This is a genomic window from Niveispirillum sp. FG156 (assembly GCF_057809555.1).
In genome coordinates, this window is sequence record NZ_JBMDKE010000035.1 from 1 (window position 1) to 56748 (window position 56748).

General features: G+C 62.4%; 53 protein-coding genes (1 of these 53 only partly in view). 40 read left to right on the forward strand and 13 right to left on the reverse strand.

What is annotated here, in order from left to right:
* Window positions 1-504: 504 nt before the first annotated feature.
* The 21 genes from ACODSP_RS20450 to ACODSP_RS20550 all read left to right on the forward strand — a co-directional run bounded on the left by ACODSP_RS20450 (window position 505) and on the right by ACODSP_RS20550 (window position 20261).
* Window positions 505-873 (forward strand): NADH-quinone oxidoreductase subunit A, encoded by a 369-nt coding sequence (locus tag ACODSP_RS20450; protein ID WP_054170184.1) that lies wholly within the window; start codon window positions 505-507, stop codon window positions 871-873.
* A gap of 29 nt (window positions 874-902) precedes the next feature.
* Window positions 903-1472, forward strand: a complete 570-nt coding sequence (locus ACODSP_RS20455) for a NuoB/complex I 20 kDa subunit family protein (protein ID WP_054170175.1) — start codon at window positions 903-905, stop codon at window positions 1470-1472.
* A 29-nt stretch (window positions 1473-1501) separates the two neighbouring features.
* Complete coding sequence (locus ACODSP_RS20460) at window positions 1502-2146, forward strand: NADH-quinone oxidoreductase subunit C (protein WP_488967396.1); 645 nt, start codon at window positions 1502-1504, stop codon at window positions 2144-2146.
* 99 nt (window positions 2147-2245) lie between these two features.
* Window positions 2246-3400, forward strand: a complete 1155-nt coding sequence (locus ACODSP_RS20465) for an NADH-quinone oxidoreductase subunit D (RefSeq protein ID WP_488967457.1) — start codon at window positions 2246-2248, stop codon at window positions 3398-3400.
* Entirely contained in the window at window positions 3397-4041 is a 645-nt protein-coding gene (gene nuoE / locus ACODSP_RS20470; protein ID WP_488967397.1) for an NADH-quinone oxidoreductase subunit NuoE, read from the forward strand. The genes ACODSP_RS20465 and nuoE overlap by 4 nt, the downstream gene beginning before the upstream one ends.
* Before the next feature lie 15 nt (window positions 4042-4056).
* Window positions 4057-5355 (forward strand): NADH-quinone oxidoreductase subunit NuoF, encoded by a 1299-nt coding sequence (gene nuoF, locus ACODSP_RS20475; protein WP_488967398.1) that lies wholly within the window; start codon window positions 4057-4059, stop codon window positions 5353-5355.
* Between the two features lie 10 nt (window positions 5356-5365).
* Window positions 5366-5857 carry a DUF29 domain-containing protein gene (locus ACODSP_RS20480; RefSeq protein ID WP_488967399.1) on the forward strand — a complete coding sequence of 164 codons (492 nt, stop codon included), beginning with the start codon at window positions 5366-5368 and terminating at the stop codon, window positions 5855-5857.
* A gap of 4 nt (window positions 5858-5861) precedes the next feature.
* On the forward strand, window positions 5862-7928 hold the full coding sequence (gene nuoG / locus ACODSP_RS20485; RefSeq protein ID WP_488967400.1) for an NADH-quinone oxidoreductase subunit NuoG: 2067 nt from the start codon (window positions 5862-5864) through the stop codon (window positions 7926-7928).
* Between the two features lie 6 nt (window positions 7929-7934).
* Window positions 7935-8942 carry an NADH-quinone oxidoreductase subunit NuoH gene (gene nuoH / locus ACODSP_RS20490; RefSeq protein ID WP_488967401.1) on the forward strand — a complete coding sequence of 336 codons (1008 nt, stop codon included), beginning with the start codon at window positions 7935-7937 and terminating at the stop codon, window positions 8940-8942.
* An 87-nt stretch (window positions 8943-9029) separates the two neighbouring features.
* Window positions 9030-9518, forward strand: a complete 489-nt coding sequence (gene nuoI / locus ACODSP_RS20495) for an NADH-quinone oxidoreductase subunit NuoI (protein ID WP_054170170.1) — start codon at window positions 9030-9032, stop codon at window positions 9516-9518.
* Between the two features lie 99 nt (window positions 9519-9617).
* Entirely contained in the window at window positions 9618-10235 is a 618-nt protein-coding gene (locus ACODSP_RS20500; RefSeq protein WP_054170169.1) for an NADH-quinone oxidoreductase subunit J, read from the forward strand.
* A 2-nt stretch (window positions 10236-10237) separates the two neighbouring features.
* Complete coding sequence (nuoK, locus tag ACODSP_RS20505; RefSeq protein ID WP_054170168.1) at window positions 10238-10555, forward strand: NADH-quinone oxidoreductase subunit NuoK; 318 nt, start codon at window positions 10238-10240, stop codon at window positions 10553-10555.
* A gap of 10 nt (window positions 10556-10565) precedes the next feature.
* The gene (gene nuoL, locus ACODSP_RS20510; RefSeq protein ID WP_488967402.1) at window positions 10566-12503 is read left to right on the forward strand and encodes an NADH-quinone oxidoreductase subunit L; all 1938 of its coding nucleotides are present in this window, start codon (window positions 10566-10568) and stop codon (window positions 12501-12503) included.
* Between the two features lie 18 nt (window positions 12504-12521).
* Entirely contained in the window at window positions 12522-14090 is a 1569-nt protein-coding gene (locus ACODSP_RS20515) for an NADH-quinone oxidoreductase subunit M (protein WP_488967403.1), read from the forward strand.
* 3 nt (window positions 14091-14093) lie between these two features.
* Window positions 14094-15536, forward strand: coding sequence for an NADH-quinone oxidoreductase subunit NuoN (gene nuoN / locus ACODSP_RS20520; protein WP_488967404.1), 1443 nt, complete (start codon window positions 14094-14096; stop codon window positions 15534-15536).
* Window positions 15537-15550: 14 nt separating this feature from the next.
* Entirely contained in the window at window positions 15551-16333 is a 783-nt protein-coding gene (locus ACODSP_RS20525) for a biotin--[acetyl-CoA-carboxylase] ligase (protein ID WP_488967405.1), read from the forward strand.
* Between the two features lies 1 nt (window position 16334).
* Complete coding sequence (locus ACODSP_RS20530) at window positions 16335-17123, forward strand: type III pantothenate kinase (RefSeq protein ID WP_488967406.1); 789 nt, start codon at window positions 16335-16337, stop codon at window positions 17121-17123.
* 12 nt (window positions 17124-17135) lie between these two features.
* The gene (locus ACODSP_RS20535) at window positions 17136-18821 is read left to right on the forward strand and encodes a ribonuclease J (RefSeq protein WP_488967407.1); all 1686 of its coding nucleotides are present in this window, start codon (window positions 17136-17138) and stop codon (window positions 18819-18821) included.
* Between the two features lie 100 nt (window positions 18822-18921).
* Window positions 18922-19326: a methylmalonyl-CoA epimerase gene (gene mce / locus ACODSP_RS20540; protein ID WP_488967408.1), complete on the forward strand. Its 405-nt coding sequence runs from the start codon at window positions 18922-18924 to the stop codon at window positions 19324-19326.
* 21 nt (window positions 19327-19347) lie between these two features.
* Entirely contained in the window at window positions 19348-19596 is a 249-nt protein-coding gene (locus ACODSP_RS20545; protein WP_488967409.1) for a DUF1467 family protein, read from the forward strand.
* A 95-nt stretch (window positions 19597-19691) separates the two neighbouring features.
* Entirely contained in the window at window positions 19692-20261 is a 570-nt protein-coding gene (locus ACODSP_RS20550; protein ID WP_488967410.1) for a DNA-3-methyladenine glycosylase I, read from the forward strand.
* A gap of 631 nt (window positions 20262-20892) precedes the next feature.
* On the opposite strand, the gene ACODSP_RS20555 is transcribed toward ACODSP_RS20550, so the two are convergent.
* The gene (locus tag ACODSP_RS20555) at window positions 20893-22188 is read right to left on the reverse strand and encodes an NCS2 family permease (RefSeq protein ID WP_488967411.1); all 1296 of its coding nucleotides are present in this window, start codon (window positions 22186-22188) and stop codon (window positions 20893-20895) included.
* 246 nt (window positions 22189-22434) lie between these two features.
* Here ACODSP_RS20555 and ACODSP_RS20560 point away from each other — a divergent pair, with 246 nt between their 5' ends.
* The 3 genes from ACODSP_RS20560 to ACODSP_RS20570 are packed head-to-tail and all read left to right on the forward strand — an operon-like array spanning window position 22435 to window position 25198.
* Window positions 22435-22872: a hypothetical protein gene (locus ACODSP_RS20560; protein ID WP_488967412.1), complete on the forward strand. Its 438-nt coding sequence runs from the start codon at window positions 22435-22437 to the stop codon at window positions 22870-22872.
* A gap of 19 nt (window positions 22873-22891) precedes the next feature.
* Window positions 22892-24607 carry an adenine deaminase gene (gene ade / locus ACODSP_RS20565; protein WP_488967413.1) on the forward strand — a complete coding sequence of 572 codons (1716 nt, stop codon included), beginning with the start codon at window positions 22892-22894 and terminating at the stop codon, window positions 24605-24607.
* A gap of 21 nt (window positions 24608-24628) precedes the next feature.
* On the forward strand, window positions 24629-25198 hold the full coding sequence (locus ACODSP_RS20570; RefSeq protein WP_488967414.1) for a hypothetical protein: 570 nt from the start codon (window positions 24629-24631) through the stop codon (window positions 25196-25198).
* Between the two features lie 9 nt (window positions 25199-25207).
* On the opposite strand, the gene ACODSP_RS20575 is transcribed toward ACODSP_RS20570, so the two are convergent.
* From ACODSP_RS20575 to ACODSP_RS20585, 3 genes are all read right to left on the reverse strand, one after another.
* Window positions 25208-25534: a type II toxin-antitoxin system PemK/MazF family toxin gene (locus ACODSP_RS20575; protein ID WP_488967415.1), complete on the reverse strand. Its 327-nt coding sequence runs from the start codon at window positions 25532-25534 to the stop codon at window positions 25208-25210.
* Window positions 25531-25743, reverse strand: a complete 213-nt coding sequence (locus ACODSP_RS20580) for an antitoxin MazE family protein (protein ID WP_488967416.1) — start codon at window positions 25741-25743, stop codon at window positions 25531-25533. The genes ACODSP_RS20575 and ACODSP_RS20580 overlap by 4 nt, the downstream gene beginning before the upstream one ends.
* Before the next feature lie 176 nt (window positions 25744-25919).
* Window positions 25920-26765 (reverse strand): glycosyltransferase family 25 protein, encoded by an 846-nt coding sequence (locus ACODSP_RS20585; protein ID WP_488967417.1) that lies wholly within the window; start codon window positions 26763-26765, stop codon window positions 25920-25922.
* A 253-nt stretch (window positions 26766-27018) separates the two neighbouring features.
* Between ACODSP_RS20585 and ACODSP_RS20590 the strand changes: the two genes are divergently transcribed.
* The 6 genes from ACODSP_RS20590 (at window position 27019) to ACODSP_RS20615 (ending at window position 38029) form a co-directional block, all read left to right on the forward strand.
* Window positions 27019-30390 (forward strand): sensor histidine kinase, encoded by a 3372-nt coding sequence (locus ACODSP_RS20590; protein WP_488967418.1) that lies wholly within the window; start codon window positions 27019-27021, stop codon window positions 30388-30390.
* A gap of 260 nt (window positions 30391-30650) precedes the next feature.
* Complete coding sequence (locus ACODSP_RS20595; protein WP_488967419.1) at window positions 30651-33500, forward strand: hypothetical protein; 2850 nt, start codon at window positions 30651-30653, stop codon at window positions 33498-33500.
* Window positions 33501-33503: 3 nt separating this feature from the next.
* The gene (locus tag ACODSP_RS20600; RefSeq protein WP_488967420.1) at window positions 33504-36005 is read left to right on the forward strand and encodes a hypothetical protein; all 2502 of its coding nucleotides are present in this window, start codon (window positions 33504-33506) and stop codon (window positions 36003-36005) included.
* Window positions 36006-36099: 94 nt separating this feature from the next.
* Complete coding sequence (gene proS, locus ACODSP_RS20605; protein WP_488967421.1) at window positions 36100-37404, forward strand: proline--tRNA ligase; 1305 nt, start codon at window positions 36100-36102, stop codon at window positions 37402-37404.
* A 116-nt stretch (window positions 37405-37520) separates the two neighbouring features.
* Entirely contained in the window at window positions 37521-37742 is a 222-nt protein-coding gene (locus tag ACODSP_RS20610) for an addiction module protein (RefSeq protein ID WP_488967422.1), read from the forward strand.
* A complete protein-coding gene (locus ACODSP_RS20615; protein ID WP_488967423.1) occupies window positions 37739-38029 on the forward strand; it encodes a type II toxin-antitoxin system RelE/ParE family toxin in 291 nt (96 codons plus the stop codon). Before ACODSP_RS20610 ends, ACODSP_RS20615 begins: the two co-directional genes overlap by 4 nt.
* 10 nt (window positions 38030-38039) lie before the next feature.
* Here the strand turns inward: ACODSP_RS20615 and ACODSP_RS20620 are convergent, their stop codons facing one another.
* Entirely contained in the window at window positions 38040-38651 is a 612-nt protein-coding gene (locus ACODSP_RS20620) for a DNA-3-methyladenine glycosylase I (protein WP_488967424.1), read from the reverse strand.
* 9 nt (window positions 38652-38660) lie between these two features.
* Window positions 38661-39230 (reverse strand): TetR/AcrR family transcriptional regulator, encoded by a 570-nt coding sequence (locus ACODSP_RS20625; protein WP_488967425.1) that lies wholly within the window; start codon window positions 39228-39230, stop codon window positions 38661-38663.
* A 178-nt stretch (window positions 39231-39408) separates the two neighbouring features.
* On the opposite strand from ACODSP_RS20625, the gene ACODSP_RS20630 reads away from it, so the two are divergent.
* From ACODSP_RS20630 to ACODSP_RS20645, 4 genes are read left to right on the forward strand one after another with little or no spacing between them, the layout of a single operon-like run.
* Window positions 39409-40650: a lipoprotein-releasing ABC transporter permease subunit gene (locus ACODSP_RS20630; protein ID WP_488967426.1), complete on the forward strand. Its 1242-nt coding sequence runs from the start codon at window positions 39409-39411 to the stop codon at window positions 40648-40650.
* Window positions 40643-41890 (forward strand): lipoprotein-releasing ABC transporter permease subunit, encoded by a 1248-nt coding sequence (locus ACODSP_RS20635; protein WP_488967427.1) that lies wholly within the window; start codon window positions 40643-40645, stop codon window positions 41888-41890. The genes ACODSP_RS20630 and ACODSP_RS20635 overlap by 8 nt, the downstream gene beginning before the upstream one ends.
* Window positions 41891-41893: 3 nt before the next feature.
* Window positions 41894-42574, forward strand: a complete 681-nt coding sequence (locus ACODSP_RS20640; RefSeq protein ID WP_488967428.1) for an ABC transporter ATP-binding protein — start codon at window positions 41894-41896, stop codon at window positions 42572-42574.
* 3 nt (window positions 42575-42577) lie between these two features.
* Window positions 42578-43447, forward strand: a complete 870-nt coding sequence (locus ACODSP_RS20645; RefSeq protein ID WP_488967429.1) for a DNA-3-methyladenine glycosylase family protein — start codon at window positions 42578-42580, stop codon at window positions 43445-43447.
* A gap of 3 nt (window positions 43448-43450) precedes the next feature.
* Here ACODSP_RS20645 and ACODSP_RS20650 read toward each other — a convergent pair whose 3' ends face one another.
* A complete protein-coding gene (locus ACODSP_RS20650; protein ID WP_488967430.1) occupies window positions 43451-46729 on the reverse strand; it encodes a beta strand repeat-containing protein in 3279 nt (1092 codons plus the stop codon).
* A 189-nt stretch (window positions 46730-46918) separates the two neighbouring features.
* Between ACODSP_RS20650 and ACODSP_RS20655 the strand changes: the two genes are divergently transcribed.
* The gene (locus tag ACODSP_RS20655; protein WP_488967431.1) at window positions 46919-47617 is read left to right on the forward strand and encodes an RT0821/Lpp0805 family surface protein; all 699 of its coding nucleotides are present in this window, start codon (window positions 46919-46921) and stop codon (window positions 47615-47617) included.
* Window positions 47618-47795: 178 nt separating this feature from the next.
* Here the strand turns inward: ACODSP_RS20655 and ACODSP_RS20660 are convergent, their stop codons facing one another.
* From ACODSP_RS20660 to lgt, 4 genes are all read right to left on the reverse strand, one after another.
* Window positions 47796-48242, reverse strand: a complete 447-nt coding sequence (locus tag ACODSP_RS20660) for a hypothetical protein (RefSeq protein WP_488967432.1) — start codon at window positions 48240-48242, stop codon at window positions 47796-47798.
* Between the two features lie 106 nt (window positions 48243-48348).
* Entirely contained in the window at window positions 48349-49113 is a 765-nt protein-coding gene (gene pgeF / locus ACODSP_RS20665) for a peptidoglycan editing factor PgeF (protein WP_488967433.1), read from the reverse strand.
* Window positions 49110-50225: a class I SAM-dependent methyltransferase gene (locus ACODSP_RS20670; RefSeq protein ID WP_488967434.1), complete on the reverse strand. Its 1116-nt coding sequence runs from the start codon at window positions 50223-50225 to the stop codon at window positions 49110-49112. Before ACODSP_RS20670 ends, pgeF begins: the two co-directional genes overlap by 4 nt.
* Window positions 50222-51049 (reverse strand): prolipoprotein diacylglyceryl transferase, encoded by an 828-nt coding sequence (gene lgt / locus ACODSP_RS20675; RefSeq protein ID WP_488967435.1) that lies wholly within the window; start codon window positions 51047-51049, stop codon window positions 50222-50224. The genes ACODSP_RS20670 and lgt overlap by 4 nt, the downstream gene beginning before the upstream one ends.
* Before the next feature lie 159 nt (window positions 51050-51208).
* Here lgt and ACODSP_RS20680 point away from each other — a divergent pair, with 159 nt between their 5' ends.
* The 4 genes from ACODSP_RS20680 (at window position 51209) to ACODSP_RS20695 (ending at window position 53589) form a co-directional block, all read left to right on the forward strand.
* Window positions 51209-51469 (forward strand): accessory factor UbiK family protein, encoded by a 261-nt coding sequence (locus ACODSP_RS20680; protein ID WP_292910008.1) that lies wholly within the window; start codon window positions 51209-51211, stop codon window positions 51467-51469.
* Between the two features lie 215 nt (window positions 51470-51684).
* Window positions 51685-52188, forward strand: a complete 504-nt coding sequence (locus tag ACODSP_RS20685; protein WP_054170140.1) for a type III secretion system chaperone family protein — start codon at window positions 51685-51687, stop codon at window positions 52186-52188.
* Window positions 52189-52260: 72 nt separating this feature from the next.
* Window positions 52261-53067: a pyrroline-5-carboxylate reductase gene (proC, locus tag ACODSP_RS20690; protein ID WP_488967436.1), complete on the forward strand. Its 807-nt coding sequence runs from the start codon at window positions 52261-52263 to the stop codon at window positions 53065-53067.
* Between the two features lie 27 nt (window positions 53068-53094).
* Window positions 53095-53589, forward strand: a complete 495-nt coding sequence (locus tag ACODSP_RS20695; RefSeq protein ID WP_488967437.1) for a YbaK/EbsC family protein — start codon at window positions 53095-53097, stop codon at window positions 53587-53589.
* Window positions 53590-53911: 322 nt separating this feature from the next.
* On the opposite strand, the gene pdxR is transcribed toward ACODSP_RS20695, so the two are convergent.
* Both pdxR and ACODSP_RS20705 read right to left on the reverse strand, forming a co-directional pair.
* On the reverse strand, window positions 53912-55441 hold the full coding sequence (gene pdxR / locus ACODSP_RS20700; RefSeq protein ID WP_488967438.1) for a MocR-like pyridoxine biosynthesis transcription factor PdxR: 1530 nt from the start codon (window positions 55439-55441) through the stop codon (window positions 53912-53914).
* A 336-nt stretch (window positions 55442-55777) separates the two neighbouring features.
* Window positions 55778-56080, reverse strand: coding sequence for a hypothetical protein (locus ACODSP_RS20705; RefSeq protein ID WP_102110741.1), 303 nt, complete (start codon window positions 56078-56080; stop codon window positions 55778-55780).
* A gap of 198 nt (window positions 56081-56278) precedes the next feature.
* Here ACODSP_RS20705 and ACODSP_RS20710 point away from each other — a divergent pair, with 198 nt between their 5' ends.
* Window positions 56279-56748: the 5' portion of a response regulator gene (locus tag ACODSP_RS20710; protein WP_054170135.1), read on the forward strand. 250 nt of this gene lie beyond the right edge of the window; only the first 470 of its 720 coding nucleotides appear in the window; it begins with the start codon at window positions 56279-56281; its stop codon lies off the right edge, out of view.

Consider the following 56748-nt stretch of genomic DNA (forward strand, 5'->3'; position numbering starts at 1 on the left):
AGCGCCGGCCTGTCACGCCGGAGGCCGCGGGTTCAAGTCCCGTCACTCGCGCCACCCTCCCTCAAAATACGATAAAAGCGGCCAAGCGCGCTTTATTGCATTTTTGAAAAATCCCATATGCGAGATAGATTTTAAAATCAGCGTTCCCCACACGGGAATATGCTGAATTTTTGCATTTCCGAATGGTTCGCGTGCGCCATGCAATTGGCGCCATTGAGTAATCCCTGCAACGCAACGCTGGTTTGCCGCGACGCACCAATCGGCGGAACTGTGAGCATTTCCGCCCAGTTGCGAACGTTTCTCAGCCCCGAAAATGGCGTAATTCGCTTTCCTTCCGGCGCGGACGGGGCCTATATTCCCGTGGGCTCCGGGTTCCCCGGTGGCCTTCCTGGTCCATGAACCGCCCGCGGTTGCGACGCAAATTATCCTCGGCCCGAGCCTGTCGGCCCGACGGATATCTGTGGCGCAGCGTCGGGCTGAACCGGTGTGACGATGTCCGATCCGATGTCCAACCCGCTGCTGGTGCAGTATCTGCCGATCCTGGTCTTCCTGGCCATCGCCACCATTGTGGCTGGCGCGATGATCGCGGCCTCCCTGGTGGTGGGCAAGCAGAAGCCCGATGCCGAGAAGCTGTCCGCCTATGAGTGCGGCTTTGAGGCGTTCGAGGATGCGCGCAGCAAGTTCGACGTCCGCTTCTATCTGGTCTCGATCCTGTTCATCATCTTCGACCTGGAAGTGGCCTTCCTGTTCCCGTGGGCGGTATCCCTGGGTGATATCGGCATGTTCGGTTTCTGGTCGATGATGGTGTTCCTGGGCATCCTGACCATCGGCTTCATCTATGAATGGAAGAAGGGCGCGCTGGAGTGGGAGTGATCCCATCCGGCCAGCCTGGGAGCGATATGATGAGCAGCAGTAACCTCGTCACCACCAATCAAATTGTCGGGAACACCAGCACCCTGCCGCCCGGCGCGGCGCAGGAGGCGTACCTGAACGCGGTCACCACCGAACTGAACGACAAGGGCTTCCTGGTCGCCAAGTATGATGACCTGCTGAACTGGGCCCGCACCGGCTCGCTGTGGCCCATGACCTTTGGTCTGGCCTGCTGTGCCGTGGAAATGATCCACGCATACATGGCGCGCTATGACCTTGACCGGTTCGGCGTCATTCCGCGCCCCAGTCCGCGTCAGTCCGACGTGATGATCGTGGCCGGCACGCTCTGTAACAAGATGGCCCCTGCGCTCCGCAAGGTTTACGACCAGATGGCCGAGCCGCGCTGGGTGATCTCGATGGGCAGCTGCGCCAATGGCGGCGGCTACTATCATTATTCATACTCGGTGGTGCGCGGTTGCGACCGCATCGTGCCCGTCGACATCTATGTGCCCGGTTGCCCGCCCACGGCGGAGGCGCTGGTTTACGGCATTCTGCAATTGCAGAAAAAGATCAAGGGCGGTAACCGCCTGATCCGCGCCTGACCCTGGTTTTTGGACGAGGACGCTTAAGCATGAGCGACGAGGCCCTCAAGGAACTCGGTGATTATATCGGCAACGCCCTGGGCGCTGCTGTCGTGAAGACCGAGATCGCCCATGGCGAGCTGGCCGTTACCCTGACGCGCGCGGCGCTGTTCAAGGGTATCCAGTTCCTGCGCGACGATTCGACGACCCATTGCGAAATGCTGGCCGACATTGCCGGTGTGGATTATCCCGACCGCGCAGAGCGGTTCGAGGTTGTCTATAACCTGCTGTCGGTGAAGCATAATCACCGCATCCGCGTGAAGGTGGCGACGGACGAGGACACGCCCGTGGCCTCCATCGTGTCGCTGTACCCCGTGGCCGGCTGGTTCGAGCGTGAGGCCTGGGATCTCTACGGCATCTTCTTCGCCGACAATCCCGATCTGCGCCGCATCCTCACCGACTATGGGTTTGAGGGGCATCCCCTGCGCAAGGACTTCCCGCTGACCGGCTTTGTCGAGTTGCGCTACGACGCTGAACAGCGCCGTGTGGTCTATGAGCCGGTGAAGCTGACCCAGGATTTCCGCAGCTTCGACTTCCTGTCGCCCTGGGAAGGGATGACGGATGTGCAGCTGCCGGGCGATGAAAAGGCCGTTATCCCGCTGGCGGCCCGTCCCGCCATCGCGGACAAGCGTTAAGGGGGCCAGGAGATGGCAACGACCAACGTCGCGACCGAAACCGGGCTGTCCCTGTCGGCACCGTCCACCCAGGGCGAAGTGCAGATCAAGCCCTTGACCATGAATTTCGGTCCCCAGCATCCGGCCGCTCACGGCGTGCTGCGTCTGGTGATGGAAATGGATGGCGAGATCGTGGAGCGGGCCGATCCGCATATCGGCCTGCTGCACCGTGGCACCGAAAAGCTGATCGAGTACAAGACCTATACCCAGGCCACGCCCTATTTCGACCGGCTGGACTATGTGTCCCCGATGTCGATGGAGCATACCTGGGTGCTGGCCGTGGAAAAGCTGCTGGGCATCACCCCGCCTAAGCGTGGCCAGTATATCCGCGTGTTGTTCGCGGAAATCACCCGCGTCCTGAACCACCTGCTGAACCTCACCACCTTCGCGCTGGACGTCGGCGCCATCACGCCCGCCCTCTGGGGCTTTGAGGAGCGTGAGAAGCTGATGGAGTTCTATGAGCGGGTGTCGGGTGCGCGCCTGCACGCCAACTATTTCCGTCCCGGCGGCGTGAACCTGGACCTGCCGGCGGGGCTGGCCGATGATATCGGCGCCTATTTCGACACGTTCCCCAAGTTCATGGCCGACCTGGAAGGGCTGCTGTCCGAGAACCGGGTGTTCAAGCAGCGTACCGTGGATATCGGTGTGGTGTCGGCGGCGGATGCGCTGGCCTGGGGCTTCACCGGCCCGATGCTGCGTGGCTCCAACGTCGCCTGGGATCTGCGCAAGGCGCAGCCCTATGACAGCTATGAAGAGTTCGACTTCGACGTGCCGGTGGGCCTGACGGGCGATTGCTACGCCCGCTATCTGGTCCGCATGGAGGAGATGAAGCAGTCGATGCACATCATCCGCCAGGCGCTGGACAAGCTGTCCAAGACGCCGGGTCCGGTGAAGCTGAACGACCGCAAGGTCACCCCGCCGAGCCGTGGCGAGATGAAGCGCTCAATGGAAGCGCTGATTCACCATTTCAAACTGTACACCGAAGGCTATCACGTGCCGGCTGGCGACACCTATACGGCGACCGAGTCGCCTAAGGGCGAGCTGGGCGTCTATCTGGTGGCTGACGGGACGAACCGCCCGTACCGCTGCAAGATCCGCCCCACGGGCTTCTCGCACCTGCAGGCGATGGATTTCATGTCCAAGGGCCACATGCTCGCCGACGCCGTCGCGATCATCGGCTCCATGGACATCGTGTTCGGAGAGATTGATCGATGAGTGCCGCCCATTCCCATGGCCCCGCGGTGGCGGAGCCGACCAGCTTCGAATTCACCGCAGAGAATATCGAGCTGGCCAAGCGCATCATCGCCAAGTACCCCGAAGGCCGACAACAAAGTGCGGTGATGCCGCTGCTCGACCTGGCCCAGCGCCAGTGCGGCGGCTGGCTGCCCAAGGTCGCCATCGATTATGTGGCTCACTATCTCGACATGGCGCCGATCCGCGCGCTGGAGGTGGCGAGCTTCTATACGATGTACAATCTGAAGCCGGTTGGTAAGCACTTCGTCCAGGTCTGCACCACCACGCCGTGCTGGCTGCGCGGGTCGGATGAAGTGCTGCATGCCTGTGAGAAGAAGCTGGGCATCAAGGCGGGGCAGACGACGCCGGACGGCCAGTTCACGGTGATCGAGGTCGAATGCCTCGGCGCCTGTGTGAACGCGCCCATGATGCAGATCGGCGACGATTTCTATGAGGATCTGACGGCGGAAACGACCGAAAAGATCCTGGACGCCCTGGCGCGTGGCGAGAAGCCGGCGACGGGCCCGCAGAATGGCCGTATCCGGGCCTGCGCCGTGGGCGGGCCGACGACGCTGATCGAATCGGCCATCAAGGCGGGCGTGAAGCCTGCCGGCCAGGCCTAAGAGGAGGGTGGAACCATGCTTCGCGATGAAGACCGCATCTTCACCAACCTCTACGGCTTTGAAAGCCCGTTCCTGGACGGGGCCAAGGCCCGTGGCGACTGGTCCGGCACCAAGGAAATCCTGGACCTGGGCCGGGACAAGATCATTGATCTGGTAAAGGAATCGGGTCTGCGCGGCCGCGGCGGCGCCGGCTTCTCCACCGGCATGAAGTGGTCCTTCATGCCCAAGACCAGCAATGGCCCCGTTTATCTGGTGGTGAATGCCGACGAGGGCGAGCCCGGTACCTGCAAGGACCGGGAGATCATGCGCCATGATCCGCATAAGCTGATCGAGGGCTGCCTGATCGCCGGTTTCGCCATCGGTGCCACCGCCACCTATATCTATATCCGTGGCGAGTTCTATTACGAGGCCGCCAACGTTCAGCGCGCCATCGACGAGGCTTACGCCTCGGGCCTGATCGGCAAGAATGCCTGTGGCTCCGGCTATGATCACGACGTCTATCTGCATCTGGGCGCCGGCGCCTATATTTGCGGTGAAGAGACGGCGCTGATCGAAAGCCTGGAAGGCAAGAAGGGCCAGCCCCGCAACAAGCCCCCGTTCCCCGCCATGGCCGGCCTCTACAGCCGCCCGACGACGGTGAACAATGTCGAATCCATCGCGGTGGTGCCGACCATTCTGCGTCGCAGTCCCTCCTGGTTCGCCAATCTGGGCCGTCCCAAGAATAGCGGCACCAAGCTGTTCTGCGTGTCGGGCCATGTGAACCAGCCGGCGACCGTCGAAGAAGAGATGGGCATCCCGCTGAAGGAACTGATCGAGAAGCATTGCGGCGGTGTGCGTGGCGGCTGGGATAATCTGCTGGCCATCATCCCCGGCGGCTCCTCGGTTCCGCTGCTGCCCAAGGAAATCTGCGACACCGTCCTGATGGATTTCGACAGCCTGCGTGACGTCCGCTCAGGTTTGGGCACCGCTGCCGTCATCGTCATGGACAAGTCCACTGACATCGTGAAGGCCATCGCGCGCCTATCCAAGTTCTACATGCATGAGAGCTGCGGCCAGTGCACGCCCTGCCGTGAGGGCACGGGCTGGATGTGGCGCGTCATGGAACGTCTGGTGAAGGGTCAGGCCCATGTCGAGGAGATCGACATGCTGCTGGACGTCACCAAGCAGGTTGAAGGCCACACCATCTGCGCCCTGGGTGACGCGGCGGCATGGCCGATCCAGGGTCTGATGCGCCATTTCCGCCCGGAAGTGGAGCGCCGCATCCTGGAATACCGCACGCGCGCCGATCGCGGCGCCCGCGTGGCGGCCGAGTAAGGATCGCCCGATGCCTGACAACCGGCTCCACGACACGGACTTTTACAGCTGGGCGCAGCAGCAGGCGGATGCCCTGCGTGCCGTTGCGTCCGGCCGGAAGTCCAACATCGTGGACTGGGATAATGTCATCGAGGAGATCGAGAGTTTGGGCAGGGAGCAGGAACGGGCACTCGCGTCGCATCTGCGTAATGTCTTGAGCCATCTTCTGAAATTGGATTATTCCCCGGCGGAAGAACCCAAGGCGCACTGGCGCAGGGAGATCAAGTTCCAGCGACTTGAGGCGGAGGAGCGGCTGGACGCCAATCCGGGCTTGAAGCCCCGACTGTCCGACATCCTGGACCGGGCCTACCACTATGCCCGGCGGGAAGCGGCCATCGGCCTGGAAGAGGACGGGTTGTCGCTGAAGGACTTGCCCGAGGACTGCCCCTATAGTTTGGAACAGACGCGCGACATGAACTGGTTCCCGGTTGGTCGTGCCGGGAACGAGCGTGTGAAGGACTGACAGGATGCCAAAGCTAACCATTGACGGGGTCGAGATCGAGGTCGCGCCGGGCACATCCGTGCTTCAGGCCTGCGAGCAGCTCGGCATCGAAGTGCCGCGCTTCTGCTATCATGAGCGCCTGTCCGTGCCGGCCAATTGCCGCATGTGCCTGGTGGAAGTGGAGCGTATGCCCAAGCCGGCCGCATCCTGCGCGCTGCCGGTGGGTGAGGGGATGGTGGTGAAGACCAACACCCCCAACGTCCACAAGGCCCGTAAGGGCGTGATGGAATTCCTGCTGATCAACCATCCGCTGGACTGCCCCATCTGCGACCAGGGTGGCGAATGCGACCTGCAGGATCAGGCCGTGTCCTACGGCTATGATCGCAGCCGCTTTGAAGAGAACAAGCGCACCGTCAGCGACAAATATATGGGTCCGCTGATCAAGACCTTCATGACCCGCTGCATCCAGTGCACGCGCTGCATCCGCTTTGTGGATGAAATCGCGGGCGTGCCGGCCCTGGGTGGTCTGGCCCGTGGTGAGCATCTGGAAATCACGCCGGCGCTTGAGGCTGGTGTGAATTCGGAAATGTCGGGCAATCTGGTCGATGTCTGCCCCGTGGGCGCGCTGACGTCGAAGCCCTACTCGTTCAATGCCCGCCCCTGGGAACTGCGCAAGACGGAAAGCATCGACGTCATGGACGCGGTGGGTTCCAACATCCGCATCGACGCCCGCGGTGGCGAGGTTCTGCGCGTTCTGCCGCGCCTGAACGAGGATGTGAACGAGGAATGGATCAGCGACAAGACGCGCTATGCCATTGATGGCCTGAAGCGTCAGCGTCTGGACCGCCCCTATGTGCGGGGTGCCGATGGCAAGCTGAAGCCCGCCTCCTGGGCGGAAGCCTTTGCCGCCATCAAGGCCAAGGTGTCCGGTGTTGCCGGTTCCAAGATCGCCGCTGTCGCCGGTGATTTGGTCGATGTCGAAAGCACGGTGGCGCTGAAGGACCTTTTGTCCGCGCTGGGTTCGCAGAACCTGGATTGCCGTCAGGACGGGGCCAGCTTTGACGCTAGCAATCGCGCCGGCTACATCTTCAATAGCGGCATCGCCGGGATTGAGAATGCCGATGTCGTTCTGCTGATCGGGACCAACCCGCGCTGGGAAGCGCCGCTGGTGAATTCCCGCATCCGCAAGACCTATCTGACCGGCAAGCTGAAGAAGGTTGCGGTCATCGGTCAGAATATAGACCTGACCTACCCGACGGAGTGGCTGGGCAATGCCGGTTCGGTCCTGACCGATCTGGCCAATGGTACCCATGCCTTTGCCGAAACCCTGCGCAATGCCAAGAACCCGTTGATCATCCTGGGTGCCGGCGCGCTGCGCCGTGGCGATGGCCCGGCAGTGCAGGCGGCGGCGCGCAAGCTGGCGGAAACGGTCGGCGCCGTGCGCGACGGGTGGAACGGCTTCAATGTGCTTCACCTGGCCGCCGGCCGCGTGGGCGCGCTGGATGCCGGCTTCCTGCCGGGTCTGGGTGGTCATGACCTGGGCGGTATCCTGTCGGGTGCGCAGAAGGGCGAGATCGAAGTCGTGTACCTGCTGGGTGCTGACGAGATCGAGGCCGACCGCTTCGGCAAGGCCTTCGTGATCTATCAGGGTCATCATGGCGACCGTGGTGCCCATCGCGCCGACGTCATCCTGCCGGGTGCCGCCTACACGGAAAAGCATGCCACCTACGTCAATACCGAAGGCCGTGTGCAGCAGGCCCGTCTGGCTGCCTTCCCGCTGGGCGAGGCGCGCGAAGATTGGAAAATCCTGCGCGCCCTGTCGGCGGAGCTGGGCCAGACCCTGCCGTACGACACGCTGGCGCAGCTGCGTCAGCGCATGGTGGCGCTGAACCCGGTGTTCGGCGCGCTGGACCGTCTGGTGCCGTCCGCCTGGGGTCCGTTTGGGACCGAGGGTGCGGTGGCCGACGCGCACTTCACCTCGCCGGTGGAGAATTTCTACATGACCGACCCGATCAGCCGTGCGTCGCAGACCATGGCCGATTGTACGGAAGCCTTTCTGAAGCCGGCCCTGGCGGCCGCGGCGGCGGAGTAAGTGACGATGTGGGAATTGTGGGCTGAACTGCCGCTGATCGTCCGCATCGTCGCGGGCATCGTCACCATCGTGGTGCCGCTGCTGATTGGCATGGCGATGCTGACCTATTTTGAACGCAAGGTGATGGCCGCGATGCAGCTGCGCCAGGGCCCGAATGTTGTCGGTCCCTTTGGTCTTTTGCAACCGTTTGCCGATGGTCTGAAGCTGCTGGCCAAGGAAACCGTCATCCCGACGGGTGCCAATGCCGGTGTCTTCGTGGCCGCCCCGATGCTGACCTTCCTCCTGGCCCTGGTCTCCTGGGCGGTGATCCCGTTCGGTGAGGGGCTGGTTCTGGCCGACATCAATGTCGGTGTCCTGTACCTATTCGCGATCTCCTCGCTGGGCGTGTACGGCATCATCATGGCCGGCTGGGCGTCCAACTCCAAATACGCCTTCCTGGGCGGTTTGCGCGCGGCGGCACAGATGGTGTCGTATGAGGTCTCCATCGGCCTCGTCATCATCACCGTCCTGCTCTGCGTCGGCTCGCTGAACCTGTCGAAGATCGTGGAAGCGCAGAAGACCGTCTGGTTCTTCATCCCGCTGTTCCCGATGTTCATCATCTTCTTCATCTCAGCCCTGGCCGAGACGAACCGCGCCCCGTTCGACTTGCCCGAAGGTGAGTCGGAGCTGTCGGGCGGCTTCAACGTCGAATATTCGTCGATGACCTTCGCCCTGTTCTTCCTGGGCGAATACATCAACATGATCCTGATGAGCGGTATGACGACGGTGCTGTTCCTGGGCGGCTGGCTGCCACCGCTGGATATCGCACCGCTGAACTGGATTCCGGGCCCGCTCTGGTTCATCGCCAAGATCTGCTTCGTGCTGTTCTGCTTCATCTGGGTCCGCGCGACGCTGCCGCGTTACCGCTATGACCAACTGATGCGTCTGGGGTGGAAGGTGTTCCTGCCATTCTCCCTGATCTGGGTGGTGCTGACGTCCGGCGTGCTGGTCTATTTCGACCTGCTGCCCAAGTGATTTCGTGAGGGGGAGGGGGCTTTTCAACCCCCTGCCGGTGATGCTTGTGGGCGGGCCGTCTGGCCGGTCCGATTATGGAGGTGAAACATGGCCTTGCTCGACCGTACGGCGCGCGGCCTGTTCTTGTGGGAACTGGTGAAGGGCATGGCGCTGACTTTCAGCTACATGTTCAAGCCCCGTGTGACCCTGAACTATCCGTATGAGCGTGGCCCCACGAGCCCGCGCTTCCGGGGTGAGCATGCGCTGCGCCGCTATCCCAATGGGGAAGAACGCTGCATCGCCTGCAAGCTGTGCGAGGCCATCTGCCCGGCGCTCGCCATCACCATCGAGGCCGAACCGCGTGAAGATGGCAGCCGCCGCACCACGCGCTACGACATCGACATGACGAAGTGCATCTATTGCGGCCTCTGCCAGGAGGCCTGCCCGGTCGATGCCATCGTCGAGGGGCCGAACCTGGAATTCGCGACGGAAACGCGCGAGGAGCTGTACTACAACAAGGACAAGCTGCTCGCGAATGGTGACCGTTGGGAGGCGCAGATCGCGGCCAACCTTGCCGCTGACGCGCCCTACCGTTGATTTCATCGATGGCCGGGTCCCCGGCCATCCACATTCCTTCGCCCGGAGTATCCTCCGTGACCCAGTACCCGATGACCACAGCGCCGGAGGCGGCGTAACATGACCCTGACCGCAATCGCATTCTATGCGTTCGCCATCATCCTGCTGGCCTCTGCCGTGCGGGTGATCACGGCCAAGAACCCGGTACACTCGGTTCTGTTCCTGATCCTCGCCTTCTTCAACGCGGCCGGCCTGTTCGTCCTGATCGGCGCTGAATTCGTGGCCATGATCCTGGTCATCGTCTATGTCGGCGCGGTGGCGGTGCTGTTCTTGTTCGTGGTGATGATGCTCGACATCAATTTCCAGGAACTGCGGCAAGGCTTCATGCGCTACATGCCGGTGGGGCTGGTTGTCGGCGCCATTCTGGCGGTGGAACTGGTCTTCCTGGCGGCGACGCAGCTGGCTGGCGGCCCCGTGGGCGGTCAGGCCAACAATGCGCCGATCCCGCCGGTCGATCAGGTGACCAACACCGAAGCCATCGGCCACATCCTCTATACCGACTATGTGTATGCCTTCCAGGTCTCCGGCCTGATCCTGCTGGTCGCCATGATCGGCGCCATTGTGCTGACCCTGCGGTCGCGCCCCGGTGTCCGTCGCCAGCAGATCGGCCAGCAGCTTGATCGCAAGCGCGCCGAGGTGGTGCAGGTACGCAAGGTCCCGACGCGGGGGGGCGTCTGATCATGGAATTCGGCTCTATCGGCCTGGCGCATTACCTGACGCTGTCGGCCATCCTCTTCACCATCGGCGTGTTCGGGATATTCCTGAACCGGAAGAACGTCATCGTGATCCTGATGTCGGTCGAGATGATCCTTCTCGCCGTCAACATCAATCTGGTGTCCTTCTCCGTCTATCTGAACGACTTGGTGGGCCAGATCTTCACCATGTTCATCCTGACGGTGGCCGCCGCAGAGGCCGCCATCGGTCTGGCGATCCTGGTGGTCTATTTCCGTAACCGCGGGACCATCGCGGTTGAAGACATCAACATGATGAAGGGTTGAGGCGGGCATCATGGAAATCGCTGCCATCTTCCTGCCCCTGTTGGGCGCCTTCATCGCCGGGTTCTTCGGGCGCATCATTGGCGACCGTGGGGCCCAGATCGTCACCTGCGCCGGTGTTCTGACTGCTGCCGCCCTGTCCGTGATCCTGTTCACGAAGGTCGGTTTCGGCGGGCCGGAGGCTGCGCGCACCATTGAGTTGTTCACCTGGATCGACAGCGGCACCTTCGAGGTGTCCTGGTCGCTGCGCATCGACACGCTGACCGCCGTGATGCTGGTCGTCGTGAACGGCGTGTCGTCCATGGTGCATGTCTATTCGGTCGGCTATATGAGCCACGACCCGCACCGGGCGCGCTTCATGGCCTACCTGTCACTGTTCACCTTCATGATGCTCATGCTGGTGACCGCCGATAACCTCCTGCAGATGTTCTTCGGCTGGGAAGGCGTGGGCGTTGCCTCCTATCTGCTGATCAATTTCTGGTACGAGAAGAAGAGCGCCAATGACGCCTCCATGAAGGCGTTCCTGGTGAACCGCGTCGGTGATTTCGGCTTCGCGCTGGGCATCATGGCGATCTACATCATCTTCGGTACCGTCGAATTTGACGGCATCTTCGCCCAGGCCGCTTCCAAGGCCGATGCCAGCTTCCACTTCCTGTCCTGGGACGTGCATGCGCTGACCTGCGCCTGCCTGCTGCTGTTCATCGGCGCCATGGGCAAGTCGGCGCAGCTGGGCCTGCACACCTGGCTGCCGGACGCCATGGAAGGCCCGACCCCGGTGTCTGCGCTGATTCACGCGGCCACCATGGTGACCGCCGGTGTCTTCATGCTGGCCCGGATGAGCCCGGTATTCGAATATGCGCCCGCCGCGTTGGAAGTGGTCACCTATCTGGGTGCCGCCACCGCCTTCGTCGCCGCGACCATCGGCCTGACCCAGTTCGACATCAAGCGCGTCATCGCCTATTCGACGATGAGCCAGCTTGGTTACATGTTCTTCGCCATCGGTGTTGGCGCCTATCCGGCCGCCATCTTCCACCTGATGACGCATGCCTTCTTCAAGGCCCTGCTGTTCCTGGGCGCCGGTTCGGTCATCCACGCCATGTCGGATGAACAGGACATGCGCAACATGGGCGGCATCTGGAAGCTGATCCCCGGCACCTATGTGATGATGTGGATCGGTAATCTGGCGTTGGCTGGTATCCCGTTCTTCGCGGGCTTCTATTCCAAGGACATGATCCTGGAAGTGGCCTATGCCAAGCACAGCGCCGCCGGTTCATTCGCCTTCTGGATGGGCATCGCCGCCGCCTTCATGACGGCCTTCTATTCCTGGCGCCTGCTGATCATGACCTTCCATGGCAAGCCGCGTGCGTCGGAGAAGGTGATGGCCCATGTGCATGAAAGCCCCGCTGTCATGCTGGTGCCGCTGATCGTCCTGTCGATTGGTGCGCTGTTCGCCGGCTTTGTCGCCTATCCCTGGTTCGTCGGTCATGACATGGCTGAATTCTGGTCGGGCAGCATCGTGATGCTGGCCGGTGAGCATGGGACCATCATCGAGGCCGCGCACCATGTGCCGGGCTGGGTGCCTTATGCCCCGCTGGCCGCCGGCGTCTCCGGTATCGTGCTGGCCTATGTCTTCTACATGTTCAGCCCCGGCCTGCCCGGTGCCTTCGTCAACACCTTCAAGGCTGTCCATGCCTTCGTGTTCCGCAAGTACATGTTCGATGAACTGTATGACGCGCTGTTCGTGCGTCCGGCCATGAAGCTGGGCTTTGGCCTGTGGAAGGGTGTCGATATCGGCGTCATCGACGGGCTGGGTCCCGATGGGGTCGCCGCTGTCACTCGCCGCCTGTCGCTGGCATCCAGCCGGATTCAGTCGGGTTACGTGTACCATTATGCATTCGTTATGGTGATCGGCGTGGTCGCGTTGGCCGGCTGGTTCCTCCTGGCGCGTTGAGGTAGGGAGTCTTTCGAAATGGCCGATGTGCCGATCCTTTCGCTGACGACGTTCCTGCCCCTCGTCGGTGCCCTGTTCATCCTGCTCATCCGTGGTGAGCAGGAGGCAGTGGCCCGTAACGCCAAGAGCGTGGCGCTGTGGACGTCCGTCATTACCTTTATCGTTTCGCTGTTCATCCTGACCGGCTTCGACCCCTCCAACCCCGGCTTCCAGCTGGTGGAGGAGGTGGCCTGGCTGCCGGCCTTCAACATCGCCTACATCAAGGGCGTTGACGGCATCTCCATCTGGTTCGTGCTGGCCTCCACCCTGCTGACCCCGATCTGCGTCCTGGCCTCCTGGGATGCGGTGGAAAAGCGCGTGAAGGAATTCATGATCGCGCTGCTGGTGCTGGAAACCATGCTGATCGGCATGTTTACGGCGCTGGACTTCGTGCTGTTCTACCTCTTCTTCGAAGGGGTGCTGCTGCCGATGTTCCTGCTGATCGGCGTGTGGGGCGGTCCCAACCGCGTCTATGCGGCCTACAAGTTTTTCATCTACACCTTCATCGGTTCGGTGCTGATGCTGCTGGCCATCCTGGCCATGTATCTGACGGCCGGGACCATGGATATGCGGGTGATGGTGGACTATCCGTTCCCGTCCAACATGCAGATCTGGCTGTGGCTGGCCTTCTTCATCGCCTTTGCGGTGAAGACGCCGATCTGGCCGGCCCATACCTGGCTGCCGTTCGCCCATGTGGAAGCGCCGACGGCGGGTTCCGTGATGCTGGCCGGCGTGATGCTCAAGATGGGTGGTTACGGTCTGATCCGCGCCAACGTGCAGATGCTGCCGGAAGCCAGCTTCTTCTTCCAGGACGTGGTCTTCTTCATGTCCATCGCCGCCATCATCTACACCTCGTTGGTGGCGCTGGCGCAGTCCGACATGAAGAAGATGATCGCCTACAGCTCTGTGGCCCATATGGGTTACGTGTCGATGGGCATCTTCGCCATGAACCAGCAGGGTCTGGATGGCGCCATGTTCCAGATGCTGAGCCATACGTTCGTGTCGGCGGCGCTCTTCCTGTGCATCGGTGTGGCCTATAACCGCCTGCATACCCGCGAAATGGCCGCCTATGGCGGCATGGCCAAGAACATGCCGCGCTATGCGGTGGTGTTCGCCATCTTCATGTTCGCCTCGGTCGGTCTGCCCGGCACGTCGGGCTTCGTGGGTGAGTTCCTGACGATGCTGGGCGTGTTCCAGGTCAGCACTTGGTACGGCATGCTGTCGGCCACGGGTCTGGTGCTGGGTGCCGCCTATATGCTGCTGCTGTTCCGCAAGCTGTTCTTCGGCAAGCTGGAAAAGCCGGAAGTGAAGGCCATGTCGGACCTGTCCGCGCGTGAGGTGGCGTTCTTCGCGCCCTTGGTGGCCATCGTCATCATCATGGGCGTCTATCCGGCCAGCTTCCAGAATGTCTACAACCCGACGGTCGAGAAGATCCTGGCCGACCATCAGGCGTCGCTGAAGGCGGCAGGCCTGATCGAAGCCGGGGCTCCCAAGACGGCGGAACTGCGTACCGAAACCCCGGCGACCCAACCGGCGAGCGAGAACTGAGCCATGGCAACTTTCCCTGATCTGGCCCCGGCCCTGCCCGAGATCTTCCTGGCCTGCGCAAGCATGGCCCTGTTGATGATCGGCGTGTTCCGGGGTGAAGGCAGCCTGCGCCTCGTCTCCTGGCTGACTGTCGCCTCCTTCATCGCCACCGGCTTCCTGCTGTTGCAGGGGCCGGAGGGCCGGAATGTCACCTTCAACGGCCTGTTCGTGGCCGACAGCTTCGGCACCTTTGCTAAGCTGCTGATCCTGATCGCCTCCTCCCTGTCCGTCATCCTGTCGGTCAATTACCTGGAGAAGGAGCGGGTGGCCCGGTTCGAATATCCGGTGCTGATCGCGCTGGCTACGCTCGGCATGCTGGCCATGGTGTCGGCCAATGACCTGATCTCGCTCTATGTCGGGTTGGAGCTGCAGTCGCTGGCACTCTACGTCATCGCTGCGTTCAAGCGTGACGTTGCCAAGTCGACGGAAGCCGGCCTTAAATACTTTGTGCTGGGAGCGCTGTCCTCGGGCCTGCTGCTCTATGGCTCGTCGCTGGTCTATGGCTTTGCCGGCACCACCAGCTTTGACAAGCTGGCCGCCGTGCTGGAAGGCGGCGCGTCGGTCGGTGTGGTCATCGGCATGGTCTTCGTGGCCGCCGGTCTGGCTTTCAAGATTTCCGCCGTGCCGTTCCATATGTGGACGCCGGACGTCTATGAGGGCGCCCCCACCTCCGTCACGGCCTTCTTCGCCGTGGCGCCCAAGGTGGCGGCCATCACCCTGTTCATCCGTGTCCTGGTTGGCCCGTTCGGCGATCTGGCCATGCAGTGGCAGCAGGTGATCCAGTTCTGCGCCGGTGCATCCATGATCATCGGCGCCCTGGGCGCCATTCAGCAGAAGAACATCAAGCGTCTGATGGCCTACAGCTCCATCGGCCATATCGGCTACGCGCTGGTCGGTCTGTCCGCCGGTTCGGTGGAGGGTGTGCGCGGCGTGCTGATCTACATGGCGATCTATCTGGCCATGAATGTCGGTGTGTTTGCCGTCATCCTGTCGATGCGTCAGTCGGGCCGTGCCGTGGAAGAGGTTGCCGATCTGGCGGGCCTGTCCAAGACCCATCCGATGCTGGCCTTTGCCATGGCCGTGTTCATGTGGTCGCTGGCCGGTGTGCCGCCGGCGGCGGGCTTCTGGGGCAAGTGGGCGGTGTTCCTGCCGGCCATCCAGGCGGGCCTGTACCCGCTGGCCATTGTCGGCGTCATCGCGTCCGGCATCAGCTGCTTCTATTATCTGCGCGTCATCAAGGCCATGTACTTTGATGACGTGACGGAGCCGCTGGACCGTCCCTCGCCGACCGCTGGTTTCGTGGTCGCCGGTGCTGCCCTGTTCGTGTTCCCGGTCTATATCGTCTTCCTGTCGCCGATCACCTCTGGTGCGGCGGCGGCGGCCGCCGCCCTGTTCGGGGCCCGGTAACCGGCGTGCCGGCGATGCCGACCGGACAGAACCGATCTGATGAAACGCGGGCGGCCTTGCTGCCCGCGTTTTTTCATCTTCACAGCATCGATGAATGCGGCAGCACCAATGATCTGGCCAAGCAGATGGCCGGTGACGGCGCGCCCGAAGGTACCCTGGTCTGGGCCCTGCGCCAGACCGCTGGCCGGGGCCGGCGGGGGCGGGCATGGAGTTCACAGCCTGGTAATCTAGCCTGTTCCCTGATCCTGCGCCCCGGATTGCCGCCGGGGCAGGCGGCGTTGACCTCCTTCGTGGCCGCTATCGCGGTGGGGGAGGCCGTGTCGGCGCTGGTGCCGGGCAAGATCACCTTGAAATGGCCCAATGACGTGCTGGTCGATGGGGCCAAAATCTCCGGTATCCTTTTGGAGTCCGAAGCGGGTCGCGGCGGATCGGTCGATTGGCTGGTTCTGGGCGTGGGCGTCAATATCCGGCATTTCCCGGAAGAGGCGCTGTATCCGGCCACCGCGCTGCTGGCCGCCGGGGCCGATGTCACGGTGGAACAGGTGCTGACCGCCTATGCCGGCGCGTTCGACGCCTGGTATCATCGTTTCCTGACCCAGGGTTTCGCGCCGGTCCGCGCGGCCTGGCTGAATGCGGCGCAGGGGTTGGGCGGGCCGGTGACCGTGCGCCTGCATGATGAGACATTCACGGGCCGTCTGATCGATATGGATGATGACGGCGTGCTGCTGGTCGATGTCGGCGGTACCATCCGCCGTGTGACGGCGGGCGATGTGTTTTTCCCTGGTGGAGGGAACTGAGATGCTTCTGGCCATCGATGCCGGCAACACCAATGTTGTCTTCGCCGTCTTTGACGGGGATGAGAAGCGGGCCCATTGGCGCATCTCCACCGACAGTCAGCGCACCGCCGATGAATATGCCGTCTGGCTGGTCAGCCTGATGGGTATGAAGGGCCTGACCCCCGCCGACATTGATGCCGCCATCCTGTCGTCGGTGGTGCCGTCGCAAACCTATGCCCTGATGAAGCTGACCGAGGAACATTTCGGTTGCGTAACCATGCGGGTGGGCGATCCGTCGGTCGATCTGGGTTTGCAGAACAAGCTGCTGAACCCGCGGGAGGCAGGTGCTGACCGGCTGGTCAATGCCGTGTCCGCCGTTGCCTCCTACCCCACGCCGCTGATCGTCATCGATATCGGTACCGGCACCACCTTTGACGTGGTGGATGCCGAGGGGGCTTTTGCCGGCGGCGTCATCGCGCCCGGCCCGGCCCTGTCGCTTGACGCGCTGCACCGGGTGGCAGCGCAGTTGCCCAAGGTCGATATCGCCAAACCGGACGTCGCCATTGGGCGCGGAACCGTGGCGGCCATGCAATCGGGCATGTTCTGGGGCTATACCGGGATGATTGAAGGCATCCTGAAACGGATCATCGCCGAGCTGTCGCCCGATGGGCAGACGCCGGTAACGGTCATCGGCACGGGCGGTCTGGTCCGCCTGTTCGCCGAGGGGACCGACATGATCCACCATATTGATGGGGACCTGACGTTGCGGGGTCTCCGGTTGATCTATGCGCGCAACGCTGCCGCCAACTGAAACCAGGACCGAATGACGCAAGCAAAGCATCTGGAAACCAAGGATTTCGACCCGAAGGAACTGCATTTCGTTCCCCTGGGTGGGGCGGGCGAGATCGGGATGAACCTGAACCTCTACCATCACCAAGGCAAATGGCTGATGGTCGATCTGGGGGTTAGTTTCGGTGACGAAACAACCCCTGGCGTGGATATCATTCTGCCCGATACCAGCTTCATTGAGGATCGCCGCAGCGACCTTCTGGGCATCGTTGTCACCCACGCGCATGAGGATCATCTGGGGGCCATCCCGCATCTGTGGGAGGATTTGCGCGTTCCCGTCTGGTGTACGCCGTTTACGGCCAGCTTCCTGAAGGCCAAGCTGGTGGAAACCGGCCTGCAGAACAAGGTGCCGATCAACATCATCCCGCTGGGTGGCAAGGCCAGCATCGGTCCTTTCGATCTCGAACTGATCAGCCTGACCCATTCGATCCCCGAGCCCAACGCCCTGGTCATCCGCACCAGCGCCGGTACGGTGCTGCATACGGGCGACTGGAAGCTGGACCCCGATCCCGTCATCGGTCTGCTGGCCGATGAGGACGCGCTGAAGAAGCTGGGGCGGGAGGGTGTGACGGCCATGATCTGCGACAGCACCAATGCCATGGTGCCGGGCACGTCGGGGTCGGAAGCGGCGGTTCAGGAAAGCTTCAAGGAACTGTTCGGGCGTTTCACCGACACCCGCATCGCCGTCACCTGCTTTGCCAGCAATGTCGCGCGCCTGCAATCCATCGCCACCGCCGCCCATGCCCATGGCCGGCAGGTGGCGCTGGCGGGCCGGTCGCTGTGGCGCATCAATGAGGCGGCGCGGGCCAATGGCTATCTGTCCGACCTGCCGCCCTTCCTGACGGAACGGGAGGCGGGTTACGTCCCGCGTGAAAAGCTGGTGGTGATCTGTACCGGCAGCCAAGGGGAACCGCGCGCGGCCCTGGCCCGCATCGCCAATGATGATCATCCCGATGTGGTGCTGGAACGGAACGACGTTGTCATCTTCTCCGCCCGCGAAATTCCAGGCAATGAAAAGGGGATCGCCAAGATCCAGAACGGCCTGATGCGGCAGGGCATTCAGGTGATCACGGCGGATGAGGAATTTGTCCATGTCTCCGGCCATCCGGCCCGCGATGAACTGGTGCAGATGTATCAGTGGGTGCGGCCCCGGATCGCCGTGCCGGTGCATGGCGAACATCGCCATCTGACCGTCCATGCGGCCCTGGCGCGGGATTGTCAGGTGCCGGAGGTTGTGGTGCCCGATGACGGCATGGTCATTCGCCTGGGGCCGGGTCCTGCCGCCAATCTGGGTCATGTGCATGCCGGCAAGCTGTGTATCGATGGCAAGCGCATCGTGCCGCTGACCAACATGGCCATGCGCGGGCGCACCCGCATGGCCCAGGCCGGCGTCTCCATGGTCACCCTAGTGATGACGCCGCGCGGTGATCTGTTGGCCGATCCCAAGGTCACATCCATCGGCCTGCTGGAAGAGGATGAGGTGGATGAGGAGACGGCGGATCTGATCGCCCGCGTGCGTCTGGCCATCGAGAACCTGTCCAAGGCGGCCCGCATGGATGATGCGCAGGTGAAGGACGCGGCGCGTGTGGCCATCCGCCGTTCCTTCAGCACCAGCCAGGGCCGCAAGCCCCTGACGGAAGTGCATCTGGTCCGTATCTAACTATCGGGGTGGCGCGATTTGTCACGGGTGACGGCGGCGTCACCCGTGGCTATCTCTGGCGCTGACCTACGGGGCAAACCATAAGAATGAGGAGAGGGCGATGATCGGCCGTTTGAACCATGTCGCTATTGTCGTGCCGGATCTGGCCGTGGCGGCGGAAACCTACCGCACCACCCTGGGCGCCAAGGTTTCCGACCCGCTGGACCTGCCCGACCATGGCGTGACCACGGTGTTCGTGGAGCTGCCCAACACCAAGATCGAGCTGCTGCATCCGCTGGGCGACGGCAGCACCATCGCCAAGTTCCTGTCCAACAATACTGCCGGCGGCATCCACCATGTCTGTTACGAGGTGGAGGATATCATCGCCGCGCGTGACAAGCTGAAGGCCGACGGCCTGCGCGTGCTGGGCGATGGCGAGCCGAAGATCGGCGCGCATGGCAAGCCGGTGCTGTTCCTGCACCCCAAGGACCTGTTCGGCACCCTGGTCGAAATCGAACAGGTCTGACCGCATCAAGGAGTTGAGAGCATGGGTTGGGCAACCTGGGCCGCCATTTATTTCACCGTCTGGTGGACCGTCCTGTTCATGGTGCTGCCGTTCGGGCGCAAGCAGGAGGGCAACGCGAATGAGGTCGGGCACCAGCCCGGCGCGCCCGCCCGGCCCATGATCATCAAGAAGTTTATCTGGACCTCCATCATCTCCGCCATCATCGTGGCCATCGCCTGGGCCAGCGGCCATTTCGGGCTGGTGGATTGGAAGGGGCTGTTTCAGGACTGATCCTCGCGGCTGAATGAGTACAAAATAAGAACAAATGCCGCGACAGCGGCTATGTGATCAGTTATCCTGTCCGCCTTTCAAGCAAGGTGGACAGGATGTCGGGCTATTGCGATATAGCACCGGGCCATGAATGGCATGGCCCCTATCATGACCATGAATATGGCGTGCCCCTGACGGGCGATGATGAGCTGTTTGAACGGTTGATCCTGGAGATCAATCAGGCCGGTCTGTCCTGGCTGACCATCCTGAAAAAGCGGGAAAGCTTCCGCGCTGCCTATGCCGGGTTTTCCGTGGACCGCGTGGCGGCCTTTGGGCCGGATGATGTGGATCGGCTGCTGGCCGATCCCGGCATCATCCGCAACCGGCTGAAGGTCCACGCCGCCATCCATAATGCCCAGGTGATCCAGCGGCTGCGCGACAGCCATGGTTCCTTCCATGGCTGGCTGCTGACCCATCATCCGAAATCCAAGGCGGATTGGGTGAGGCTGTTCGCCAAGACCTTCCGCTTTACGGGTGGGGAGATTGTGGGCGAGTTCCTGATGAGCATCGGCTTTCTGCCGGGCGCGCACCGGGCCGATTGCCCCGCAATGATCGCTCTGTCGAATCATGATTTGCCCTGGCGTCGAGCCACTACCAGCGGGTTCGCTGGATACGCCGCCTTCTGATTGGGCAAACATCTGTTCGGATGGATGGCATTTGCACAAGCGCTGTGCATAAACCTAAAAATCGACCAAATAAAAAGGCAAGCCGACAAAATCGGCTTGCCTTCATATTCAGAAAGTTAAAAACTTATCTTGTCGAACGGGGTTGAGTCCCTGTTTTGACACCGCCTGGTGGCGATTCCTCCCTAAACTCAGGCCGCGCTGCCTTGCTGGCGCGGTCTTTTCTTTTGTGGGGCGGAGTATAGGCAGCCCCGGCGAAACCCGTCACCATCAAAATTCAATCCATGCGCGGCCCGCACAAAAATGCAGCGGCCACTGTGGCTGCATTGTCACGATTGCATGCATCCAATCGTCTTCATGCCATAGCGGCATGGCTTCCGGATGATGACTGATTGGCCTAATGAATTGATAAATATAGATATTCTCAAAAAATGAATTTTTTGTGATCGCCCGCGCCATACCGGCGGTTTACGTCAACGGCAGTGCTGACTATAAATTATGCAAATGCTTATTAAATAATCATTGCTACCGCTATCATATTTTTGCCTGCTTACTGAACGGGCTTCAAGGCGTTGAATGAAAAAGGGGCCGCCCCGGCGGGTACGGCCCCTGTCATCGAATCCGCGAGAATCAGTCATGCCAGCAGGATGAATTTCAGCAGAAACAGTCCCGCCAGCGCCGCCACCACCGGCCCGACATCGCGCCAGCGCCCGGCCAGGATCTTGATGCCGGCATAGGTGATGAAGCCGATGGCGATGCCATGCGCGATGGAATAGGTCAGCGGCATGGCAATCGCCGTCATCACCGCGGGCGCATAATCCGTCACATCCTCCCAATCCACCTCCGTCAGGCCGCGCGCCATCAGACACGCGATATAGAGCAGGGCGGGGGCCGTGGCATAGGCGGGGATGTTTGCGGCCAGCGGGGCAAAGAACAGACAGGCCAGGAACAGGACGGCGACGGTCACCGCCGTCAAGCCGCTGCGCCCGCCGACATTGGTGCCCGCCGCGCTTTCAATATAGGAGGTGACGGTGGAGGTGCCCAGCGCCGCGCCCACCGTCGTGGCCGCCGCATCGGCGAACAGGGCGCGTTTCAGGCGCGGCAGCTTGCCATCCTGGTCCAGCAGGCCGGCGCGGTGCGACACCCCGATCAGGGTGCCTGCCGTATCGAACAGATCGACGAAAAAAAAGGCGAAGACCACCGTGATCAGCCCCACGCTGAACGCGCCTTTCACGTCCATGGCCAGGAAGGTGGGGCTGGGGTCGGGTGGCAGGGAGACGATCTGCCCGTTGAAGGGCGAGGCACCGATCACCATGCCCACGACCGCCACTGCCAGGATGGTCAGGATCACCGACCCCATCACCTTGCGTGCCGCCAGCGCACAGAGCAGGATGAAGCCGATGGCGGCCAGCACGGGCTGCGGCTTTGTAAGGTCGCCCATGGTGACCAGGGTAACGGGATGCGCCTTGATCAGGCCGGCATTTTCCAGGGCAATGATGGCCAGGAACAGGCCGATGCCGGCGGATATCGCCAGTTTCAGGGTGCGGGGAATGGCATTCACCACCGCTTCGCGCACGGGTAGCACCGACAGGATGATGAACAGGATGCCCGATAGGAACACCGCCCCCAGCGCCACTTGCCAGGAATAGCCCATCTGCCCGACCACGGTGAAGGCGAAGTACGCGTTCAACCCCATGCCCGGTGCCTGCGCGATGGGGTAGTTGGCGTAAAGCCCCATGATAGCCGACCCGATGGCGGCGGCCACACAGGTGGCGACGAACACCGCCCCATGGTCCATGCCCGCCGCCGACAGGATCTGTGGATTGACGAAGATGATATAGGCCATGGTCAAAAAGGTGGTGAGCCCGGCCAGCAGCTCCGTCCGGACATCACTGCCCAGTTCTTTCAGCTTGAAGTAGGATGTCAGCATCTGTGGGCGCCCTTTGCGGCGAAAGGGAAGGGGGAAGGAATGCCAGTATTCCCGGAAAGGACCTTGAGAGCCATAGGGTTGGTAGGGCTTTTCGCAGGTGCGGCAAGACCGGCAGGCGTCGTTCCCTCACCCTCCCAAGCCTTGGCAGGCTTGGGCCCCTCCCTCTCCCGCAAGCGGGCGAGGGGCGGATTATACGCAACGTCTCTTCTCGCCCCTCGCCCACGCAGTGAGAGAGGGAGGGGCCCGTTGGCGTCAGCCAACGGGAGGGTGAGGGTCCTGGGCCTGACCCTGGTGGCCCTGCTGCTTTCCCTGGCTCCTCTCCCCACCCTGGCCCAGACCGACGCCCCCACCATCCGCATCGACCCTGCCGCCTGCCGCTATGTCGCCCGGCATCAGCCCAGTGCGGATGTGGAGTACAAGCCTGGCGTCGATTTGAACGGCAAGCCCGTGGCCCCCGCCGACCTTCCCGACAGCTATGCCATCGACCTGCCGAAAAGCATCGATATCGCCATCACCGCCGATATTGCGCGCCGCTTCGGCATCGCAACAAATAACCTCTACCGGGGTGAGGCGCAGATCGGTACCGTAACGGTGCAGGGTAATCAGGTCCTGTTCAACGGCAAGCCGATGCAGTCGGCGGCTGAGGCGGACCTGATCGCTCTGTGCGCCAAGAACCCGCCTTGATCAGATAAGGACCGCCGCCATGGACCGCGCCGCCGCCAAAGCCATCCTGAAACAGCGGATCGATCAGGCCATGGGGCGCAACCGCGCCGATCTGGTGATCAAGAATGTGCGGCTGCTGAATGTCGCGACGGGCAGCATTGATGAAACCGACATCGCCATCTGCGGCGACACCATCGTCGGCACCTATGATCGCTATGACGGGGTGCGGGAGATCGATGGCAAGGGCCGGTTCGCCGTGCCCGGCTTCATCGACACCCATGTCCATTGCGAAAGCACGCTGGTCGCCCCCTCGGAGTTCGACCGCTGTGTCCTGCCTAGAGGGACCACCACCGCCATCTGCGACCCGCATGAGATCTGCAATGTCATGGGGGAGGCGGGGCTTCAGTACTTCCTGGATTCGGCCCTGACGACGGCGCTGGACTTGCGAGTACAGCTGTCATCCTGCGTGCCGGCCACGCATCTGGAAACGGCGGGCGCGCGGTTGAAGGCCGACGATCTGGCCCGCCATCGCCACCATCCTAAGGTCATCGGTCTGGCCGAATTCATGAACTTCCCCGGCGTGCTGTGGAAGGATGAGGAGACGCTGGACAAACTGGCGGAATTTTATGGCGCGCATATTGACGGGCATTCCCCCCTGGTCACCGGCAAGGAACTGAACGCCTATCTCTCCTGCGGCATCCGCAACTGCCATGAATGCACGTCCCAGGCGGAGGCGCGGGAGAAGATCGCCAAGGGCATGCAGGTGCTGATCCGGGACGGGTCGGTGTCCAAGGATGTGGATGCGCTGTCCGGCCTGATCGACCCCGTGACCAGCCCCTTCCTGGCCTTCTGCACCGATGACCGCAACCCGCTGGACATTGCGGAGGAAGGGCATCTGGATCACCTGATCCGCCGCGCCATCGCGCACGGGGCTGATATCGCCGCCGTGTATCGCACGGCCACATGGTCGGCGGCGCGCGGTTTCGGGCTGAAGGATCGCGGGCTGGTGGCACCGGGCTATCTGGCCGATATCGTCCTGCTGGACGATCTGGCTCAATGCACCGTGTCCCAGGTGATCCGCGCTGGCAAGCCCGTGTCGGCGGACACATTCGCCGGACGCCAATCCCCACCGCCCGTGGGCCTGAACTCCATCAAGCGCGACCGGATCGTGGCCGAAGACCTCGCCATCCCGGCGGGCGGCCCCGGCACGCCCGTCATCGGCGTGCTGCCCAACAAGATCATCACAGAGGCGTTGCAGGCGACCGTGCCTTATCGCAATGGCCGCCGCCATGCCGACCCGGACAATGACATCTTGAAGATCGTGGTCGTCGAACGCCACGGCTTCACCCGCAATATCGGCAAGGGCTTTGTGAAGGGCTTCGGCATCCGTTCGGGCGCGCTGGCCAGCTCCGTCGGCCATGACAGCCATAATATCTGTGCCGTGGGGTCCAGCGATGCCGACATGGTCGTCGCCATCAACCGCCTGATCGAAATCGGCGGCGGCTTCGTGGCCGTGAAGGACGGGGCCGTGGTCGGCGAACTGGCCCTGCCCGTGGCCGGCCTGATGAGCCTGAAACCGTTCGAGGCGGTGGAACACGAGCTGGAGGCGCTCCGCGCCTCGGTCAAGGCGCTTGGTTGTCCCCTGGCCGAACCCTTCCTGCAACTGGCCTTCCTGCCCCTGCCGGTGATCCCGCATTTGAAGATCACCGATATGGGGCTGGTGGATGTGGACAAGTTTGAGCTGGTGGCGGCGTGAGCGGGGATACGGAGGCTGGTTGTGAAGAATAAGGGGTATGTCGAGAATTTTAGGAAATATATGCAGTCATGTTCTACGGATGAGGCTGCTAGAATGGCCTATCTGTGTGCAATGGGGCATGTTATCACTGGAATTCATAGAGTTGAGAACCAAATAATTAATGTCTCGTCTATGTGTTCAAAACTGGATTCAAAGGGGATTCTAGCACAGCCAGATGCGCTTAGCTTTATCGAAAAAATGTCCGAAAAAAGTAATGTTTTGCAGGGAAAAACGTTCGGAAATTTAATTGATTATCTCAGGAAATCTGATTTCTCTGAAGAAGATATTAATTATCTCCGCTGGATAAAAAGGCAAAGAGATTGGTTTGTTCATAAAATATATCGTAATGGTATCTGGGCGGGTGATATGAATGCTCAGGATTGTGAATTTATGATTAGAAAGATGTTCTATCTCGTTGCTATATTTGATAGATCGTGCAGAAGAATCGTAAAGATATTCATTTCTTCAAATTTAATGGTTGGTATTGAGATTGGAGATGGGATTTTACTCATGAATGATGAAATTTTTGGATCAGATATTGAAGAGTCGTAGCATTGTTCTTTACCCCAACCCCACCCAAAGCACCAAAGCCTGATTGACCGCAACCATCTGGTCATCGGTTAACCGCCCAATCCGGTTGCCGATCTTCTCCCGCCGTACGGTCTGTGCCTTGTCCACCATGATCTGGCAGGGCAGGCGCAGGCCGTTGCCGGCGTCAGGCTCTACATTCAGCCTGAACAGCGGCGCGCTATCGTGCCGGTCGCTGGTGATGGGCAGGATGGTGACGCTGGAATGTTCGCTGAACAGGTCGGACTGGATGATCAGGGCAGGGCGGGGTTTGCCGAAGTCGCCTTGGATAACGACGGTGACAACGTCACCGCGCCTCATTCCCACCCCTCATGATCGGCGACCTGCTCCAGCCATTCCCCAACCTCCCGTTCCTGCGCATCATCGCGCAGGGACAGGGACTGTCGCCGGCATTCCTCGGCAAAGCCGGGGCGGCGTGTATCGGGCACCCAGATTTGGATGGGGCGGAGGCCTGCGGCGCGCAATTGCGCGCGATGCTTCTGTACTCGCATGGCGCCTGACATGCTCATGATATCGGCCTCCTCGTTACATGTAGCATGAATGTTGTCGCAGGAAGGGTCAAGATCGGCATGGGCAGACCTTCTTGCGGTTGCCGGTGATCCCGCACCTGAAGAGCACCGGCACGGGGCTGGTCGATGTGGATAAGTTTGAGCTGGTGGCGGCGTGAAGGGGGGCGGTTGCCCCATCAAATGACGCCGTGCTGAATGCTCAGCAGGCGGTTGAAGATGGATTGGAACTTCTCGACATCCGGTGTCACCTCACCGCGCTCGATCGCCCGCTTTTGAAGCTGTAACTCGGACTCTGTCCAGATCAGGCGCCGGAATTCATTCATCAGGCTGCATTCATAGACCCATGCATCGGTATGGTCGACAGTGGGGGTATCGCTGTGGGCGCTGACCGTCACCGGAAAAGGAAAAACGGCAAACGCCTTGAGCATATCCTTCATGATCATGTGCCGCAGGACGACATCATAGGCGACGGATACTTCATCGACATTGAATTGTTTGAATATTTTGATCAGTGAGGCCTTATTGACAATATAGGCGCCGGCACCCGTAAGGGCGAAGCGGTCATGAAGCCAGTTCATATTTACAATGACTGAACTATTGTCATTCATCGCGCAGCTTTGCCTTAATGAAAAGAAGTAGGGCATGTCGATGGCGCGGCCAATGATCAGGTCGAGGAAGATGATATCCCAGCTATCGGCAGGCAACTGGTTGACCGCCAGATTGACCACATTTTCTGCCGTGCTGGAGAATTTGGCATCATCCTCGGCGATCAGAAGATGTGCCCCCCAGCCATTGCTGATGGACTGCCACATGCAGCCAATATGGCTGAGCCAATTGCCCTTCAAGTTACCGGAGGCGGAACCGGGCATCTGCGCGACCTGTTCGGAATTTGCCTGCACCGCGGGAAAGCGGCGCGCCCGCCAGGCACTGGAAAAATTGGCGTCCCGGATATTTTGTTCCAGGCTTTCCCGCCGTTCCGTGGCGCGGTCCAGATTAATGTAGATCAGGTCAATTTCTGCCATAACCCGCGCCTTGATTGTTTGCGCCATACTGGTGGCGGGATGTACTTGCGTCAACGCGCATGGTCAGGGATCGCCTGGGATGCGTTCGCTCTTTCCGGGCCTTTCAATGAATGGGTGGCGGTTTGGCATATCATAGCCGCAGCCCGTTAAGATTGCAGGATGATGATCTTTCGCTTCTATGAGGATTTCCCTCCGTTCCTCGACTTGCTATGGTGGCGTCATTCGCCAGCGGGTTAACGGGCCGGTTACAGCAATGTCCTTTGATCGGTCGCACTCTGCGCAATCGTGGAACAAACGGGCGCGCTGCATCGCCGCCCTTCTGGTTGCCATACTGGCAGCGCCGATTGCCCCGGCCGCCGACTGGTCCGCCTTTTCCGAACCCCTGTTCGAACGGTTGGGCCGCGAACAGGGGCTGCCCAATGATGTGGTGGGTGCCATCGCGCAGGATCGGGCGGGGTTTGTCTGGTTTGGGACGGGTGGTGGGCTGGCCCGGTTCGACGGCCACCGCTTCCGCCATTACACCAGCGATCCCGGCAATCCCGACAGCCTGCCCGACAGTTATGTAACGGCCCTGCATGTCGATCCCAAGGGCGTGCTGTGGGTTGGCACCAATGCCGGCGGGCTGGCGCGCTATGACGCTGCCGCCGACCGGTTTGTGCGCGCCAATGAAGGGCTGCAGAACCTGTCCATCCTATCCATCCTGACCGATGCGCAGGGGCGGTTATGGACAGGTACGGTGGGCGGGGTACATGTCCGCGACCCGGCCACGGGCACGGGCCGCTTCTACACGCGGCGCGGGCCGGAACCGGACAGTCCACCGCTGGATCAGATCCGTGACATGGTTGAATTGCCCGATGGTGGCCTGCTGCTGGCCAGCGGGCGCGGGCTGGTGCGGTTTGATCCGTCGGGCGATCTGGCCACGCCTGTCTCCCTGGGCGGTATCGTGCCCGCCGACGCACCGATTCAGGGGCTGCTGCGGGATGGCAAGGGCCGGCTGTGGGTGACGGGGGAGTTCCCCGGTGTCGCCATGTGGGACCCCGCCACGGGGGAGCAGAAACTGTTCCCCCTGCTGGGCGATGGCGACCCGGCCTCCGCCCCCGTGGCCAAACACGCCCTGGCCGAATTGTCGCCCGACCGGATCGTCATCGGCACGCAAGGGGCCGGTCTGGTGGAACTGGATGTGGCAACGGGCAAGGTATTGGTCCGCCGCAACGACCCGACCTTGTCCAGTTCGCTGGTCGCCAGCGATGTGCGCGCCCTTCTGGTCGACCGGTCCGGCATCCTGTGGGTCGGCACCTGGGGCGGCGGGGTCTGCCGCCGCAACCCGCAGACGCAGGCGGTACTGTCGGTTCCCGCCTCCCATATCCGCGCCGACCGCCTGTCCGACCCGCAGGTCCGCAGCCTGATGCTGGCGCCCGATGGCCGGCTTTGGGCGGGGTTGCAGGCCAATGGCATCGACATTCTGGACCCCGGCACCGGGACGCGCGACGGCATCCGCCCCGGCAGTGGCGGGTTGCCCGACGGGGCCGTGCTGGCGCTGGAAATGGCGTCCGACGGCACCACCTTCATCGGAACGCAGCGGGGCCTGTTCCGCCGCCGCCCCGGTCAGGCGCGGGTGGAGCCGGTGGCCCTGCCGCCGCCCGCGCCCAATGCGGCGGTCTGGTTCCTGATGCGCCAGGGCGATACGCTGTGGATGGCGGCGGATGGCCTCCTATCGCTCGACCTTGCCACCGGCGCCATGAAGGCTGACCGCACCAGGCTGGGCGATGCGCGTTCCCTGATCGATAACCGTCTGCGGGTGCTGGCACCGGGTCCCGATGGCGGGCTGTGGGTGGGGGGCAATGCCGGCCTGCATTACCGCGATCCCGCCGGCGGGTTTCAGCGTATCCGCAATGACCCGGCTGATCCCGCTTCGCTCTCCCACAATTTCATTACCGCGATCCTGACCGATGCCAGGGGCCGTGTCTGGGTCGGCACGCTGGGTGGCGGCCTGAACATTATGGAGGCCGGGTGGAAGCCGGGGCAGCCGGCGAAGTTCCGCCGCCTGGGCCTTTCCGATGGCCTGCCCACCCTGCTGATCAATGCCTTGCGGCAGGATGCGGCGGGGCGCATCTGGGCATCCACCGATGCCGGTCTGGCCGTGATCAATGGCGATAACCTGTCTGTGCAGGTGCTTGGCCGGCCTGACGGCGTGGGGGTGGGCAGTTTCTGGGCCAATTCCGCCACGATGGACGGTGATGGACAGATGATGTTCGGCGGGCGTGACGGTCTGGTCGTGGTCCGTCCCGACCGGTTGGACGCGTGGCGGATGCTGGCGCCGACGGTGGTGACGGAACTGCGCGTGGATGGCAAATCCGTGCCGTCCGACCCCTTCAACCTGCCGGCCCCGCCGACCCTCAGCCTGCTGCCGGATCAGCGGTCCTTGTCGGTGGAATTTGCGGCCCTGGATTACACCGCCCCCGATCGCACCCGCTTCCTCTACCGTCTGGATGGGTTTGAGGAACAATGGGCGGCGGGCGATGGCAATCACCGCCATGTCGCCTATGCCAACCTGTCGCCCGGCTCCTATCGGTTGCAGGTGCGGGGCAGCAACCGGGCCGGACTGTTCGCCGAACAGGCGCTGGTGGTGCCGGTGACGGTGCTGCCCGCCTGGTATCAGACCTGGTGGTTCCGGGCCCTGGCCCTGCTGTCGTTGCTGGCCCTGGCCTGGGGGGCGGTGCAGTTGCGCACCCTGTCGCTACGCCGGCGCCAGCGGGAGTTGGAACGCGAGGTGGCGGAACGGACCGAGGTCATCGCCCGGCAGAAGGATGAGTTGGCCGGCGCCCTGGAGGATTTGCGCGCCACCCAGGACCGGCTGGTGCAGGAGGAAAAGCTGGCCAGCCTGGGCCGCCTTGTCTCTGGTGTTGCGCATGAGTTGAACACGCCGCTGGGCGTGGCCATCACCACCTCCACCTTCCTGACAGAGGAGATGGGGGGTGTGTCCACCCAGGTGGAGGCCAAGGCCCTGACGCGCGGCGCGCTTGCCGATTTCCTGGCCACGGGGCGGGAGGCGATGGGGGTGTTGCAGGCCAATTTGCAGCGCGCGGCCCGACTGGTGCAGAGTTTCAAGCAGGTCTCGGCAGAAGAATATGCCGGGCCGAAGCAGCGTCAACGCCTGTCCACCCTGGTCGCCGAAGCCGCCGCCCCCCTGCAGCCTCGGTTCCGGGATGCGCAGATCGCCTTTCATATTGACGGTGTGAAGGACCTGACCGCCCTGGTGCAACCGGGCGCCATGGTCAATGTCCTGACCAATCTGATGCTGAACGCTATCCAGCATGCCTGGCCGGCGGGGCAGGGCGGGACCCTCACTGTCACCCTGTCGGCCATCGCCGACACGGCCATCATCACCGTCGCCGATAATGGCCGGGGCATGGATGATACCGTGCGCGCCAAGGCCTTTGACCCGTTCTTCACCACCAGCCGGGAGCATGGCGGCACCGGCCTGGGCCTGCATATCGTGCATAATCTGGTGGCGGGTCCGCTTTCCGGCTCCATCGTGCTGGAAACGGCCCCCGGCCTGGGCAGCCGGTTTGTCATCACCTTGCCGGGGGTGGCAATGTCGGACGCGATTTTACATGCTTATTGAAGAGCTATCTCTTTAATACTTAGGGTTTTCTCTCAATGTATTCGACTGTTATTTTAAATTATATTAAAATTTATTTGAATCACTAAATTCAGAATACGATAGAGTTCAAATTTTTATGATCAAAAGTCTTAATATTATTGCATATGGCTCATACTCTATATTCGTGTTTGGATGATGGGAAGTGTAATATTAGTGGTGTGCTCTGGGCGTATCTCCGCTATACCGGAAGGCGAATAATCACATCAGCATGGCACCATACCATGACCACCGCTCCAGCCGAAATCATCATCGACCTTTCAAAGCCACAGGATGTAAGACGGCTTAAATTCAACGAGATCGTGCAGCGGCGGGCTTTGGAGCGCTTTGCCAGCCTGCTGCGGCAACGCATTCTGGATGCTCAGGCCCGTCTTGACTATAACATAGCCGATGAAGAGCTGGTGGATGCTGATGGTACACCACTTTTTATGGATCGTCGCCACAGCACGATTACCATTCATGGTGGGAGAGGTAGCGGTAAGACGTCATTTATCCGTAATGCCTTGGCGTTGCTGGAGCGTGGTGAACTGGATGAGGCGCTGGGCTCCGATGGCCACCAGCTTAGCCGGTCGGTGGTGCGGCTGGGTGTCGTCGATCCGACCTTGATCGAGCGGAAAGAACATCTGTTCGTCATTATCGTGAAGAAGGTCAAGCAGGCGGTCGAGGCCCACCGCGAGCGATATGGCGATGGGGATGGCCGGCGCCGTCCCAGCTATCGTGAGTGGCAGGAGGCGCTGAAGGCGTTGGCCAAGGGCATGGTGCTGCTGAAGGACATCGGTACCGATCGGCCGCTTCACACCGATGCCTGGGAGGATGCCGTCTATGTCATGCAGCAGGGACTGGACAAGGCGGGGGCAGGCAAGGGGCTGGAACGGGAATTCCACGAGTTCCTGATCGTCAGCCTCAAGTTTCTTGAAAAACGCGCCTTCATTCTCGCACTTGATGATATTGACACCGACTTCCGGCGCGGCTGGCCCATTCTCGAAATGCTGCGCCGCTACCTGACCTCGCCCAACCTGATCACGATCCTCTCTGGTGACATGGACCTTTATGCCATGCTGGTCCGAGGCCGGCAGTGGAAGAATTTTAGCGAACATTACCCAAGCTATGATGAACCGGAGAAGGCCGGAATCCGGGAGATGGTCAATCACCTGCAGGGCCAGTATCTGCTCAAACTCCTGCGGGCTGATAGTCGTATTGGCTTGCTACCGATGAACAGGCTGATGGCCGATCCGATACGTGTTGTTGCTACCAGTGGTGGAGGACCAGAAACGCTGACAGCTTTCATGGAACTGCTGGTGGCGCAGGGATTTCGCATATCCCGACGTTACACGCGTGAGGTCGCCGAGCTGATCCTGCGTCAACCGTTGCGGACAGTGCTGCAAGTTTTACAGCGCTTTAACCCCACTCTTGATACGCTTGATTCATTTGATGAGCAGGCATTGCCGACGGTATTCACGGATTTGCTGCTGCGCGTAGGGGTGTCGCCGGATGCGTTGAGTGCAGCGGATGGTACCGGCGTATTTTCAATACTGGTGCAATTGCTGACCGAGCGGGGGCTTTGGGCAAATGGTCACTCGCTATATCCAAATCAGGAAGTTGACGAGTTGGATCTCGTCCTGCTGACCTTGAATGTATGGTTGACCTGGAATTTCCGGCGTCGTCCCGGCCTCGCCGTCCACTACGGGATCAGAATATGCTTGGCGCATGAACTGCTGACCGCGCGGCTTCCGGAAATGCTCGCCGGCACGGGGCACAATGATCTGCTTCGTGGCTTCATCTCTTACACGGGCTTGTCGCGCAGCCAATCATTGAGCGGTATTGCTTCTCGCTTGATCGTAGGTTCTTTTGGTAAGGATCGCACCCAACGCCTAGGTGCAGTCCAAGTATACAATAGAAGTGCAAGGGGCGCTTCAAAATTGGCGCTTGCTATCCATGGAGTGGAGCCGTTGGCAACTCAAGATATATTGAAGTTTTCGCCCAGGAAATCCCCAGGGTATTTTTTCATAAAAGGAGTGCAGGAGATTTATGAATTGGCATCATATAATGATATAAATATACTTAGGTATAGTATAATAGGAAATTATTATAATGACTCGGATTCTATGCTTAAAAGCGTTCAGAATCATGTTGACAAATGGGTGGCTGGGCTTCCGGTGTTGCGTGGCATGCGCACGAGCGGGGAGAAGCCAACCTATTTCAGTATTCATAGGCTGATTGCGGTCATGGGGCGTCTCTTGGATTTACCCGCGCACTGTACGGAGACTGACATTATTAACATTCTGCGAGAGGATGGATTAACACGATCTTACCCCTTGCCTGTAGGGGATGCGGGAGGGATTTTGACTGGTGATGAAGGCGACCCGCAAATTGTCCTGGATGACGAATTGTTTTCTGGAAGCGCCACTGACCACGATCCGGAGAATATCGAAGAATTGGATAATTTTACGGTGATAAAATTGCTACGTGAGTGGGTGAATAATGCAAATTTGGCGGGGGAGGATTTGTTGCCGCCGGATACACATGCTCGTATCTATGCGCGTTTTATGAATAGTCTGTCGAGCATAGATGAAGATACAAAGTCCAACAATTTTTATCTCGGCGAATTGATGCATCGCCACATAGTTGCATATTTGAATTCGGTGCTTGTTGAAGAAGCGCTTCATAGAAAGGGACTGGGGGTCGTGACCACGAAAAATCCTATAAATGACGATGAGATTTTTAAAAGAAACCTATCAAAAATAGAAGGTCTTTCATATTTTACTCGCATTTGGTCTTTTCCTATTTGGGGATTTTTTTTAAACACAAGATCAGATATATTTGAAAAATACCCGCTATGCGCCAATAGTATTGACTCATATTATAAAATATATTATCATGTCAGGCAGCTTCAGTTTCATTTAGATCAAGCTGGCAACGATGGCGAGTTGAGCACGCACGTAAATTTTGAAAATTTATATGATTTATATAACTCAATACCAGTGATCCGATCCAGCACTCCCTCATCAGCGCCAGATGGGGCTACGCCGTCTGATGCCTCAGGTCGTCGCACCCGTTCCCGTCTTTCGTCTTAAGCCATGGCTACCGAGGTCCTGCGCCATCTGCTGTCTGATACGGAAACGCTGGCTGATTATCGGCGTGGCGAGGCCCCCAATGTCGCTACCGTTCTGCGCAGGGCGTTCCTGCGTGAGCGGGAAGGGAACCCGTCATTGCCCGATCAGATTTATCGCGGTTGGCGACAGCTTCGGGTCGGGGCCGATCATGAATTGCCGGGTGTTCAGGCGGTGATACTGCGCCTGTTTGATACTCTGGCCGATCAGTACCTGCATGTACGGGATGGGCGCGTGTATGCGCGGATGCAGCATTTCAGCGATTGGCAGACCGAACTGGCGCGTACTGCCCCTCTGCCATTTGCCGTGTACGCTCTTGTCAAGGCGCGGCTGCGGCCATTGGACGGCGGCAGTCGGGTGGCCCTGGCTACCTTTATGGAGCAGGACTGCGCGCAGTTCCGCCATACAGCACTTGTCACGCCGTTTCACCCGCCTATTCAGGATTTGATTCAGCGCGAAGGGTTGTACGAGACGCATCTTCACTTGAACGGTAGCACGGAGATCGACAAGCTCTGGCAGGTGAGTCTTCGCAGCCCCTACCGGTTTCGCCATAACCTGGATAGCAGTTTGACCTTCAAGGGAGAGGTGCCCATCCAGCGGGAGATGCTGCGCGAACTTTACGAGCAGGTTGAGCCTGGCTTGACGCCGCCGGAGATGGGGGCCCGGCTGGATATGGCACGGCGTCTGCGGTTGGCCATGTCCGTAAGTGTCACGGCTTTGGCGCGGGAAGTGCCGGTGACCGCGTTCATGCCTAACCAACGATCTGTCGGCCAGTTGACCGGCGATCATGATCTGGCCCAGTTTCAATTCCTGGACGGAATGTTTCCGGGAACCTGGCACCCGCTGCATCGCCTCGCTCCGGGCAGTGATCTCAGTGATCTACAACTTGAGGCAGGCTTGTTGGGCGCCGTCCTGACCCGTCTCCGGGCTGGTCCTGACGAGTGGCTGGCCAGGGTCCTGCACTGTTATCTGTTGACATTGAACGCCACGCTGCTGCCGTTCGCCGTGCAGACGGTGGAACAGAAGGGGTTTGATCAGTTTCAAAAATTCACCTTTACCGGCACGCGCAATGATGCAGAAGGTGGTGACTATCGGGAACGTTTCCACCAACTTTGCAACGGTCCATCAAGCGATATTGCCCTGTTGGAGGGAAGATTTGCGCCACGTAGCAGCCTTGCTGAATCAGAACAACTGCTTATGGACATTCTTCGGGGATATGAGGGTTTTCTGCGCGATCAGGTTCTGGCTGTCGGAGGGGCCCCACCGATCGCCCGCCCGCGTTTGCGTTTGGGCGATCCACCTGAGCGGCTGGAGCAGCAGCCGGTCCGGCCCCTCCTGCGTCTGATCGCTCATTTCATCAAATCGGATGAACTGGCAAGGACCGACAGTGGTGGTGACATCCTTTGCCGGTTTCATGGCCTGCGCGGAAGGTTTGCCAGACAATGGCGAGTGTTGCGCACGCTGCGTGCGCAGCGTAGCCTCGCCAGACATTTCATCACAGGCATCGATGGTGCTGCCAACGAGATGCATGCACCGCCAGAGGTGTTTGCACCTCTCTTTCGTGCTGCACGCCGCAGCGGTCTGCTGCACTTCACCTTCCATGTCGGGGAAGACTTCCCGCACCTGACGACAGGCATGCGTGCTGTCCACGAGGCATTGGATTTCCTGGACCTCAGTGAAGGTAACCGCATTGGCCACGGGACGGCCATCGGCATTGATCCAGAACTTTGGCTCGGGCGCATGCCCGCGCGGTTCTGCATGCGAAAGCAGGATCGGCTGGATGATCTTCTGTTCATTGATGAGCAGTTGCTGCGGATAGGTAGCCGAAAGGCGTTGGCCCTGCTTCCCCGCATTCATCGCCAGATTGCCCAGCACTCCACGGCTATCCTGAATGAAGAACCGGAAATCCATCTGCTGCACGAAGCGTGGCGATTGCGGGGGCTGGACGCCAGGATGCTTTCCTTTGTGACTGAGACGGGGTTGAACGACCGGATCGACGCCGATGATATCGCTGAACTTGACTTGTTGCTTGATGCGCGGCTCAGAAACCCGCGCGTTTTCGATCTCTGGCGTCGCTATCACCGTGCCGAAGCGGTTCGTTCAGGACGCCAGTTCGTGGAAGTGGAGACTGGCGAAATCCCGCCGGCATTGCTGTGGGAGATGCAGGAACAGGTGCTAGAAGATCTGAAGCGTCGCGGGGTGGTTATCGAGACGCTGCCTACCAGCAATGTCCGCATCTCCCATTACCGCGACCATAGCGAACACCACCTTTTCCGTTGGCTTGATGGGGAAGGAGAGCGGCCCTTGGTTACGCTTGGCAGTGACGATCCCGGCATCTTTGCCTGCGGATTGCGTGGTGAGGCCATGCATATCGTCGCAGCAGCACGAAAGAATGGCAGGTCAGACGCACAGGCGGTGGATTTGGTCCGCCGTTTGAACGATACGGGTCGGGTTCATGCCTTTCTCTAGGCAGGGCCGCTCCTCTGCTTGCCCGCTTGCTCCTGACGCCGCCAGCCCATAAAGTCCGCGCCATCGTCACTCCAATCCCGTGAGTTCCCGTCCCATGCGTATGTCCAGCTACTTCCTGCCCACGCTGAAGGAAACGCCGTCGGAGGCGCAGATCGTCAGCCATCGTCTGATGCTGCGGGCCGGCATGATCCGCCAGACCTCGGCCGGCATCTATGCCTGGCTGCCGCTGGGCTGGAAGGTGCTGCAGAAGGTCAGCCAGATCGTGCGCGAGGAGCAGGACCGCGCCGGGGCGCAGGAACTGCTGATGCCGACCATCCAGTCGGCGGACCTGTGGAAGCAGTCGGGCCGGTACGAGGCCTATGGCAAGGAGATGCTGCGCATCACCGACCGCCATGACCGCGAGATGCTGTTCGGCCCCACGAATGAGGAGATGATCACCGACATCTTCAAGACCTTCGTGAAGTCCTACAAGGATCTGCCGCGCAACCTGTACCATATCCAGTGGAAGTTCCGGGACGAGGTGCGGCCCCGCTTCGGCGTGATGCGCGGGCGTGAATTCCTGATGAAGGATAATTACTCCTTCGATCTGGATGCCGAGGGCGCCCGCCTGTCCTATCGCCGGATGTTCCTGGCCTATCTGCGCACTTTCGCCCGTATGGGCATCAAGGCCATCCCGATGCGCGCGGATACCGGCCCCATCGGCGGCGACCTGAGCCATGAATTCATCATCCTGGCCGAGACGGGCGAAAGCCAGGTGTTCTGCGATAAGGCTTGGCTGGACATGGACGTGCTGGCCGACAATCCCGACGCCAATGGCGATCTGAAGGATTTCTTCACCAAATACACCTCCATCTATGCCGCGACGGAGGAGATGCACGACGCCGCCAAGGCACCCGCCGATCTGGTCACCGCGCGCGGGATCGAGGTGGGGCACATCTTCTATTTCGGCACCAAATACTCGGCCCCCATGGGTGCTGTGGTGACCGGCCCCGACGGGCAGCCGGTGACGGTGGAGATGGGGTCCTACGGCATCGGCGTGTCCCGCGTCGTGGCGGCGCTGATTGAGGCCAGCCATGACGATGCCGGCATCATCTGGCCCGATCAGGTGGCCCCCTACAAGGTGGCCCTGATCAACCTGAAGGCCGATGACGAGGCCTGCCGCAGCACCTGCGATGGTCTCTATACTCGCCTGCAGGATGCCGGCTTGGACGTCATCTATGATGACCGCAACGAACGCCCGGGTGCCAAGTTCGCCGACATGGACCTGATCGGCATCCCCTGGCAACTGACCATCGGCCCCCGTGGCCTGAAGGCTGGCACAGTGGAACTGAAGCGCCGCGCTACGGGCGAAAAGCTGGAACTGCCGTTGGAAGAAGCGCTGGCCAAGGTGATGGTGTAAGCGGCCAGGCCTTGTTTGAACGGGAAGGGGCGGCCATCGTGCCGCCCCTTTTCTATTGCAAGCTCGACAGGGGAATGGGCCGGTGCGAACATCAAACTCAGTCAACGGAGGGTGTCATGTTAGCCATTGCCATCGACAAGCTGACCACCGCAGAAAAGTTGGAACTGATCGAGCGCTTGGTAGATAGCCTGGACCCCGATGAACTGCCCCTGCCAGACAGTCACCGGAGGGAATTGGAGCGTCGGTTGGCCGATATTGATGCCGGTCGGGTTGAATGGCTGGAATGGTCGGATGTCCTGGCGGAGTTGGAAACGCTTGAAGCCAACCCCCGCTCATGATCGCGATATCGCGTGCCGCGCAGGCTGACATCCGATCCGCCTATCAATGGTATCTTGACAGCAACGTCCAAGCAGCGAACCGGTTTAGGGAAAAGCTTTATCAACTCCTGCGGCTTATTGAAGAACGTCCGGCCCTGTTCGCCTGGGTATCGCCAAGGGTAAGGCGGGCACGGCTGCGATCATACCCGTATGACGTGTTTTTCGTCATTGATGCTGATGGCGTTCCCAGGGTTATCGCAATTTTCCATGAGCGTCGCGACCCTGCTCTCTGGCAGGCACGACAGTAAGGGGCCGGTTCTACCGCCCCGGCACCCGGAATGCCGCCCGCGCCTTCGCCGCTTCCTCGCGGATTACGCAGCCCTCCGCATGATCGTTGACCAGGCCCATGGCCTGCATGAAGGCGAAGATCGTGGTGGGGCCGACGAATTTCCAGCCCTTCTTCAGCAGGTCCTTGGACAGCCTTGCCGACGTGGGGGAGGTGGAGGCCGATTGCGGAGCCCCATGTTCGCCCGGCGGCGGTTCGTGACGCCAGAACCAGGCGGCCAATGACCCTTGGACGGCGATCAAATCCTGGGCGCGGCGGGCATTGTTGAGGACCGCTTCGATCTTGCCGCGATGGCGCACGATGCCGGCATCGGCCAGCAGCCGTTCGACATCCGCCGGCCCGAACGCCGCCACGGCATCAATCTCAAACCCATGAAAGGCTGCACGGAAATTCTCCCGCTTGGCCAGGATGGTGCGCCAGGACAGGCCCGACTGAAACCCTTCCAGGCACAGTTTCTCAAACAGCCGCCGGTCATCGGCGACGGGGAAGCCCCATTCCGTGTCGTGGTAATGCGGAAATTCCGGTGCCGATGCACACCAGCGGCAGCGGGGGCGGCCATCGGGGCCGGGCAGGGTCTTGTTCATGTCGTACCCTCAGTGTTGCTGGGCCAGGGTGGAAAGCCAATCCCGCATCGCCGCCACTTCCCGCCGGATGAAGGTTTCATCCTTGAAGGCGGTGGCCAGCGTCGCCACCCCCTGGCTGCGGCCCAGCAGATGCAGGGCCAGTTCGTCGGCGCGGGCGCCATCATGGCCCAGCAGCGTGAACTGCCGCGCCAGCCAGGAACGGAACAGGGTGAAGATGCGCGCTGCGTCGGGCAACGCGGCATGGTTCAACTTGGCCAACTCGTTCGATAGGGTGCCGACGGGACAGCCATGGGCCATGATCTTCGCCTGATTGGCGATCAGGATATGGATGAAGCTGGTGATGCGCGCCGCCGGCCCGTCTCCCGCCGCTTCCCACGCGTCCAGCATGGCCTGGGTATTGGCCAGCCTCCGGTCGATGACGGCAGCCAGGATCTCGTCCTTGGCCTTGAAATGATAGGTCAGGTTGCCCCGCGCAATCCCCACCGCCGCCGCGATATCTGCCAGCGACGTATGGTCGAACCCGCGCTGATAGAACAGCGCGTCGGCGGCTTCCACGATCTGTGTGCTTGTATCGGGCATGATGATCTCTAGGGCGACTGACCTAAAACATAATTTAGGTCAACTGACCTATTGTCGTCAAGCGCCGCCAATTGCCTTAATGTGTGTACCGATGCCACCACCCTTCCGCCCCGGCCCCATTTCCGCCTATAAGCAAGGCTAAACCCACGGCACAGCCAACCCCGTATCCAGGGCCGCAATGATCTTCACCCCTTTTGAGCGTATGGTCGCATGGCGTTACCTGCGGGCGCGGCGGCAGGAGGGGACGGTGTCGGTGATCGCCGGCTTCTCCTTCATCGGGGTGGCGCTGGGCGTGGCGACCCTGATCATCGTCATGTCGGTGATGAATGGTTTCCGGGCCGAGCTGGTCAGCCGTATCCAGGGCGTGTCGGCCCATGCCGCCGTCAGTGTGGCCGGCGGCGGGCCGCTGACCGACTACGCCGCCCTGATGGAGCGGTTGCGCACCGCCCCCGGGGTGACGCAGATGATGCCCGTGGTGGAGGGCCAGGCGCTGGCCACCGTCAATGGCCGCGCCGTCGGCGTGAAGGTGCGCGGGCTGGCGGTCGCGGATTTTCAGACGCGGCCCATCGTGGGGCGTAGCGTTATCCGTGGCCTGTCCGACCTGGGCGAGGATGGGGTGGCGCTGGGCTTCAACCTGTCCCGGTCGCTGGGTATTTCGGCGGGCGGCAATGTCACCCTGATCAGCCCGAAGGGCACCGTGACCGCATTCGGGACCATGCTGCGGCGAAAGGAATTTCCCGTCTACGCCGTGGTCGATCTGCGCATGCCCGAACAGGATGCCAACCTGATCTATATGCCGCTGCCGGCCTCCCAGGCGTTTTTCCGCATGGGCCAGGGGGTCAGCGCCATTGACGTGTTCGTGGACGATCCGCGCGATGTGGACATGATGCGCGCCACCCTGTCGGCGGCGGCGGGCCCCGGCTTTACCGTCACCGACTGGCGGCAGGCCAATAAGGGGCTGGTGACCGCGCTGGGGGTGGAGCGGGTGGCGATGTTCGTCGTGCTGACCCTGATCATCCTGGTGGCCAGTTTCAATATCGTCTCCTCCATGGTCATGCTGGTGCGTGGCAAGGCGGCCAGCATCGCCATCCTGCGCACCATGGGGGCGCAGCGGGCGTCGGTGTCGCGCATCTTCCTGCTGGCCGGCACCTCCATCGGGGCTGTCGGCACGCTGGTCGGCTTTGCCCTGGGTATCCTGCTGACCGTGAATGTGCAGGCCATCGGTTATGCGCTGGGTCAGGTGCCGGGCATTGCGGGGTCACAGATGCTGTTGTTCCTGACCACCCTGCCGGCCATCATTGATTGGTCGGAGGTTACCCTGGTGGTGGCGCTGGGCCTGTTCCTGTCGGTGGTGGCCACGCTTTATCCCGCCCGCCGGGCGGCCTCGATGGACCCGGTGGAGGCGCTGCGCCATGGCTGACCGTTCCCGCATGTTCGGCATTCTGGAGCGCTGGATTGCCTTTCGCTATCTGGGTGCGCGCCGGCAGGAGGGGTTCATCTCCGTCATTGCCGGCTTCTCCTTCCTTGGCATCGCTCTGGGTGTCGCCACGCTGATCATCTCCTTGTCGGTGTTCAACGGGTTTCAGCGCGACCTGCTGTCCCGCGTGCTGGGTTTCCAGGGCCATGTGGTGGCCGTGGGCCAGTATGGCCCGTTCCAGGCGTCCGACGCGTTGGTGGAGGGGGTGCGCGGTGTGCCGGGCGTGGTGTCGGTGATGCCCAGCCTGGATGCGCAGGGGCTTCTCTCCACCCGCGACTTTGCCGGCGGCGTGCTGGTCAAGGCGCTGCGCCCTGCCGACATGGCCGCCCGCCCGGCCTTTGCCGATGCCCTGGTGGAGGGCACCCTGGCAGAGGGCGACGGCATCGCCATCGGCAAGCGCATGGCCGAAAATGGCCGGATCAAGCTGGGTAACCGCGTCACCATCCTGTCGCCGCAGGTGGATGCGGGCGGCGGCCCGCCCCGGTCGCGGGCCTTCACCGTCACCGGGATCGTGGCCCTGGGCGTGTCGGAGTTTGACAACACGCTGGTGCTGATGGACCTCGCCACGGCACAGGAATTCTTTCAGCTGGACGGCAACGTGACGGCGGTGGAGGTGACCTTCACCGATCCCGCGCTGGGTCCTGCCCGCATGGGTGATGTGGCGGCGCGCCTGCCCGCCGGCCTGCATGTCCAGAACTGGCAGCAGGTGAACGGCGCCTTTTTCAGCTTCATCGAGACGCAGCGCAATGTCGTGTCCCTGATCCTGGGCATGATCGTGGTGGTGGCGGCCTTCAACATCATTTCCGGCATGATCATGATGGTGCAGGACAAGGGGCGGGAGATTGCCATCCTGCGCACCATGGGGGCCGGTCGCGGCACCATCCTGCGCATCTTCCTGATGTCCGGCGCCTCCATCGGTATCGCTGGCACCGCCGCCGGCCTGATCCTGGGCGTCACCTTGTCGGGCCATATGGAACAGGTGCGGCAGTTGGTGAAGGCCGCCACGGGTGTCGATCCGTTTAATTCGGACATCTATTTTTTGTCCTCCTTGCCCTCCTTCACCGATCCGTGGCAGGTGGCGCAGGTGGCTGTTGCATCCGTGGCCCTGTCGCTGCTGGCCACGCTGTATCCATCCTGGCGGGCGGCGAAGCTGGACCCGGTTGAAGCCCTTCGATACGAGTGACAAATGGCTGAGATTGTCCTGCGCCTGACCGGCATTCACCGCTCCTTTACCCAAGTGGAAACCCCGCTGCATGTGCTGCGCGGGGTCGATGCCGCCATCCGGGCGGGGGAGATGGTGGCCCTGGTGGGGCCAAGCGGGGCCGGCAAATCCACCCTGCTGCATATCGCGGGCCTGCTGGAACCCGCCGACAAGGGCGGGATCGAGATTGCAGGCCAGAAGGCAGACGGGCTGTCTGACGCTGAACGCACCGCCATCCGCCGCGACAAGATCGGCTTTGTCTATCAGTTCCATCACCTGCTGCCGGAATTCACGGCAGAGGAAAACATCATCATTCCGCAGATGCTGGCCGGTGCCTCCCGATCCGCCGCCAAGGCCCGCGCGCAGGAGTTGCTGGGCCTGGTCGGCCTGTCCGCCCGCGCCGGCCACCGCCCGGCCAAACTGTCGGGCGGGGAGCAGCAGCGTGTGGCCATCGCCCGCGCGCTGGCCAACCGCCCGCGCTTGCTGATCGCGGATGAACCGACGGGCAATCTGGACATGCACACGGCGGAAAAAGTGTTCGCCCTGTTTGGCGATCTGGTGCGGGGGCAGGGGCTTGGTGCCCTGGTCGCCACCCATAATCTGGATCTGGCGCGGCGCATGGACCGGGTGGTGGAAATGCGCGACGGTCTGCTGGTGGCGGGCTGACCTATGGCACACCTGCCCGATATCGCCCTGCCTGCCGGTTACCGTGCCGATTGGGTGCTTTCCTATCATGGTCGCGACCCGGATGGGCTGTCGGAACGGGTAGTCGGCAATGTCATCACCAAGATCCTGGCCCCGGCGGGCCGGGCTATCCGGGTCGATATCACGATCCACCCCACCCATGCCGCTCTGACTACCGATCCCGCCGACCTGACGGATGCAGAGGTGGGCAGCCTGTCGGCGTCCGTGGCCCGCATGCTGGGCGTGTCGGGCGATGTATCGGGGCTGGAGGCGCTTGCGGCACAGGATGCGCAGGTGGAACGCCTGCTCTCGCGTTGTGGCCCCGGCCTGCGCCTGCCGCAGACGGCAGGGGTGTTCGAGGCCATGTGCTGGGCCGTGGTGGGGCAGCAGGTCAATCTGCGTTTCGCGGGGCAGCTGCGCCGCACCCTGATCGAACTGGCGGGCATCCCGCACGCGTCGGGCATGAAGGCGCATCCCACGCCCGCCGGCATTGCGGCCCTGGACCCCGACCTTCTGGGTACGCTGAAATTCTCCCGCTCCAAGGCGGCCTATCTGATCAATGCCGCGCGCAGCGGGATTGATTTCGAAGGGCTGCCCCATGGCGATGCCGCCACGGCAGAGGCGGCGATGACGGGGGTGAAGGGGATCGGTCCCTGGACGCGGGCCTATGTCCTGCTGCGTGCCTGTGCCTTTCCCGATGTCGCCCCCATCGGGGATGCGGGTCTGTCGGCGGCGCTCCAGAATTTCCATGGGCTGGACCATCGGCCCGGCCCTGCGGAACAAGACGCCCTGATGCGCCCCTTCGCGCCGTGGCGCAGTCTGGCCACGGCGCATCTGTGGGCAGGCTGGGCTTAACCTCTATCCCAGTTCGGTAATGGCCACCGCCCGGCCCTGGACATAGCCGTACAGGAGATAATGGGTCAGCGGGTTCATGTTCATGGCCGCGACGTTGGGATTGTCATCCAGATAGGTGCTGGTATCGAACCAGCGTGACGGGTCGCGCCCTTCCTTCCAGCCATAGGTGTTATAGTGGGTCAGGGCATCCATGCCCGCAGCGGCCACATCCTTGTTTGTGGCCAGATACCAGTCCGTGTCGAAGAAGATGTTGGGATCACGCCCCTCGCGAGCGCCATATTGCAGATAATGCTCCCACGCGCTGCGGAAGGCGCGCCCGACGCCGCTGACCTCTGCCACGTCGGGGTTCTGGGCCAGATAGAAGGACTCATCGAACAGCACCAGCGTGCCATCCAGCCGAGCCGGTGACGCGCGGAATTCCGCCCGGCCAACGGCCAGATAATGGGCTTCCCCGCTGGCATACTGGCCCGCCTTGACCATGGCCGCCACGTCAGGATAAAGCGCCAGATAGGCGGCTTCATCAAACTGTGTGGTGTCATAGGGGCGATAGGGCGTGTTCGGCTGCGGTGCGCGCAGCGGGATCGCGTAATTGCCCAGAACGGCGATTTCCACCCCGAACAGTTCGTCGATACCGTTGCCATTGGCCCTTGTATCGGTGACGCGGTAGTGGAACTGCCCCTCCGACTGCCAGATATCATTAATGAAAATCTGTCGCCCGATCATGTCGGCGCTGCCCGCGTAGCGCACAGCGTCGATGCCGCCACCACCCACGATCCGATCATTGCTGAAACTGCCGAGCAGCAGATCGGAGCCGGCGCCGCCCGTGACCGTAACGGGCTGGAAATCCTTCGACGTGGGGTCGAAATCCTGAATGAAATTACTGGCGGTCAGGGCCGTTGGGTCAATGTTGGAGAAGCGGATCAAGGCCCCTGGTGGGCTCTTGACATACGGGTTTTGGGACAGAGGATCGGCATTGACCATCAGCAGCGTGTCGCTGCCATCCTTGACCAGATAGAGATATCGGCCCAGTGGCGCGCCCGATTCGATATTCCACAGGTTCGGCATCACCCGCGACAGGTCGATCACGTCGGCGCCCTTGTCGAAATCGGTGATGGTCACCGTGGTGACGGGGAGGCCACTAAACACGGATGAAAGGCCGGCGGGCGCGAAACGGTCAGCCCAGGCGCCGCCGGTCAGGCTGCCCGCACTGGCCTGGATCACATCATCGCCGGCCCCGCCATCCAGGGTCGATGCGCCATAGGTGGAAATCAGCGTGTCATTGCCATCGTCACCAAACACAAGGTCGCCGCTGCCGGCATTGCGGATGATATCGTTGCCGGCACCACCGCGCATCGTGTCGGGCGATGCATCGCCGGTGCCCAGGGCATAGATCGGGTCGGAATACCATTGCAGGACATCGCTGCCATCGCCGCCTTCCAGCAGTTCTGACCCTTCCGATCCCATCAACGTGTCGCTGCCGGCCCCGCCGAACAACTGGCTGTTCATGCCGCCGCTGATCCGGTCGGCGCCATCGCCACCGTTGATGGTGGCCGCGACGCCACCGGTCAGTGCGTCATTGCCGTCATCGCCATTGATGACATCATTGATGCCGCCGCCGCGGATCGTGTCATTGCCGCTGCCGCCGGACAGGTTGTTGGTGCCGGTGGCGTCGGAAATGAAGTCATTGCCGCCATTGCCGCGGATCGTATCGTTGCCATGGCCGCCGACCAGCGTCTCCCCGGCATCGGTTCCCGTCTGGGTCAGGTCGGATTGGTCGAACCGGGTGGTGGCGACGATGCCGCCCGCAAAATTCCCGGCCACCAGGCTGCTGGCCTGGACATTGGCCAGGACGGCCAGGGTCCGCCCGGCCTGACCCCCACCCGAATCCTCGTCAATCAGGATATGGGTGTTGGCCCCGATCTGGCCCAGCCAGATATAGCGGGCCAGATCGGCACCCGGCTTGTACCCCAGCAGGGTGGAGAGGATGGCCGTCAGGTCCAGGGTGTCGCCGCCTGCGCCGGGCGTGAAATCGGTGATGAACAGTTCGGATATGGAATTGGGCGCCTGTCGATAGTCGGTGATGACAAACCGGTCGCGCCCGCCACCGCCCGTGGCCCGGCCACCCGCCATGGTCAAGACATCGTCGCCCATGCCGCCCTGTAGGGTGCCGTTCACGGCGGTCAGAATGTCATTGCCGTCGCCGCCCGACAGTTGGTCAAAGCCGGACCCGCTGATGATGGTATCGTTGCCGGCCCCGCCATCAAGGATGCTGCTATAGAAGTCGGGGTTCGATGAACTGTCGATAAGGTCGTCGCCATTGCCGCCGGTGACACTGTCATTGCCGCCGCCGGGGAAGATCACATCATTGCCATCCCCACCGCTGATCGTGTCGGCGCCCCGACCGCCGGTGATGGTGTCATTGCCATCGTCGCCCGACAGGTTGTTGCCTTGGCTGCTGGTGTCGGAGATGACGTCATTCCCGGCCCCGCCTGTGATCGTATCCGGGCCCCAGCCGCCGGCCAGCGTGTCGTCACCGTCGGAGCCTTGAAGCGTGGCGATTTCGTTATCAATACGGGTGGTTGGTTTGAAACCGCCCGTGAAATGCCCGCTATTCAGGGCCGACAGGGTCAGGTTGCGGAAGGTGACAAGTGTCTGCGTGGCATGGGTGGCACCCGCCCCGTCGCGGTCCAGGCGTAGCAGCGTGTCATTGCCGCTTTGTTCCAGCCACAGGAAGCGGCCAAACGGATTGCCACCCGTGTATCCGGTCAAGCTGGACAGGATGCCGGTCAGATCCAGACTGTCCCCGAATGTGCCCACCGCGAAATCGGTGATGGTGACCGACCATTCCTGTCCCTGGTCGGGATTGCCAAGCGCGCCGATCACAAACCGGTCGCGCCCGCTGCCGCCGCTGGCGATGCCGTCGGACAGGGTGATGATGTCGGCACCGGTGCCGCCGACGATGGTGCCGCGCTGTGCGGTCAGAACGTCATCGCCGGCCCCGCCATCGATTTGTTCCTCACCCAGGCTGCTGGTGATTGTGTCATTGCCCGCCCCGCCATAGGCTAGGTCGATATCGCCATAGGCGGCGGATGTCAGGTCGATGCGGTCATCCCCCGCGCCGCCATCCAGCGTGTCATAGCCAGCACCGCCGGTCAGGCTGTCATTGCCATCGCCTCCCGACAGGCTGTCATTGCCGGAAACACCCGTGATCGTGTCATCCAGGTTCCCGCCAATGATTGTATCATCCTGGATAGTACCCGTCTTGATCTCGCCTGCGGCCATTTCCACGCGTTCCCTTAGATCATCGCCTATTGGAAACAACATGAAATGGCTGGATTCTGTCAATGGACCCTGCCGCTCCCCCACCCGAAAGAGGCATGCGCGGTTGCCATAAATTCGCCCAGAGCCGGGCGCACCTTATCAGCATGAACGACGTTCGTTACGGACGTCCCGATTGCTGGTGAGGCTATCATGCGGTTGCGCGATTTTGGAAAACTGACGCTGACGGCGGTTCTGGCCCTGTCGCTGGGCACGCCCTCGGCCATGGCCGGCGACTGGGACCGGGACGGGCGCGGGCACCGCGACGACCGTCATGATCACCGGGATGACCGGCGCAATGATCGCGATGATCGTCGCGACGACCGCCGCGATGATCGTTACGACCGCCGCGATGACCGGCGTGATCAACATTGGGGCGACCGCGACTATCGTTACCGCGCCCCGCCGCCGGGCTGGTACGCCCATGGCGGCTATCCGGTCCGGCATTGGGACGTGCCGCCGGCCCGCCGCCGCGTCTACCGCGATGTGGTTGTCGTGCGGCCCTATGGCCATTGGTATTCCGGCTATGGCCGCTACCGCAGCGATGACGACGCCCTGTTCTTCCTGGGCCTGACGGCGATCAGCCTGGTGGCGCTCAGTTCCCTGTCGGAGGCGCAGCAGCGTGCGCATGAGGATGCGCAGGTCCGCGCCACCTTCGCCCCCATCGGCCAGCCCATCGTCTGGTCCGATGGCCGGGCGACGGGCGCCGTCACGTCGCTGCGTGAAGGCCGCGCCGCCGACGGTGCCTATTGCCGCGAATTCCAGCAGCAGGTGACCATCGGTGGCCGCACCGAGGATGCCTATGGCACGGCGTGCCAGCAGCCGGACGGGTCCTGGCAGGTGGTGAACTAGAGCGGACTTCTTTTGACTGGAGACGCGTTTTCTTCGTCATCCCGGCGAAAGCCGGGACCCAGCGTAGAGCGGCGTCCGCCGCGATATGAATCGTATCGGCGCTAACCGCGCCTTACGCTGGGTCCCGGCTTTCGCCGGGATGACGATAGGGGGTAGTTCCAGTCAACGTAAACCTGCTCTAATACCCATCCACTGCCGTCAGGCGCGCCTGGATTTCTGCCACTTGCAAGGGACCCCGGCCCGGCGGCACCGCCTCGCCGGGCTTGCACCCTTCATCCAACAGGAAGCGCAGCTTCAGGTCCGGGTGGGTGCTGTTGAAGGCATAGGCGGGCACGATTCCGTCGAACCACAGCATCCCGTCTTCGGATGGCGGCGCCTTGGGATCGCGCATGATCTGCGTGACGAAGGCGGGGCCGGTGGGCACATCCACCACGATGTGCCGCCCCTGATGGAAGCTGGCTTCCTTGATGCCGATGCGCAGAACCACCAGCTCGCTGGCTTTCGGGATGCGCTGCAGGGCCACCTTGCGCCAGGCCGGCTTGTCCGCCGTCACTTCTGTCACCTCGCCTGCGAAGACGGGCGGTGTCAGCAGCAATCCGGTCAGCAGCAGGGCGAAAGCGCGCATGGGGTCCTCTACCTTGACGATGAGGACCCCATGATGCGCGGGCAAAAACACGCATGCAATGTAAAAGTGGATCGACTATGACGCTCTTTGGTAGAAATTGGCGTAGTCACGTCAGGCAGATGGCCGACAGCCCGCGCCCATAATCCGGTTCCTGACGCAGGCAGGCGCGGCGGTAGCTGAAGAACAGATCCTCCCGCGCCAGCGTATCCAGACCGGTGGTTTCCACCTGTCCCAACCCTGCGGCCTGCAACCGGCCCAGAACATAGCCGCCGATATTGAACATCCAGTGATCGGCCCGTTCCGACGGGCGGAACAGCACGTCATGGCCGGGATCGGTGGACACGAACCGTTCGCGGAATTCCGGCCCCACCTCATAGCTGTCCCAGCCGATATGCGGGCCGATGCCGGCCAGGATGCGGGGCCGGTCGGCGCCCAGCGCGACCATGGCCGCCACCGTGGCCTCCAGCACGCCCGTCACCGCCCCCTTCCACCCGGCATGGGCCGCACCGATGACGCGGGCGACCGGGTCCACGAACAGGACCGGCACGCAATCCGCCGTCAGGATACCCAGCGCGATGCCGGGCCGGTCGGTGACCATGGCGTCCGCCTTGGGCGCCGCACTGTGCGGGAACGGTTCGGTGACCGTCACCACATCGGGGCTATGTACCTGATAGACAGTGGTGAGCGCGGAGGGGGGAACGCCCAGCAGTTCCACGGCGCGGGCGCGGTTGGCGGTGACATTGGCGGGATCATCGTTGGACCCGTATCCGCAATTCATGGCGGCCAGGATGCCCGTCGACACACCGTCGGTACGGGTGAAGAACCCGTGGCGCAGGCCGGGAACGGCGGTCAGATGGTCAAGCGTGATCATGCGCTGTCTCCGGTCGAACGGGCAAAGCCGGCGGGCGCGGGGGCCGCCGGATGGGTGATGGCGATGGCGCGGAACAGGCGGCCCATGCTGTCGGGCGCCGTCAGCCTTGTCAGTGCCGATTGGATATCGGCCTGCTGCGCCGGTGTGGCCCGCGCCGACAGGGCGGATGCTCGCGCCGCGATGCCCAGCGTCAGCAGCAACTCGCCCTGTTCGACACTGTGGCCCACACCCGGATGCGCCGTCGCGCCGGCCTGTCGCGCCGCCTGCGCCAGGGCCGTGAAATCGACATGGGCCGTCAGGTCGGCACTGCTGGGATCGTCCAGCACGGCAACGGGCCGATGGGCGCGCAGGGCCTGCAACGTGTCGCCGATAGCCGGGCCATCATAGCCATAATCGATGATCAGGGCGGCCCCGGCCTGTGCCGACAGCCGCCGCCCGATCTCCGCCGCTACGGCGATGCCCACCGGGCAGGTCTCTGCAACCGCGCCGGGCGGTATCTCCGCTTCCCGGTGCAGCGGCGTCAGCAGGGCGCCGCCAGGGCTGGGGTCGAAGGTGAAGGCCAGCTGCCCTGCCGGGTTCAGACCCACCTTGCGCTCGGCCCAGCCGGCGGGCGTGCGGATGAACTGCCGGATGGGCAGGGCGTCAAAGAACTCGTTCGCGACCAGCAGCATCGGCCCGTCGGGCACGCTATCCAGCCGGTCATGCCAGATGGGGGTAAAACCGGTCAGGGCCGCCGCCTGCCGCTCCCGCAAGGTGGGGCTGGTTTCCACCAGATGCAGGCGGATGGCCTCATGAAAACCCGGCACGCGGGCCGTGGCGCGCAGGGCGTCAGCCATCAGCGTACCGCGCCCCGGCCCCAGTTCCACCAGTTGCACGCGCTCCGGGCAACCCTGGTTGATCCAGCAATCGGCCAGCCACACCCCCACCATCTCCCCGAACATCTGGGAAATCTCGGGCGCGGTGGTGAAATCACCCCTGGCCCCCAACGGGTCGCGGGTGATGTAATAGCCATGCTGGGGATGGCCCAGCGCCTCGCCCATGAAGCTGGCGATGCTGATCGGCCCGGTCAGGGCGATGCGGCGGACCAGCAGGTCATGCAGCGCGCCCGTCATTTCTGGGCGGGTGCGGGGGCCGGCACCGGCGTGCCGAACGGCGCGCGCAGCACCATCCATACCCCGATGATCAGCATGGGCATGGACAGCAATTGCCCCATGGTGGTGCCGAAGGCCAGGAAGCCCAGCTGGGCATCGGGCTGCCGGAAGAATTCCCCAACCAGACGGGCAATGGCATAGCCGATCAGGAACGCGCCCGACAGGGTGCCGGTCCGCGCCCGGATATTGGGATTGCGGGCCAGCAGGAAGATGGCGATGAACAGCAGCACGCCCTCCAGCCCCGCCTGATAAAGCTGGCTGGGATGGCGGGGAAGACCGGCGGGGTCGGTGGGGAAGATCATGGCCCAGGGCACATCCGTGGGCCGTCCCCACAGTTCCGCATTCACGAAATTCGCCAGCCGGCCCAGCAGCAGCCCCACCGGTGCCGCACAGGCGACCAGATCGCCCAGCGCGAAGGGCGAAAATCCACGCCGCCAGGAGAAGAGCAGGATCGCGGCAATGACCCCCGTTAGCCCGCCATGGAACGACATGCCCCCATGCCAGACGCGCAGCGCCTCCAGTGGGTCATTGATATAGGTGTCGAGACTATAGAACAGGATGGAGAACAGCCGTCCGCCGATCAGGATGCCGCCCGCCGCCCAGACAACGAAATCACCCAGATCATCCTCGGTCGGGCGCAGGCCGCTATTGCGCGCCAGCCGGTTGCAGTACCAGAGCGCAAAGGCGATGCCGGCGGCATAGGCCAGCCCGTACCATTTGATGGAGATCGGACCCAGAGCCAGCGCCACAGGGTCCAGGTCGGGGAAGGGGATGGCCAAAATCATGCGATATCCCGTCACGTTCCATCCCCGGCGGGGAAGACGCGACCTATATAGAGGGTTGGGGATCATGACGGCAAGGCGCGGGGCGGACCCGTATCTAACGCCATGGACAGGGATAGGCCCTATCCCCATAATGCGGCGCTTTTTTGAAGGGGACCCGCCATGCAGGTGGAAAACAAGCTGTTCGATGATCTGGCCCGTGTCGCCAGTGGGGCCATGGGTGCCATCTCCGGCATCCGGGGCGAGGTCGAAGGCCAGATTCGCCAGCAGTTCGAACGTATCCTGGCCCAGATGGACGTTGTCAGCCGGGAAGAGTTCGAGGCGGTGAAGGCCGTCGCCGCCGAGGCGCGGGCCCGTCAGGAAGCGCTGGAGGAAAAGCTGGCGGCCCTGGAGGCCAAGCTTTCCAAGGCTTCCGAAGGCTGACACGGTCCCGGCCATTGCCGGGGATCACATCGGTTTTGTTTCACGAAACGGCAAGGAACCGGAATCCGGTTGCGCCTGCGAAATGGCGCTGGCACCGTATTCCTGGTGGTTCCAACGCCGACAGGGCCACAATATCTGGACACCCCGATATGTGGCCCGCCGCTTCGCCTGGGGGATGGCGCTGCGGCAGGGCATTTGGGAGTGAGGGGGACGGCATGACGGCCTTGAATATCGAGACCCAGGCATCGACGCATAATCCGCTGGACATGCTGGAAGAGATGGTTGTCGCCAACGAATGGCCCTTCGACCGCGTCTCCGAGGAGGAGATGGTGGTGGAGATCAATGGCCGCTGGTGCGAATATCGCCTGTTCTTCATGTGGCAGGCAGAGGTCAGTGCGATGCAGTTCTCCTGCCAGTACGACATGAAGGTGCCGCCGGGCCGCAAGAATGCCGTGGCCGAACTGCTGGCCGAGGTCAATCCCAAGATGTGGCTGGGCCATTTCGATGTCTGCCACGATCAGCATACACCCATGTTCCGGCAGACCACCCTGCTGCGCGGTGCGCGCGGGGCCAGCTCCGAACAGCTTGAAGACCTGATGGACATTGCCTTGTCGGAATGCGAGCGTTTCTATCCGGCCTTCCAGTTCGTGATCTGGGGCGGCAAGACCCCGGCTGAGGCCGTGTCCGCCGCCATCCTGGATACGGTGGGCGAGGCCTGATCAAGCCGGACGGGGCCAACGCCGTCGGGGATGAACCCCGCGACCCCGCCGGAAATAAGGGGGAAACACCGGATGAGTGCGAGTTTGCTGCTGGTCGGGTGCGGTAAGATGGGTGGGGCCATGCTGGCCGGCTGGAAAGCCGCCGGTGCCGCCGGTTCCGTGGTGGTGGTGGAGCCGTTCGGTGTGCCGCGTGGCCTGCCCGCTGACGTCCTGGTCGTCAAGGAAGCCTCTGAAATCCCGGCTGATTTCACGCCCGATGCCATCATTCTGGCGGTCAAGCCGCAGATGATGGACCAGGCGCTGCCCAACTATGCCCGCTATGCCGGGACGGCCCTGTTCCTGTCCATCGCGGCGGGCAAGCCCATCGCCTATTTCGAAAAGCATCTGGGTGGGCATGCGGCCATTGTCCGCGCCATGCCCAATACGCCCGCTGCCGTGGGCCGTGGCATCAGCGCCGCCGTACCCAATGCCAATTGCTCCGACGCGCAGAAGGCGCTGGCCCGTACTCTGCTGTCGGCGGTGGGGGAGGTGGCCTGGGTCGCGGACGAAACCCTGCTGGACGCCGTGACGGCCCTGTCGGGCAGCGGCCCGGCCTACGTTTTCCTGCTGGTGGAGACGATGGCCAAGGCCGGTGTGGCCGCCGGCTTGCCGCCGGACCTGTCGATGCAGCTGGCGCGCGCCACCGTCATGGGCTCGGGCGAGTTGCTGCGCCAAAGCCACGAATCAGCCGAACAGCTGCGCCGCAACGTCACCAGCCCCAAGGGCACGACCGAAGCGGCCCTGAACGTGCTGATGGCCGAAGGGTCGGGCGGCATGCAGGACCTGCTGACCCGCGCCATCGCCGCCGGCACCGCCCGGTCGCGCGAGTTGGCTGGTTGAAAACACTATATAGGGAGTAAGGTTGGGATGGCCGGACCGTTGAGCCCCAGTGCGCAGAAGATACAGAACCTTCTGAACGATCTGGGCCATCCCATCCATGTCCTGGAATTCGCCGCCTCCACCCGCACCTCCGCAGAGGCGGCAGCGGCCATCGGCTGTGATGTGGCGCAGATCGCCAAATCCATCATGTTCCGCACCCGCGACACGGGCCGCCCCATCCTTGTCGTCACATCCGGCAGCAACCGGGTGAACGAGGCGACGGTGATCCGTCATCTGGCGTCGGCGCTGGGCGGCGAGAAACTGACCAAGGCCGATGCGGATTTCGTGCGGCAGAAGACGGGCTATCCCATCGGCGGCGTTCCGCCCCTGGGCCACAATGTCCCACCCATCACCCTGTTCGACCGCGACCTTCTGAACTTCACCACCGTCTGGGCCGCCGCCGGCACCCCCAACACCGTCTTCCCCATCGCCCCCGACGCGCTGGCCAGCATTGTCGGCGGCGTGGTGGCGGAGGTGGTTTGAGGGCCGATCAGACAACGTTATGTAGCGCGGATTAGGCGCAAGCCGTAATCCGCGGTGCGACGGCGGGGGCTTTTCCGCGGATTACGGCTTGCGCCTAATCCGCGCTACGATGCTGACTTTCCCACCTGATTTTGCTAAGCTACGTTTATCAACGCCATATCCGCGCCTACCCCCATTCGGAGCCATGGGCTTTCGGCCTGGAAGAGGCCTGCCCCATGGAACAGGGGTATATTTTCTGTTTCACATGGTTGCACGAACCCGCCCCGGTCGGAGTGAACCTGTGTTCGTCTCCGAATGCCGGGGCGGTGCAACCGTCAGTGTCTTACTCCGCCGGAACCAGCCGGCGGGTCTGCAGCACGCGGTGGGTCTGGGTGCTGCGGGCCTTGTCGATGACGCCGGCCAGACGTTCGGCGGCACGCGACAGGCGTTCCGGCGTGAAGGCGGCATAGCCCAGGACCACGGCCCCCGGATCACCGGCGATTCCGGGTCCGCGCCGGCAGGCGGAGATGGCGGGCAGGGCGATGCGGGCCTGGGCGGCCAGGGCCGACAGGGTTGTGTCGTCCACACCGACTGAGGGGGACAGGCGCCCGACCAGATGCAGGCCGGAACTGGCCGCATCCACCGCGATGGCACCTGACCAGTGGCGTTCGGCGGCGAACAGCAGGGCTTGCTGACGTTCGGCATAGAGGCGGCGGGTGCGGCGCATGTGGCTGGCATAATGGCCTTCCACCAGGAAATCATGCACGGCCATCTGCTCGGGCAGCGGCACATGCATGCCCATGCGGGCGCGCAGGTTCTGCGCAGCCGACACCAGCGATGACGGCACGACCAGCCAGGAAAGGCGTAGGGCCGGCACCAGCGTATTGTCCAGCGCGCCCAGATGCAGGACGCGTTCATTCTCATCCAGCCCCTGCAGGGCCGGCAGGGGACGGCCCGTGTAGCGGTAGCCGCCGTCGCGGTCATCCTCCAGCAGCCAAGCCCCGCTGCGCCGGGCCCAGGCCAGAACGGCCATGCGGCGGCGCAACGGCATGGTGCCCCCGGTCGGGTACTGCCAGCCCGGCGTGACGACTGCCAGCCGCGCATCGGGCGCCAGCCGCGCGCCGCGTTCCGGGTCGATGCCGTCAGCATCCACCGGCACATGGGCGACATTGTAGCCACGATGCGCAAAGGTCAGCGCCTGCAGGGGGCAGCCCGGTTCTTCCAGCCAGACCGTGTCCCCCGCCGTCAGCAGCAGGGTGGCGACAAATTCCAGGCCGGACCGGCGGTCGGGCAGTATCAGGATCTGTTCGGGATCGCACGCAATGCCCCGGCTGGTCTGCAAATGACCGGCCAACACACGGCGCAGCGCGGTCCAGCCGCCGGACGTATCATTGCCCAGCAGCAAACCGCCGGCATCGCGCCAGCGCTTGGCCAGAAGCCGGCGCCAGGTGTCGATATCGAACTGGTCATAGGCCGGCGTGCAGGGCTCGAACGGCAGAAGCTCTGCCCCGGCGGCGGGTACCGGCACGGCGGGCTTAGGCGCGGCGGCCTGCGGCACGCGGGCGGTGTTATTGGGGGCCAGGCGCACGGCGGGTGCCATGGCATCGTCGGGAAGGGTGCGGCAGACAAAGGTGCCGGACCCGATACGGGCTTCCAGATATCCTTCGGATGTCAGCCGGTCCACCGCCGCCACGACCGTATTGCGCGACACGCCCAGATCGGCGGCCAGCGTTCGGGTGGAGGGCAGCCTTTCCCCAGGGCGGATGGCACCATTCACGATGGCGCCGCGCAGACGGTCGAACAGGCGCTGCTGAAGCGGCGTGCCGTCGGAACCGTCGAACAGGGAAAGCAGGGGGCCTTGGCTGAGTTTCATGCGTGGCGACCTCGAAGCGCTCAACCGGGTGTCATTCCGGACCTCGGGCGGAACGGCATCCCGTATCGTTCCGTGATTGGCGGGCAGGAAGGTGGTTATGCCGGCGGACCGGGGCATTGATGGGGTCGCCCATGGGTCCGCCGGCAAACCTTGGAGCGACCGGACAACCGGGGAAGGCCGCTCCACCATCACCGGCGACGGGGCTTGCCGGTGATGATCTCTGTCATGTTCCCTCATGCGCCGGGCGCCGCCATCCGGCGGCTTGGCTTACGCCGCATGGGCGGCGGGCCGGCGGTCGCCGGCCTTCCCCGACCGTGAACATGGTCGGGGAAATGGTTAGCTGACGATCTCGCCGGTGGCGGCGTTGACCTTCAGCGTGGCAAAGCGGATACCGTCAGCGGACTTCAGTTCCACCAGGAAGACGCCATCCTTTTCCCGCACGTCGCCGACGCGACCGAAGCGGTAATTGTTGCTCTTCATCCAGGTCTTGGCGATGTCGCGGGCCTCGGAGCTGGTCACGGGCTCGGTGCGGGTAACGGCGGCCGCAGGCTCCTTTGCCGCGACCTGTGCGCTGTCGCTGGCATGGGCGGCGGTAACGCCAAGGGCCGCGACAAAGGCGAGGGCGATCAGGGTGCGCATTGGTGCTTTCCTCTTCATCTCTGACTTCCGGTTGCCGGTTGTTTCCGGCGACAGGCTCATCTGAACACCCACGCTTTGCCGTTGCATGACGGGAAAAGGGGCTTTGTGAAACACTCTGTTTCCAAAGGCCCAGGACGTTACATTGTGGTAACAACATGGCCGTCGGCAGCCCGTCTGCCCTTCGATTATGATAGCGACATGACCGAGAGCAGCACCCACCTCCTGGTCGTCGATGACGACCGTGAAATCCGCGATCTGCTGACGCGCTATCTGACGCGCCATGGCTACCGTGTGACGGCGGCCAAGGACGGGCAGGAGATGCGCCGTTATCTGGCTGATCGCAATATCGACCTGATCGTCCTGGATCTGATGATGCCGGGCGAGGATGGTCTGTCGCTTTGCCGCGCCGTACGCGCCGATGGCGGTCCGCCCGTCGTCATGCTGTCGGCCATGGGGGAGGATGCGGACCGCATCCTGGGCCTGGAGATCGGGGCCGACGATTACCTGCCCAAGCCGTTCAACCCGCGTGAACTGGTGGCCCGTATCAAGGCCGTGCTGCGCCGGGCCGCGGCCCCATCGGGTGCGGCACAGGTGACGGCGGGCGCCATCAATTTCGCGGGCTTCACCCTGGATCAGGCGCAGCGCCGTCTGACCGACGCCAAGGGGGA

What these genes read in the sequence shown, in the direction of transcription:
- ACODSP_RS20450 (WP_054170184.1), top strand. Translation starts at nt 505, where the DNA reads ATGTCCAACCCGCTGCTGGTGCAGTATCTGCCGATCCTGGTCTTCCTG.
- ACODSP_RS20455 (WP_054170175.1), top strand. Translation starts at nt 903, where the DNA reads ATGAGCAGCAGTAACCTCGTCACCACCAATCAAATTGTCGGGAACACC.
- ACODSP_RS20460 (WP_488967396.1), top strand. Translation starts at nt 1,502, where the DNA reads ATGAGCGACGAGGCCCTCAAGGAACTCGGTGATTATATCGGCAACGCC.
- ACODSP_RS20465 (WP_488967457.1), top strand. Translation starts at nt 2,246, where the DNA reads ATGAATTTCGGTCCCCAGCATCCGGCCGCTCACGGCGTGCTGCGTCTG.
- nuoE (WP_488967397.1), top strand. Translation starts at nt 3,397, where the DNA reads ATGAGTGCCGCCCATTCCCATGGCCCCGCGGTGGCGGAGCCGACCAGC.
- nuoF (WP_488967398.1), top strand. Translation starts at nt 4,057, where the DNA reads ATGCTTCGCGATGAAGACCGCATCTTCACCAACCTCTACGGCTTTGAA.
- ACODSP_RS20480 (WP_488967399.1), top strand. Translation starts at nt 5,366, where the DNA reads ATGCCTGACAACCGGCTCCACGACACGGACTTTTACAGCTGGGCGCAG.
- nuoG (WP_488967400.1), top strand. Translation starts at nt 5,862, where the DNA reads ATGCCAAAGCTAACCATTGACGGGGTCGAGATCGAGGTCGCGCCGGGC.
- nuoH (WP_488967401.1), top strand. Translation starts at nt 7,935, where the DNA reads ATGTGGGAATTGTGGGCTGAACTGCCGCTGATCGTCCGCATCGTCGCG.
- nuoI (WP_054170170.1), top strand. Translation starts at nt 9,030, where the DNA reads ATGGCCTTGCTCGACCGTACGGCGCGCGGCCTGTTCTTGTGGGAACTG.
- ACODSP_RS20500 (WP_054170169.1), top strand. Translation starts at nt 9,618, where the DNA reads ATGACCCTGACCGCAATCGCATTCTATGCGTTCGCCATCATCCTGCTG.
- nuoK (WP_054170168.1), top strand. Translation starts at nt 10,238, where the DNA reads ATGGAATTCGGCTCTATCGGCCTGGCGCATTACCTGACGCTGTCGGCC.
- nuoL (WP_488967402.1), top strand. Translation starts at nt 10,566, where the DNA reads ATGGAAATCGCTGCCATCTTCCTGCCCCTGTTGGGCGCCTTCATCGCC.
- ACODSP_RS20515 (WP_488967403.1), top strand. Translation starts at nt 12,522, where the DNA reads ATGGCCGATGTGCCGATCCTTTCGCTGACGACGTTCCTGCCCCTCGTC.
- nuoN (WP_488967404.1), top strand. Translation starts at nt 14,094, where the DNA reads ATGGCAACTTTCCCTGATCTGGCCCCGGCCCTGCCCGAGATCTTCCTG.
- ACODSP_RS20525 (WP_488967405.1), top strand. Translation starts at nt 15,551, where the DNA reads ATGCCGACCGGACAGAACCGATCTGATGAAACGCGGGCGGCCTTGCTG.
- ACODSP_RS20530 (WP_488967406.1), top strand. Translation starts at nt 16,335, where the DNA reads ATGCTTCTGGCCATCGATGCCGGCAACACCAATGTTGTCTTCGCCGTC.
- ACODSP_RS20535 (WP_488967407.1), top strand. Translation starts at nt 17,136, where the DNA reads ATGACGCAAGCAAAGCATCTGGAAACCAAGGATTTCGACCCGAAGGAA.
- mce (WP_488967408.1), top strand. Translation starts at nt 18,922, where the DNA reads ATGATCGGCCGTTTGAACCATGTCGCTATTGTCGTGCCGGATCTGGCC.
- ACODSP_RS20545 (WP_488967409.1), top strand. Translation starts at nt 19,348, where the DNA reads ATGGGTTGGGCAACCTGGGCCGCCATTTATTTCACCGTCTGGTGGACC.
- ACODSP_RS20550 (WP_488967410.1), top strand. Translation starts at nt 19,692, where the DNA reads ATGTCGGGCTATTGCGATATAGCACCGGGCCATGAATGGCATGGCCCC.
- ACODSP_RS20555 (WP_488967411.1), bottom strand. Translation starts at nt 22,188, where the DNA reads ATGCTGACATCCTACTTCAAGCTGAAAGAACTGGGCAGTGATGTCCGG.
- ade (WP_488967413.1), top strand. Translation starts at nt 22,892, where the DNA reads ATGGACCGCGCCGCCGCCAAAGCCATCCTGAAACAGCGGATCGATCAG.
- ACODSP_RS20575 (WP_488967415.1), bottom strand. Translation starts at nt 25,534, where the DNA reads ATGAGGCGCGGTGACGTTGTCACCGTCGTTATCCAAGGCGACTTCGGC.
- ACODSP_RS20580 (WP_488967416.1), bottom strand. Translation starts at nt 25,743, where the DNA reads ATGAGCATGTCAGGCGCCATGCGAGTACAGAAGCATCGCGCGCAATTG.
- ACODSP_RS20585 (WP_488967417.1), bottom strand. Translation starts at nt 26,765, where the DNA reads ATGGCAGAAATTGACCTGATCTACATTAATCTGGACCGCGCCACGGAA.
- ACODSP_RS20590 (WP_488967418.1), top strand. Translation starts at nt 27,019, where the DNA reads ATGTCCTTTGATCGGTCGCACTCTGCGCAATCGTGGAACAAACGGGCG.
- ACODSP_RS20595 (WP_488967419.1), top strand. Translation starts at nt 30,651, where the DNA reads ATGACCACCGCTCCAGCCGAAATCATCATCGACCTTTCAAAGCCACAG.
- ACODSP_RS20600 (WP_488967420.1), top strand. Translation starts at nt 33,504, where the DNA reads ATGGCTACCGAGGTCCTGCGCCATCTGCTGTCTGATACGGAAACGCTG.
- proS (WP_488967421.1), top strand. Translation starts at nt 36,100, where the DNA reads ATGCGTATGTCCAGCTACTTCCTGCCCACGCTGAAGGAAACGCCGTCG.
- ACODSP_RS20610 (WP_488967422.1), top strand. Translation starts at nt 37,521, where the DNA reads ATGTTAGCCATTGCCATCGACAAGCTGACCACCGCAGAAAAGTTGGAA.
- ACODSP_RS20615 (WP_488967423.1), top strand. Translation starts at nt 37,739, where the DNA reads ATGATCGCGATATCGCGTGCCGCGCAGGCTGACATCCGATCCGCCTAT.
- ACODSP_RS20620 (WP_488967424.1), bottom strand. Translation starts at nt 38,651, where the DNA reads ATGAACAAGACCCTGCCCGGCCCCGATGGCCGCCCCCGCTGCCGCTGG.
- ACODSP_RS20625 (WP_488967425.1), bottom strand. Translation starts at nt 39,230, where the DNA reads ATGCCCGATACAAGCACACAGATCGTGGAAGCCGCCGACGCGCTGTTC.
- ACODSP_RS20630 (WP_488967426.1), top strand. Translation starts at nt 39,409, where the DNA reads ATGATCTTCACCCCTTTTGAGCGTATGGTCGCATGGCGTTACCTGCGG.
- ACODSP_RS20635 (WP_488967427.1), top strand. Translation starts at nt 40,643, where the DNA reads ATGGCTGACCGTTCCCGCATGTTCGGCATTCTGGAGCGCTGGATTGCC.
- ACODSP_RS20640 (WP_488967428.1), top strand. Translation starts at nt 41,894, where the DNA reads ATGGCTGAGATTGTCCTGCGCCTGACCGGCATTCACCGCTCCTTTACC.
- ACODSP_RS20645 (WP_488967429.1), top strand. Translation starts at nt 42,578, where the DNA reads ATGGCACACCTGCCCGATATCGCCCTGCCTGCCGGTTACCGTGCCGAT.
- ACODSP_RS20650 (WP_488967430.1), bottom strand. Translation starts at nt 46,729, where the DNA reads ATGGCCGCAGGCGAGATCAAGACGGGTACTATCCAGGATGATACAATC.
- ACODSP_RS20655 (WP_488967431.1), top strand. Translation starts at nt 46,919, where the DNA reads ATGCGGTTGCGCGATTTTGGAAAACTGACGCTGACGGCGGTTCTGGCC.
- ACODSP_RS20660 (WP_488967432.1), bottom strand. Translation starts at nt 48,242, where the DNA reads ATGCGCGCTTTCGCCCTGCTGCTGACCGGATTGCTGCTGACACCGCCC.
- pgeF (WP_488967433.1), bottom strand. Translation starts at nt 49,113, where the DNA reads ATGATCACGCTTGACCATCTGACCGCCGTTCCCGGCCTGCGCCACGGG.
- ACODSP_RS20670 (WP_488967434.1), bottom strand. Translation starts at nt 50,225, where the DNA reads ATGACGGGCGCGCTGCATGACCTGCTGGTCCGCCGCATCGCCCTGACC.
- lgt (WP_488967435.1), bottom strand. Translation starts at nt 51,049, where the DNA reads ATGATTTTGGCCATCCCCTTCCCCGACCTGGACCCTGTGGCGCTGGCT.
- ACODSP_RS20680 (WP_292910008.1), top strand. Translation starts at nt 51,209, where the DNA reads ATGCAGGTGGAAAACAAGCTGTTCGATGATCTGGCCCGTGTCGCCAGT.
- ACODSP_RS20685 (WP_054170140.1), top strand. Translation starts at nt 51,685, where the DNA reads ATGACGGCCTTGAATATCGAGACCCAGGCATCGACGCATAATCCGCTG.
- proC (WP_488967436.1), top strand. Translation starts at nt 52,261, where the DNA reads ATGAGTGCGAGTTTGCTGCTGGTCGGGTGCGGTAAGATGGGTGGGGCC.
- ACODSP_RS20695 (WP_488967437.1), top strand. Translation starts at nt 53,095, where the DNA reads ATGGCCGGACCGTTGAGCCCCAGTGCGCAGAAGATACAGAACCTTCTG.
- pdxR (WP_488967438.1), bottom strand. Translation starts at nt 55,441, where the DNA reads ATGAAACTCAGCCAAGGCCCCCTGCTTTCCCTGTTCGACGGTTCCGAC.
- ACODSP_RS20705 (WP_102110741.1), bottom strand. Translation starts at nt 56,080, where the DNA reads ATGCGCACCCTGATCGCCCTCGCCTTTGTCGCGGCCCTTGGCGTTACC.